The 57,671-nt window shown below is 69.4% G+C and carries 50 protein-coding genes and 1 pseudogene (2 of these 51 cut by a window edge); 41 read left to right on the top strand and 10 right to left on the bottom strand.

Annotation, left to right across the window (positions count from 1 at the left end; translation table 11 throughout):
* The 5 genes in view from ACWDAG_RS36035 to ACWDAG_RS36015 are tightly spaced (at most 46 nt apart) and all read left to right on the top strand, a layout consistent with a single transcriptional unit that may run on beyond the window.
* Positions 1 to 516: the end of a 1,4-beta-glucanase gene (locus ACWDAG_RS36035; protein ID WP_450699759.1), read on the top strand. 1,704 nt of this gene lie to the left of the window's left edge; the window shows 516 of its 2,220 coding nt (coding positions 1,705-2,220); its start codon lies beyond the left edge, outside the window; it ends in the stop codon at positions 514 to 516.
* Complete coding sequence (locus ACWDAG_RS36030) at positions 516 to 2,486, top strand: beta-galactosidase (protein WP_450699758.1); 1,971 nt, start codon at positions 516 to 518, stop codon at positions 2,484 to 2,486. Before ACWDAG_RS36035 ends, ACWDAG_RS36030 begins: the two co-directional genes overlap by 1 nt.
* Before the next feature lie 20 nt (positions 2,487 to 2,506).
* The gene (locus tag ACWDAG_RS36025; RefSeq protein WP_450699757.1) at positions 2,507 to 4,702 is read left to right on the top strand and encodes a glycosyl hydrolase family 95 catalytic domain-containing protein; all 2,196 of its coding nucleotides are present in this window, start codon (positions 2,507 to 2,509) and stop codon (positions 4,700 to 4,702) included.
* A gap of 38 nt (positions 4,703 to 4,740) precedes the next feature.
* Positions 4,741 to 5,454, top strand: coding sequence for a glycoside hydrolase family 12 protein (locus ACWDAG_RS36020; RefSeq protein ID WP_450699756.1), 714 nt, complete (start codon positions 4,741 to 4,743; stop codon positions 5,452 to 5,454).
* 46 nt (positions 5,455 to 5,500) lie between these two features.
* Positions 5,501 to 6,130 (top strand): chorismate mutase, encoded by a 630-nt coding sequence (locus ACWDAG_RS36015; protein ID WP_450699755.1) that lies wholly within the window; start codon positions 5,501 to 5,503, stop codon positions 6,128 to 6,130.
* A gap of 111 nt (positions 6,131 to 6,241) precedes the next feature.
* On the opposite strand, the gene ACWDAG_RS36010 is transcribed toward ACWDAG_RS36015, so the two are convergent.
* Both ACWDAG_RS36010 and ACWDAG_RS36005 read right to left on the bottom strand, forming a co-directional pair.
* Positions 6,242 to 8,299, bottom strand: coding sequence for a glycoside hydrolase family 31 protein (locus ACWDAG_RS36010; protein WP_450699754.1), 2,058 nt, complete (start codon positions 8,297 to 8,299; stop codon positions 6,242 to 6,244).
* Positions 8,300 to 8,355: 56 nt separating this feature from the next.
* On the bottom strand, positions 8,356 to 9,372 hold the full coding sequence (locus ACWDAG_RS36005) for a LacI family DNA-binding transcriptional regulator (RefSeq protein ID WP_450699753.1): 1,017 nt from the start codon (positions 9,370 to 9,372) through the stop codon (positions 8,356 to 8,358).
* A gap of 102 nt (positions 9,373 to 9,474) precedes the next feature.
* Here ACWDAG_RS36005 and ACWDAG_RS36000 point away from each other — a divergent pair, with 102 nt between their 5' ends.
* The 9 genes from ACWDAG_RS36000 (at position 9,475) to ACWDAG_RS35960 (ending at position 20,745) form a co-directional block, all read left to right on the top strand.
* Positions 9,475 to 9,663, top strand: coding sequence for a hypothetical protein (locus ACWDAG_RS36000; protein WP_450699752.1), 189 nt, complete (start codon positions 9,475 to 9,477; stop codon positions 9,661 to 9,663).
* 112 nt (positions 9,664 to 9,775) lie between these two features.
* Positions 9,776 to 11,719, top strand: a complete 1,944-nt coding sequence (locus tag ACWDAG_RS35995) for an acyl-CoA dehydrogenase family protein (protein WP_450699751.1) — start codon at positions 9,776 to 9,778, stop codon at positions 11,717 to 11,719.
* A 175-nt stretch (positions 11,720 to 11,894) separates the two neighbouring features.
* Entirely contained in the window at positions 11,895 to 13,160 is a 1,266-nt protein-coding gene (dxr, locus tag ACWDAG_RS35990) for a 1-deoxy-D-xylulose-5-phosphate reductoisomerase (protein ID WP_450699750.1), read from the top strand.
* Between the two features lie 8 nt (positions 13,161 to 13,168).
* Positions 13,169 to 14,461, top strand: a complete 1,293-nt coding sequence (locus ACWDAG_RS35985) for a M50 family metallopeptidase (RefSeq protein WP_450699766.1) — start codon at positions 13,169 to 13,171, stop codon at positions 14,459 to 14,461.
* Between the two features lie 219 nt (positions 14,462 to 14,680).
* Positions 14,681 to 15,838: a flavodoxin-dependent (E)-4-hydroxy-3-methylbut-2-enyl-diphosphate synthase gene (ispG, locus tag ACWDAG_RS35980; RefSeq protein WP_115905551.1), complete on the top strand. Its 1,158-nt coding sequence runs from the start codon at positions 14,681 to 14,683 to the stop codon at positions 15,836 to 15,838.
* 201 nt (positions 15,839 to 16,039) lie between these two features.
* Positions 16,040 to 16,888 carry a GNAT family N-acetyltransferase gene (locus tag ACWDAG_RS35975; protein ID WP_450699749.1) on the top strand — a complete coding sequence of 283 codons (849 nt, stop codon included), beginning with the start codon at positions 16,040 to 16,042 and terminating at the stop codon, positions 16,886 to 16,888.
* Between the two features lie 90 nt (positions 16,889 to 16,978).
* On the top strand, positions 16,979 to 17,545 hold the full coding sequence (locus ACWDAG_RS35970) for a GNAT family N-acetyltransferase (protein ID WP_450699748.1): 567 nt from the start codon (positions 16,979 to 16,981) through the stop codon (positions 17,543 to 17,545).
* 73 nt (positions 17,546 to 17,618) lie between these two features.
* Positions 17,619 to 19,322 carry a proline--tRNA ligase gene (locus ACWDAG_RS35965; RefSeq protein WP_450699747.1) on the top strand — a complete coding sequence of 568 codons (1,704 nt, stop codon included), beginning with the start codon at positions 17,619 to 17,621 and terminating at the stop codon, positions 19,320 to 19,322.
* A 196-nt stretch (positions 19,323 to 19,518) separates the two neighbouring features.
* Positions 19,519 to 20,745 (top strand): M20 metallopeptidase family protein, encoded by a 1,227-nt coding sequence (locus ACWDAG_RS35960; RefSeq protein WP_450699746.1) that lies wholly within the window; start codon positions 19,519 to 19,521, stop codon positions 20,743 to 20,745.
* Between the two features lie 132 nt (positions 20,746 to 20,877).
* On the opposite strand, the gene ACWDAG_RS35955 is transcribed toward ACWDAG_RS35960, so the two are convergent.
* Genes ACWDAG_RS35955 through ACWDAG_RS35945 form a run of 3 tightly spaced genes read right to left on the bottom strand, consistent with a single transcriptional unit; the run spans position 20,878 to position 22,781 of the window.
* Complete coding sequence (locus ACWDAG_RS35955) at positions 20,878 to 21,786, bottom strand: aminoglycoside phosphotransferase family protein (RefSeq protein ID WP_450699745.1); 909 nt, start codon at positions 21,784 to 21,786, stop codon at positions 20,878 to 20,880.
* A 27-nt stretch (positions 21,787 to 21,813) separates the two neighbouring features.
* Entirely contained in the window at positions 21,814 to 22,272 is a 459-nt protein-coding gene (locus ACWDAG_RS35950; RefSeq protein WP_450699744.1) for a ferritin-like domain-containing protein, read from the bottom strand.
* Entirely contained in the window at positions 22,269 to 22,781 is a 513-nt protein-coding gene (locus ACWDAG_RS35945; protein ID WP_450699743.1) for a hypothetical protein, read from the bottom strand. The genes ACWDAG_RS35950 and ACWDAG_RS35945 overlap by 4 nt, the downstream gene beginning before the upstream one ends.
* A 202-nt stretch (positions 22,782 to 22,983) precedes the next feature.
* On the opposite strand from ACWDAG_RS35945, the gene rimP reads away from it, so the two are divergent.
* The 9 genes from rimP to ACWDAG_RS35900 all read left to right on the top strand — a co-directional run bounded on the left by rimP (position 22,984) and on the right by ACWDAG_RS35900 (position 35,042).
* On the top strand, positions 22,984 to 23,481 hold the full coding sequence (rimP, locus tag ACWDAG_RS35940; RefSeq protein ID WP_450699742.1) for a ribosome maturation factor RimP: 498 nt from the start codon (positions 22,984 to 22,986) through the stop codon (positions 23,479 to 23,481).
* 2 nt (positions 23,482 to 23,483) lie between these two features.
* Complete coding sequence (nusA, locus tag ACWDAG_RS35935; protein ID WP_450699741.1) at positions 23,484 to 24,506, top strand: transcription termination factor NusA; 1,023 nt, start codon at positions 23,484 to 23,486, stop codon at positions 24,504 to 24,506.
* Between the two features lie 101 nt (positions 24,507 to 24,607).
* Positions 24,608 to 24,886 (top strand): YlxR family protein, encoded by a 279-nt coding sequence (locus tag ACWDAG_RS35930; protein WP_185124210.1) that lies wholly within the window; start codon positions 24,608 to 24,610, stop codon positions 24,884 to 24,886.
* Between the two features lie 148 nt (positions 24,887 to 25,034).
* Positions 25,035 to 28,157 (top strand): translation initiation factor IF-2, encoded by a 3,123-nt coding sequence (gene infB, locus ACWDAG_RS35925; protein ID WP_450699740.1) that lies wholly within the window; start codon positions 25,035 to 25,037, stop codon positions 28,155 to 28,157.
* Between the two features lie 147 nt (positions 28,158 to 28,304).
* On the top strand, positions 28,305 to 28,598 hold the full coding sequence (locus ACWDAG_RS35920) for a DUF503 domain-containing protein (protein ID WP_030944944.1): 294 nt from the start codon (positions 28,305 to 28,307) through the stop codon (positions 28,596 to 28,598).
* Positions 28,599 to 28,630: 32 nt separating this feature from the next.
* Positions 28,631 to 29,077 carry a 30S ribosome-binding factor RbfA gene (gene rbfA, locus ACWDAG_RS35915; RefSeq protein WP_099931662.1) on the top strand — a complete coding sequence of 149 codons (447 nt, stop codon included), beginning with the start codon at positions 28,631 to 28,633 and terminating at the stop codon, positions 29,075 to 29,077.
* Positions 29,074 to 29,979, top strand: a complete 906-nt coding sequence (gene truB, locus ACWDAG_RS35910) for a tRNA pseudouridine(55) synthase TruB (RefSeq protein ID WP_450699739.1) — start codon at positions 29,074 to 29,076, stop codon at positions 29,977 to 29,979. The genes rbfA and truB overlap by 4 nt, the downstream gene beginning before the upstream one ends.
* A 373-nt stretch (positions 29,980 to 30,352) precedes the next feature.
* Positions 30,353 to 33,979, top strand: a complete 3,627-nt coding sequence (locus ACWDAG_RS35905) for a trypsin-like peptidase domain-containing protein (protein WP_450699738.1) — start codon at positions 30,353 to 30,355, stop codon at positions 33,977 to 33,979.
* A 115-nt stretch (positions 33,980 to 34,094) separates the two neighbouring features.
* Positions 34,095 to 35,042: a bifunctional riboflavin kinase/FAD synthetase gene (locus tag ACWDAG_RS35900; protein WP_450699737.1), complete on the top strand. Its 948-nt coding sequence runs from the start codon at positions 34,095 to 34,097 to the stop codon at positions 35,040 to 35,042.
* A gap of 96 nt (positions 35,043 to 35,138) precedes the next feature.
* On the opposite strand, the gene ACWDAG_RS35895 is transcribed toward ACWDAG_RS35900, so the two are convergent.
* The 3 genes from ACWDAG_RS35895 to eccE all read right to left on the bottom strand — a co-directional run bounded on the left by ACWDAG_RS35895 (position 35,139) and on the right by eccE (position 40,328).
* Entirely contained in the window at positions 35,139 to 37,919 is a 2,781-nt protein-coding gene (locus ACWDAG_RS35895; RefSeq protein ID WP_450699736.1) for an SCO5717 family growth-regulating ATPase, read from the bottom strand.
* A 232-nt stretch (positions 37,920 to 38,151) separates the two neighbouring features.
* A complete protein-coding gene (locus ACWDAG_RS35890) occupies positions 38,152 to 38,997 on the bottom strand; it encodes a hypothetical protein (RefSeq protein WP_450699735.1) in 846 nt (281 codons plus the stop codon).
* Positions 38,997 to 40,328 carry a type VII secretion protein EccE gene (eccE, locus tag ACWDAG_RS35885; protein WP_450699734.1) on the bottom strand — a complete coding sequence of 444 codons (1,332 nt, stop codon included), beginning with the start codon at positions 40,326 to 40,328 and terminating at the stop codon, positions 38,997 to 38,999. Before eccE ends, ACWDAG_RS35890 begins: the two co-directional genes overlap by 1 nt.
* Positions 40,329 to 40,717: 389 nt before the next feature.
* Between eccE and eccB the strand changes: the two genes are divergently transcribed.
* From eccB to ACWDAG_RS35825, 12 genes are all read left to right on the top strand, one after another.
* Positions 40,718 to 42,313, top strand: a complete 1,596-nt coding sequence (eccB, locus tag ACWDAG_RS35880) for a type VII secretion protein EccB (RefSeq protein ID WP_450699733.1) — start codon at positions 40,718 to 40,720, stop codon at positions 42,311 to 42,313.
* A 266-nt stretch (positions 42,314 to 42,579) separates the two neighbouring features.
* A complete protein-coding gene (locus tag ACWDAG_RS35875) occupies positions 42,580 to 42,891 on the top strand; it encodes a WXG100 family type VII secretion target (protein ID WP_450699732.1) in 312 nt (103 codons plus the stop codon).
* A gap of 96 nt (positions 42,892 to 42,987) precedes the next feature.
* Entirely contained in the window at positions 42,988 to 43,278 is a 291-nt protein-coding gene (locus ACWDAG_RS35870) for a WXG100 family type VII secretion target (protein ID WP_450699731.1), read from the top strand.
* 213 nt (positions 43,279 to 43,491) lie between these two features.
* Complete coding sequence (gene mycP / locus ACWDAG_RS35865; protein ID WP_450699730.1) at positions 43,492 to 44,784, top strand: type VII secretion-associated serine protease mycosin; 1,293 nt, start codon at positions 43,492 to 43,494, stop codon at positions 44,782 to 44,784.
* A 93-nt stretch (positions 44,785 to 44,877) separates the two neighbouring features.
* Positions 44,878 to 45,246, top strand: coding sequence for a hypothetical protein (locus ACWDAG_RS35860; protein ID WP_450699729.1), 369 nt, complete (start codon positions 44,878 to 44,880; stop codon positions 45,244 to 45,246).
* A gap of 36 nt (positions 45,247 to 45,282) precedes the next feature.
* Entirely contained in the window at positions 45,283 to 46,824 is a 1,542-nt protein-coding gene (locus ACWDAG_RS35855) for a hypothetical protein (RefSeq protein ID WP_450699728.1), read from the top strand.
* Positions 46,825 to 46,917: 93 nt separating this feature from the next.
* Complete coding sequence (gene mycP, locus ACWDAG_RS35850) at positions 46,918 to 48,264, top strand: type VII secretion-associated serine protease mycosin (protein ID WP_450699727.1); 1,347 nt, start codon at positions 46,918 to 46,920, stop codon at positions 48,262 to 48,264.
* 811 nt (positions 48,265 to 49,075) lie between these two features.
* Positions 49,076 to 49,396 carry a hypothetical protein gene (locus tag ACWDAG_RS35845; RefSeq protein WP_450699726.1) on the top strand — a complete coding sequence of 107 codons (321 nt, stop codon included), beginning with the start codon at positions 49,076 to 49,078 and terminating at the stop codon, positions 49,394 to 49,396.
* Complete coding sequence (locus ACWDAG_RS35840; protein WP_450699725.1) at positions 49,396 to 50,658, top strand: hypothetical protein; 1,263 nt, start codon at positions 49,396 to 49,398, stop codon at positions 50,656 to 50,658. The genes ACWDAG_RS35845 and ACWDAG_RS35840 overlap by 1 nt, the downstream gene beginning before the upstream one ends.
* Positions 50,659 to 50,681: 23 nt before the next feature.
* Positions 50,682 to 51,392, top strand: a complete 711-nt coding sequence (locus ACWDAG_RS35835) for a hypothetical protein (RefSeq protein ID WP_450699724.1) — start codon at positions 50,682 to 50,684, stop codon at positions 51,390 to 51,392.
* A gap of 15 nt (positions 51,393 to 51,407) precedes the next feature.
* Entirely contained in the window at positions 51,408 to 52,034 is a 627-nt protein-coding gene (locus ACWDAG_RS35830) for a hypothetical protein (RefSeq protein ID WP_450699723.1), read from the top strand.
* A complete protein-coding gene (locus ACWDAG_RS35825; RefSeq protein ID WP_450699722.1) occupies positions 52,031 to 52,582 on the top strand; it encodes a hypothetical protein in 552 nt (183 codons plus the stop codon). Before ACWDAG_RS35830 ends, ACWDAG_RS35825 begins: the two co-directional genes overlap by 4 nt.
* Positions 52,583 to 52,650: 68 nt before the next feature.
* On the opposite strand, the gene ACWDAG_RS35820 is transcribed toward ACWDAG_RS35825, so the two are convergent.
* Complete coding sequence (locus tag ACWDAG_RS35820) at positions 52,651 to 53,058, bottom strand: ATP-binding protein (RefSeq protein WP_450699721.1); 408 nt, start codon at positions 53,056 to 53,058, stop codon at positions 52,651 to 52,653.
* 237 nt (positions 53,059 to 53,295) lie between these two features.
* Between ACWDAG_RS35820 and ACWDAG_RS35815 the strand changes: the two genes are divergently transcribed.
* The 5 genes from ACWDAG_RS35815 (at position 53,296) to ACWDAG_RS35795 (ending at position 56,633) form a co-directional block, all read left to right on the top strand.
* Positions 53,296 to 54,147: a helix-turn-helix domain-containing protein gene (locus ACWDAG_RS35815; protein WP_450699720.1), complete on the top strand. Its 852-nt coding sequence runs from the start codon at positions 53,296 to 53,298 to the stop codon at positions 54,145 to 54,147.
* An 8-nt stretch (positions 54,148 to 54,155) separates the two neighbouring features.
* Entirely contained in the window at positions 54,156 to 54,368 is a 213-nt protein-coding gene (locus ACWDAG_RS35810) for a DUF397 domain-containing protein (protein ID WP_450699719.1), read from the top strand.
* Positions 54,369 to 54,559: 191 nt separating this feature from the next.
* A complete protein-coding gene (locus ACWDAG_RS35805; RefSeq protein WP_450699718.1) occupies positions 54,560 to 54,922 on the top strand; it encodes a hypothetical protein in 363 nt (120 codons plus the stop codon).
* Entirely contained in the window at positions 54,919 to 55,944 is a 1,026-nt protein-coding gene (locus ACWDAG_RS35800; RefSeq protein ID WP_450699717.1) for a WXG100 family type VII secretion target, read from the top strand. The genes ACWDAG_RS35805 and ACWDAG_RS35800 overlap by 4 nt, the downstream gene beginning before the upstream one ends.
* A complete protein-coding gene (locus ACWDAG_RS35795; protein ID WP_450699716.1) occupies positions 55,941 to 56,633 on the top strand; it encodes a hypothetical protein in 693 nt (230 codons plus the stop codon). The genes ACWDAG_RS35800 and ACWDAG_RS35795 overlap by 4 nt, the downstream gene beginning before the upstream one ends.
* Positions 56,634 to 56,871: 238 nt before the next feature.
* Here ACWDAG_RS35795 and ACWDAG_RS35790 read toward each other — a convergent pair whose 3' ends face one another.
* A complete protein-coding gene (locus ACWDAG_RS35790) occupies positions 56,872 to 57,372 on the bottom strand; it encodes an SMI1/KNR4 family protein (RefSeq protein WP_450699715.1) in 501 nt (166 codons plus the stop codon).
* A gap of 69 nt (positions 57,373 to 57,441) precedes the next feature.
* On the opposite strand from ACWDAG_RS35790, the pseudogene ACWDAG_RS35785 reads away from it, so the two are divergent.
* Positions 57,442 to 57,671 (top strand): annotated as a pseudogene (locus ACWDAG_RS35785) (IS630 family transposase); it runs 902 nt beyond the window's last position.

Raw genomic sequence — 57,671 nt, 5'->3', positions numbered from 1 at the left:
CCGAAGGGCGCCACACCGGTCGCCGACCCGGCCGACCCGACGCTCTTCTACGCGTACGACACCGACACGGGAACGCTGTACGCCAGCACCGACGGCGGCCGGACCTTCACCGCCCGGGCGACCGGACTCCCCTCCGGGGACAGCCAGTTCCAGCTGGTCGCGGCGCCGGGCAGATCCGGCGACCTGTGGCTGAGCGCCAAGGGACAGGGCCTGCACCGGTCCACCGACGGCGGCGCGAGCTTCTCGAAGACCGCGGGCGTCGGCGCCTCGGAGTGCCTCGGTTTCGGCAGGGCCGCGAAGGGCGCCGACTACCCCGCCGTCTACCAGGTCGGCACGATCGGGACCGTCACCGGCGTCCACCGCTCCGACGACGAGGCGAAGACCTGGGTGCGGATCAACGACGACCGGCACCAGTGGGGCTGGATCGGCACGGCCGTCACCGGTGACCCGCGCAGCCACGGCCGCGTCTACCTGGCCACCAACGGGCGCGGGATCCAGTACGGGGAGCCCGTCTGATGCCGGCGCTCAGCGACGCCACCCGCGGCCGCATCCTCTTCGGCGGCGACTACAACCCCGAGCAGTGGCCCGAGGAGACCTGGGCCGAGGACGTACGGCTCATGCGGGACGCCGGCGTCAACTCCGTCACCCTCGGCGTCTTCTCCTGGGCGAAGCTCGAACCCCGGCCGGGGGAGCGGGAGTTCGGCTGGCTCGACCGGCTGATGGACCTCATGCACGCGGCCGGCATCGGTGTCGTGCTCGCCACCCCCACCTCCTCGCCACCGCCGTGGCTCGGCCGGCTGCACCCCGAGACCCTGCCCCGCGACGAGGACGGCCGCACCGAGTGGTGGGGCGGCCGCCAGCACTTCTCGCACTCCAGCGCCGCCTACCGCCGCTACGCGGCAGCCATCACCGAGGACCTCGCCGCCCGCTACGGCAGCCACCCCGCCCTCACCATGTGGCACATCAACAACGAGTACTGCACCTACGACTGGGGCGACGAGGCCGCCGCCCGCTTCCGCCGCTGGCTGCAGCAGAAGTACGGCACGCTCGACGCTCTCAACACCGCTTGGGGCACGGCCTTCTGGAGCCAGGGCTACGGCGACTGGGCCGAGGTGCTGCCGCCCCGCCACGCCCACTACCTGAAGAACCCCGGCCAGGTGCTGGACTTCAAGCGGTTCACCTCCGACATGCTCCTGGAGTGCTACATCGCCGAGCGGGACATCGTCCGCCGGCACACCCCCGCCCACATCCCGGTCACCACCAATTTCATGGCGCTGTGGGCCGGGCAGGACGCCTGGCGGTGGGCCGAGGAGGAGGACGTCGTCTCCGTCGACCTCTATCCCGATCCGCGCGATCCCTTCGGCGCGCAGCACGGCGCCCTCGTCCAGGACCTGACCCGCTCGCAGGCCCGCGGCCCCTGGATGCTGATGGAGCAGGCGGCCGGACCGGTCAACTGGCGCGGCGTCAACCACCCCAAGCCGCGCGGACTCAACCGCCTCTGGTCCCTCCAGGCCGTGGCCCGCGGCGCCGACGCCGTCTGCTACTTCCAGTGGCGCCAGTCCCGGCAGGGCGCGGAGAAGTTCCACTCCGGGATGGTCAGCCATGCGGGGGCGCAGGGGCGTACGTATCAGGAGGTCAGGCAGCTCGGCGCCGAACTCGCCCGGATCGGCTCTGAAGCGGCGGGCAGTCACAGCCGAAGTGACATCGCCGTCCTGCACGACTGGCACTCCTGGTGGGCCGGCGCGCATGAGGGCCGGCTCTCGACACGGGTCGACTACGCCCAGGTCCTGACCACCTGGCACCGTGCACTGTGGCAGGCCCACCTCACCACCGACTTCGCCCACCCCGAGCACGACCTCACCGCCTACAAGCTGGTCGTGGTCCCCCAGCTGTACGCTCTCACGGACGCGGCGATCGACAACCTCCTCGCGTACGTCCGCGGCGGTGGCACCCTCGTCTGCGGGTTCCTGACCGGTGTCGCCGACGAGGACGACCGAGTGCGTCCCGGCGGCATGGACCCCCGACTGCGCGAGCTGTTCGGCATCCGCACGCTGCACGAGTGGTGGCCGCTGGACGCGGACGAGACCGCCGAGACCGACGGCTTCCACGGGACACTCTGGTCGGAGGAGATCGAGGCGACCGGGGATGCCTCGGTGGAAGCCGCCTACAAGGGCGGCGAACTCGACGGGATGCCCGCCGTTCTCCGTAACGGCCGCGCCTGGTACCTCTCCACGCTCCCCGAGCCGCACGCGCTGCGCGTCCTGCTGGCCCAGATCGCGGCCGACGCGGGCGCCCGCCCGGTCCTCGACAGCCTGCCCGACCAGGTGGAGGCGGTCCGCCGCGGCGACCTGCTCTTCGTGCTCAACCATGGGCGGGAGTCGGTGACCGTGCAGGTGCCGGGCACCCACCACGACCTGCTGAGCGGCGCGACCGTGGAGGGCGAGGTCACCCTCGGCCGGTACGGCGTGATGGTGTTGCGCCCATGAACACGTCGATGATCTCGCCCATGAACATTGTCCACGGAACCTGGGAACCCCTCCCCGCCACCCGGTGGGAGGACGGCTTCCTGAGCGGCAACGGCCACCATGGCGCACTTGTGTTCGGTGATCCGAACGAGGAACGGGTCGTCGTCACGCATCACACCCTCGTCCGCCCCAACGGCGGTGAGAGCGCCCGCCCGCCCCGCCTCGCCGACCGACTGCCGCTCCTCCAGGACCAGTTGCTCGCGGGCGAACTGCACGCCGCCGAGACCTTCACCGACGGACGCGACCTGCAGTGGGTCCAGCCCTTCCACCCCGCCTTCCAAGTACGGCTGCGCAGACCGACCGGCGAGGAACCGCGCCGCTACCGCCGCTCCGTCGACTTCACCACCGGCGTGGTGGAGGCCGTCTGTGAGGGCTGGAGCAGCCGGGTCTTCGTGTCCCGCGCCGACGACGTGATCGTCCAGCACGTCACGGCCGCCGACCTCGACATCTCCCTGGACCACAGGCTCCCGGGAGCCCCCGCGGGCCTCGCCGTCGGCGACGGCGCCGTCCGCACCCCCGACGGCGCCCTGCTCACCCTGCGCGTTCGCTACCCCGGCAGCGACACCGCGTACACCGGAGTGACGCTCGTCGTGCCCATGGGCGGCCGTACGACGCTCACGCCCCCCGGCGCACATGTCACGGACGCCGAGTCGGTCCTGCTGCTGACCAGGGTGCTGCGGCACACCGGCGAGCTGGACACGACACCCCACGCCCGCGCCCTCCGCGAACTGCTGCAAGCCGACGAGGACCCGTACACCCTCCTCCTGGAACGCCACACGGCCGTGCACCGCACCGCCTACGAGCGCGTCACCCTTGACCTGGACGCGGATCCCGCAGAGCGCGCCCTGCCCGGCTCGGAGCTGCTCACGCATCCCGACAGCCCGGCCCTCCTGGAGCGCCTCTTCGCCGCCGGGCGCTACCACCTGCTCTCCGCGAGCGGCCTGCTCCCGCCCCGCCTGGTCGGCCTGTGGACCGGCGACTGGGACACCGCGTGGTCGGGGGCGTTCACCAATGACGCCAACCTCAACCTCCAGACCGCCTCCGCAGCGGCCGCCGCGCTCCCCGAGGTCACGGCAGCCCATGCCTCTCTGATCCGGCGTCAGCTTGCCGACTGGGCCGAGAACGCCCGCGCGGTCTTCGGCGCGCGCGGCGTCGTCGCCCCCGCCCACACCGACGGCGAGTCCGGGCTGGCGTACCACTTCAACCGCGAATACCCCCTCCACCTGTGGACCGCGGGCGCCGACTGGCTGCTCAAACCGCTGGTCGACCACGACGAGACGGGCGGCTCCAAGGATCCCCATACAGCCCACGCACTCGCCCAAGTCGCCCTGTTCTACGAGGACTTCCTCACCCGGACCGACAAGGACGGCCATCTGGTCGTCGTCCCGTCCTACTCGCCGGAGAACCGCCCGGCGAACGCGAGCTGGGGCGCGATCAACGCGGCCATGGACCTCTCGGCCGCCCGGCACGCCCTGCTGACGGCAGCCGAGTACCACCCCGGCACCCCCGAGGCCGACCGCTGGCGTGCCCTCGCCGACCGGCTGCCACCCCACCGGATCAACGCCGACGGCGCCCTCGCCGAATGGGCCTGGCCCGGCCTCGACGACACCTACGACCACCGCCACCTCAGCCACCTGTACGGCGTCTGGCCGCTCGACGAGATCAACCCGTACGACACCCCCGATCTCGCGGCCGCCGCCCACCGCGCCCTCGAACTGCGCGGCGCCGAGAACGACTCCGCGCACGGTCATCTGCACCACGCCCTGGTCGCCGCCCGGCTGCGCGACGGCGAACGCGTCGCGCACGCCCTCGGACAGGTCCTCAAGGGCGACTTCTTCCACAACTCCCTGATGAGCGCGCACTACCCGGACCGCCACGTCTACAACGCCGACGCCGCCCACACCCTGCCCGCCGTGCTGATCGAGATGCTCGTGCAGTCGACCCCGGACCGCCTGGTCCTGCTGCCCGCGCTCCCGAAGGCGTACCCGAAGGGTCGACTCCTCGGCGTCCGCACCCGGTTCGGGGCGGAACTCGACCTCACCTGGAACCCGCAGGAAGCGACTGCGGTGCTGCGCCCCACCCGTACGCACCGCGTCGAGCTCAGGACTTCCTCCGGCACGCGACCGCTCGATCTCGTCGCCGGAGAAGACCACGTCCTCGCTCCGGGGGCGTGGTGATCACCTCCGCAATTCCCCCCACCCATGGAAGGGACACCATGGCAAAGAGCACTCTGCGCAAGGTCACCATGGCCGTACTGGCCCCGGCGATGGCCATCGGCGCCACCGTCGGCCTCGCGTCCGCCCCCGCCTCCGCCGCGGTCTGGAACACCTGCGACCGGTACGGCAGCACGAACCTGAACGGCTACACGCTCTACAACAACATCTGGGGCTCCGGCGCCGGCAGCCAGTGCATCTGGGCCAACTCCGGCACCAGCTGGGGTGTCTGGGCCGACCACCCCAACACCGGCGGCATCAAGTCCTACGCCAACTCCACGAAGGCGATCAACAAGGCGATCAGCTCGCTCGGGTCGCTCACCAGCAACTACAACGTCACCGTCCCGTCGTCCGGCGCCTACAACACGTCGTATGACATCTGGGACACCGCCCACCACTACGAGATCATGCTCTGGGTCAACAGGACCGGACCGGTCGGCGCCATCGGCAGCCGGCAGGCCAACGTGTCGCTGGGCGGCCACAACTGGGACGTCTACAAGGGCAACAACGGCTCCAACGAGGTGTTCTCCTTCCTGCGCACCTCGAACTCGTCCTCCGGCACCGTCGACATCCTGCCGATCCTGAAGTGGATCAGGGACTCCAGGGGCTGGATGGGCAATGTGACCATCGGCGACGTCCAGTTCGGCTACGAGATCACGAGCTCGTCCGGCGGCCTGAACTTCAACACGAACAACCTGACCGTAAGCAGCAGTTGACCTCTTCTTTGATCAGGAGGATGTGTGCGTCGGGTTGAATGTGCGTATGCGAACCACCACCCCCCTGCGCAGCCTCCTGACCACGGTCACCGCGACCGCGGCCGTCGCCCTCACCGCGACGACCGCGGCCGCGGCTCCCGGTTCCCCGGCCCCCGGAGCGGGCGACATACCGACCAGGTCCTTCGCCTTCGACCCGGAGGCCCTGCACCCCGTCGCCGAACTCGCCGCCGAGCGGCTCGCCACCGCCGACCTGGTAGCTGCCGCGAAGTGGGGCACTGACAGCCCCATCGACGACCCGGCCCGCGAGCAAGTCGTCCTCGACAACGTCGCCGCACAGGCGAAGCAGATCGGCGCCGACCCCGACGAGGTCCGCCGCATCTTCCGCGACCAGATCGAGGCGAACAAGCTCGTCCAGCGGGCCCTCTTCCAGCGCTGGACCGACCACCCCGACGAGGCCCCGACCACCAAGCCCGACCTGAACGTGGTCCGCCAGACCATCAACCGCATCAACACGGACCTGGTCCAGGCGGTCGCGGACACCACACCGGAGCGCACGGCCCGGACCTGCCGCCCCGAACTCGTCTTTGCCGTGATCGAGGTCCACCACGAGAAGCACCCGGACCTGCTCCACACGAAGGCCCTGGTCCGCTCCCTGGCGTCAGTCTGCAGGGATTAGCACGCGGGGCGATTTCCCGTGCGGTTCCACCGCGCCCCTTCAGGGGCGCGGGGAACTGCGCGACGAGCCACGACGAAGCAGCAGTCGACCACGGTCCTAAAGCGGCAATTCCTACGAAGCAATAGGCAACTGCGCCCCGTCCCGCAAGAACAGCGGAATCCGTTCCAACGGCGCATTGACCGTCACGGTCGTACCACCCTCGTACGTCTCCCCGGTCCACGCATCCGTCCACGAGGCCCCAGCCGGAAGATACGTCGTCCGCGCCGTCGCACCGGCGGTGAGTACCGGCGCAACCAGCAGATCCCGCCCGAAGAGATACGCATCGTCGACGGCCCACGCCCCCTGATCCTCCGGGAACTCCAGGAACAGCGGCCGCATCACCGGCAGCCCCTCCTCGTGCGCCTCCCGCATGGCGTCCAGAACGTACGGCTTCAGCCGCTCCCGCAGCCGCAGATACCGCTCCAGGATCGCCCCGGCCTCCTCGCCGTAGGACCACACCTCGTTCGGGCCGCCGGTCATCTCCGGACCCAGCGGCATGCCGGGGTCACGGAACCCGTGCAGCCGCATCAGGGGAGACAGGGCCCCGAACTGGAACCACCGCACCATGACCTCGCGGTACGCCGGGTCGTCCGGGTCGCCGCCGTGGAAGCCGCCGATGTCGGTGTTCCACCAGGGGATGCCGGAGAGTGCCGTGTTGAGGCCGGCCGCGATCTGGCGGCGCAGGGTCGGGAAGTCGGTGCCGATGTCGCCGGACCACAGGGCGGCGCCGTAGCGCTGACTGCCCGCCCAGGCCGAGCGGTTGAGGGTGATGACCTCCTCGCCCTCGGCGCGCAGGCCCTCGTAGAAGGTGCGGGAGTTCTCGGCGGGGTAGCTGTTGCCGACCTCCAGGCCGGGGCCCGCCCAGTAGCGCAGGTTCTCCTGGAAGCCCGGCTTGAGCTCGGGCTCGCAGGCGTCCAGCCAGAAGGCCGTGATGCCGTACGGCTCCAGGTAGTTCTCCTTCACGCGCGACCACACGAACTCACGGGCCTCGGGGTTCGTGGCGTCGTAGAAGGCGACCTGAACGGTGGAGGCGACCTCCTTGTCGGGCCAGTCCGCGTGCGCCATCGGGCCGTACTGGGTGCCGATGAAGTAGCCGCGCTGCTCCATCACGGGGTGGTTCTCGCTCAGCGGCGACACCGACGGCCACACGCTCACCACCAGTTTGATGCCCAGCTCGTCCAGTTCACGGACCATCGCCGCCGGGTCGGGCCACTCGGCCGGGTCGAACTTCCACTCGCCCAGGTGCGTCCAGTGGAAGAAGTCGCACACGATGGCCGAGATGGGCAGCCCCCGACGCCTGTACTCCCTTGCCACCGCCAGGAGTTCGTCCTGAGTGCGGTAGCGCAGCTTGCACTGCCAGAAGCCGGCCGCCCACTCCGGCAGCATCGGGGTACGGCCGGTGACCGCGCTGTAGCGGCGCTGGCCGTCGGCCGGGGTGCCCGCGGTGATCCAGTAGTCGATCTGGCGGGCCGAGTCGGCCACCCAGCGGGTGCCGTTGTGCGCCAGTTCGACGCGGCCGATCGCCGGGTTGTTCCACAGCAGGGTGTAGCCGCGGCTGGAGGAGAGCACCGGGATGCCGACCTCGGCGTTGCGCTGGACCAGGTCGAGGACCAGGCCCTTCTGGTCGAGTCGGCCGTGCTGGTGCTGGCCGAGGCCGTACAGCTTCTCGTCGTCGTAGGCGGCGAACCGCTGCTCCAGGCGGTGGTGGCCGTTGCCGACGGCCGTGTAGAGGCGGGAGCCGGGCCACCAGAAGTGGGCGCGTTCCTCGGCCAGCACCTCCTGGCCGTCGTCGGTGCGCAGGAAGCGGATCAGGCCCTCGGCGCTCACCTCCACGGTGAGGGCGCCGACGGTCAACTGCCCTTCCCCGTCACCGATCTTGACGCTGCTCTCGGTGGCCGGCGCCTCGTCGAGCAGGGCACCCGGCAGGCCTTCGAGGACGGGGCCGCCGAGCCTGGCCCGCACCCGGACCGCGTCCGGGCCCCACGGTTCGATACGGAGCGTCTCCTGGCGGCCGCTCCACTCCAGCGCGCCGTCCCGCTCCCGGAAGGTGCCGACGGTGGGTGACGACTGAGCGAGGCTGACCTGGGGCTGGGCCCCGGCCTGCGGCTGGTTTTCGGCAGACTGGTTCACGAAGGGTGCTCCCGAAAGGACATAGGGGTGCCCACAGAGGGCACGGAAGAGCGGGATCAGGAAGTACCGGAGGGTGCCGGGCCCGTGCTCGCCCGCACCGTCAACTCCGGGGCGATCAGCACTACTTCGTCCTTGCCCACGCCGTCGAGCTTGGCGACCAGACGCTCCACGGCGTGCCGGCCCATCTCCTGCGCGGGGATGGCGACGGACGTCAGACGCACCGAGGCCTGCACGGCGACCTGGTCCGGGCAGACCGCGACCACCGACACGTCCTCGGGAACGGCACGGCCCTGCTGGCGCAGCAGGGCGAGCAGCGGCTCGACCGCCGACTCGTTCTGCACGACGAAACCGGTGGTGCCCGGCCGCTCGTCGAGGATGCGGGCGAGGGTGACGGCCATGGCGTCGTACCCGCCCTCGCACGGCCGGTGCAGCAGCCGTACCCCCAACTCCTGGGAGCGCGACCGCAGTCCGTCGAGGGTGCGCTCGGCGAAGCCCGTGTGCCGCTCGTAGACGGCGGGGGCCTCTCCTATGACGGCGATCTCGCGGTGGCCGAGCATCGCGAGGTGCTCCACGCACAGCGCGCCGGTCGCCTTGAAGTCGAGGTCGACGCAGGTCAGTCCGGAGGTGTCGGCGGGGAGGCCGATGAGCACCGACGGCTGGTCGGTGCCGCGCAGCAACGGCAGCCGCTCGTCGTCGAGTTCGACGTCCATCAGGATCATCGCGTCGGCGAGCCCGCTGCCGGTGACCCGGCGCACCGCGTCGGGGCCTTCCTCGCCGGTCAGCAGCAGGACGTCGTATCCGTGCGTCCGGGCCGTGGTGGCGACCGCGATGGCGATCTCCATCATCACCGGCACGTACATGTCGGTGCGCAGCGGGACCATCAGCGCGATGATGTTCGACCTACTGCTGGCCAGGGCCCGCGCGCCCGCGTTCGGGTGGTAGCCGAGCTCGCGGATGGACTGCTCGACCCGCTGCCGGGTTGTCGTGGAGATGGACCGCTTGCCGCTGAGGACATAGCTCACCGTGCTCGCCGAGACTCCGGCGTGCTGGGCGACCTCGGCAAGGGTGACCATCCAGCTCTCCAAGCGTGTGAAGCGCTTCGATAGTGCGCAGTGCGAACAGAAGCGGGTGAAGGTGGTTCGACACTAGCCCCAGTGAGGGTGGGTGTCCATAGGTTGTCGAAGCGCTTCGACTGCTTTCTCTTCCGCTTTCTTTTCCGCTGGGGCGTTCCACGGGGGTGCGGTACCTGCCCGGCCGTCGGCGGCAACGGCGAGGTCGTACCCGAACGGTCCCCCCGAAGGGCCCCCTTCTTCAAGGGCGCGGACCGCCTGGACACCGACCCGTGGTCCGTCGACATCGGCTGAACGGCTGCACAAAGGGTGGTGACCTCGCCCTGAATCGGGTACATACGATCGGGTAGCACCCGTCGGTAACCATAACTGGACCAAGATCCCGATTCGCGGCGAGGTGGCCCTCATGTCCGCAGCACCCGCACCCTCTTCCCGACGCCCCACCGTCACCGAACGCGAGGCCCGCCAGGTGGCGGAGGCGGCCCGTGAACAGGACTGGCGCAAGCCGAGCTTCGCCAAGGAACTCTTCCTCGGCCGCTTCCGCCTCGACCTCATCCACCCGCACCCCACCCCGTCCGCCGAGGAAGCCCAGCGCGGCGAGCAGTTCCTCACCAAGCTCCGCGACTTCTGCGAGACGAAGGTCGACGGCGCGCTGATCGAACGCGAGGCCCGGATCCCCGACGAGGTGATCAACGGCCTCAAGGAACTCGGCGCCCTCGGCATGAAGATCGACACCAAGTACGGCGGCCTCGGCCTCACCCAGGTGTACTACAACAAGGCACTGGCGCTGGCGGGCTCGGCCTCCCCGGCGATCGGCGTGCTGCTGTCGGCGCATCAGTCGATCGGCGTACCGCAGCCGCTGAAGCTGTTCGGCACGGCCGAGCAGAAGGAGCAGTTCCTGCCCCGCTGCGCCCGCACCGACATCAGCGCCTTCCTGCTCACCGAGCCGGACGTCGGCTCCGACCCGGCCCGCCTGGCGACCAGCGCGGTGCCGGACGGGGACGACTACGTCCTCGACGGCGTGAAGCTGTGGACCACCAACGGCGTGGTCGCCGACCTCCTCGTCGTCATGGCGCGCGTGCCGAAGTCCGAGGGCCACAAGGGCGGCATCACCGCCTTCGTCGTGGAGACCAACTCGCCCGGCATCACCGTCGAGAACCGCAACGCCTTCATGGGCCTGCGCGGCATCGAGAACGGCGTCACCCGCTTCCACCAGGTCCGCGTCCCGGCGGCCAACCGGATCGGCCCGGAGGGCGCCGGCCTGAAGATCGCGCTGACCACCCTCAACACCGGGCGGCTCTCGCTGCCCGCCTCCTGCGTCGCCGCCGGCAAGTGGTGCCTGAAGATCGCCCGCGAGTGGTCGGCGGCCCGTGAGCAGTGGGGCAAGCCGATCGCCCACCACGAGGCCGTGGGCTCGAAGATCTCCTTCATCGCGGCGACCACCTTCGCCCTGGAGGCCGTACTCGACCTGTCCTCGCAGATGGCGGACGAGGACCGCAACGACATCCGCATCGAGGGCGCCCTGGCCAAGCTCTTCTCCTCGGAGATGGCCTGGCTCATCGCCGACGAACTCGTGCAGATCCGCGGCGGCCGCGGCTTCGAGACGGCCGCGTCCCTCGCCGCCCGCGGCGAGAAGGCGGTCCCGGCCGAACAGGTCCTGCGCGACCTGCGCATCAACCGCATCTTCGAGGGCTCGACCGAGATCATGCACCTGCTGATCGCGCGCGAGGCCGTCGACGCCCACCTGTCCGTGGCCGGCGACCTGATCGACCCCGAGAAGTCCCTCCAGGACAAGGCGAAGGCGGGCGCCAACGCCGGTGTCTTCTACGCCAAGTGGCTCCCGAAACTGGTCGCGGGACCGGGTCAACTCCCTGTCTCCTACGGCCAGTTCAAGCACGGCGTGGACCTCTCCCCGCACCTGCGCTACGTCGAACGGCACGCCCGCAAGCTGGCCCGCTCCACCTTCTACGCCATGTCCCGCTGGCAGGGAAAGATGGAGACCAAGCAGGGCTTCCTCGGCCGTATCGTCGACATCGGCGCCGAACTGTTCGCGATGAGCGCGGCCTGCGTACGGGCCGAACTCCTGCGCAGCCAGGGTGACCACGGCCGCGAGGCCTACCAGCTCGCCGACGTCTTCTGCCGCCAGTCCCGCATCCGCGTCGAGGAACTCTTCGGCCGCCTGTGGACCAACACCGACGACCTCGACCGCAAGCTGGTCAAGGGCATCATGTCGGGCACGTACGAGTGGCTGGAGGAAGGCATCGTCGACCCGTCCGGCGAGGGACCGTGGATCGCCGCGGCGGACCCCGGAGCCTCGGCGAAGGAGAACCTGCACCGCCCCATCCGCTGATCACCCCGGGGCTCTGTGCACCTCCCGGCACCTCCCGAAGGGATCCCCCCGACGCGTGATCTTCACGCCGGTTTCACAAGGGGGGATCCCCCTTCAACCTCCGCAGAGCGCGACAAGCCACCCGCCCGAGCGACGCCCTGTCCACCCGGCGCTCCGGCTCGGCAACAATGGGGGGATGAGCGACAGTCCAGCCCCCCTCGCCGACCCACATCTCGTCTACGACCCCGTGGCGGGAACCGGCCCGAAGGACGTGGTGATCCTCGGCTCCACCGGGTCGATCGGCACCCAGGCCATCGACCTCGTGCTGCGCAACCCCGACCGCTTCCGGGTCACCGGACTCTCCGCCAACGGCGGCCGGATCGCCCTCCTCGCCGAGCAGGCGCACCAGCTGCGGGTGCGGACCGTCGCGGTCGCCCGCGAGGGCGCCGCAGAGGCACTGCGCGAGGCGCTCACCGCGCAGTACGGCACGGGGGAGCCGCTCCCGGAGATCCTCGCCGGGCCCGAGGCGGCCACGCAGCTCGCCGGCTCCGACTGCCACACCGTGCTCAACGGCATCACCGGCTCCATCGGCCTGGCCCCGACCCTCGCCGCCCTGGAGGCGGGCCGCACCCTCGCGCTCGCCAACAAGGAGTCGCTCATCGTCGGCGGCCCGCTGGTCAAGGCGCTCGCCAAGCCCGGGCAGATCATTCCGGTCGACTCCGAGCACGCGGCCCTCTTCCAGGCGCTGGCGGCGGGCACACGGGCCGACGTACGGAAGCTGGTCGTGACCGCCTCCGGCGGCCCCTTCCGCGGCCGTACCAAGGCCGAGCTGGCGAACGTCACCGTCCAGGACGCCCTCGCCCACCCCACCTGGGCCATGGGCCCGGTGATCACGATCAACTCCGCGACCCTCGTCAACAAGGGCCTCGAGGTGATCGAGGCACACTTGCTGTACGACATTCCCTTCGACCGCATTGAGGTCGTCGTGCATCCCCAGTCGTATGTCCACTCGATGATTGAGTTCACGGACGGATCGACGATCGCCCAGGCGACGCCCCCCGACATGCGCGGGCCCATCGCCATCGGCCTCGGCTGGCCCGAGCGCGTCCCCGACGCGGCACCGGCCTTCGACTGGAGCACGGCGTCGACGTGGGAGTTCTTCCCGCTCGACAACGAAGCGTTCCCCTCGGTGAACCTCGCCCGGCACGTGGGTGAGCTCGCGGGCACCGCCCCGGCGGTGTTCAATGCGGCCAACGAGGAGTGCGTGGAGGCGTTCCGCAGTGGCGCGCTGCCGTTCAACGGGATCATGGAGACCGTGACGAGGGTCGTCGAGGAGCACGGCACCCCGCGCACGGGAACTTCCCTCACCGTGCCGGACGTCCTCGAAGCGGAGACCTGGGCACGGGCCCGGGCCCGGGAACTGACGGCGCAGACGACTTCTGCCGCGGAGGCGCGTGCATGACATCCCTGATGATGATCCTCGGCATAGTGATCTTCGTGGTCGGTCTGCTGGTCTCGATCGCGTGGCACGAGCTGGGGCATCTGTCCACCGCCAAGCTCTTCGGCATCCGCGTGCCGCAGTACATGGTGGGCTTCGGCCCTACCCTCTGGTCGCGGAAGAAGGGCGAGACGGAGTACGGCTTCAAGGCCGTCCCGCTCGGCGGCTACATCCGCATGATCGGCATGTTCCCGCCCGGCGACGACGGCCGGATCACCGCGCGCTCCACCTCGCCCTGGCGCAGCATGATCGAGGACGCCCGCTCGGCGGCCTTCGAGGAGCTGCGGCCCGGCGACGAGAACCGCCTCTTCTACACCCGCGCCCCCTGGAAGCGGGTCATCGTGATGTTCGCGGGCCCCTTCATGAACCTGATCCTGGCCGTGGCGCTGTTCCTCACGGTCCTGATGGGCTTCGGCATCACCCAGCAGACCACCACCGTCAGCTCCGTCTCGCAGTGCGTCATCGCCCAGAGCGAGAACCGCGACAAGTGTGCGAAGTCCGACGCCGCCTCCCCGGCCGCGGCCGCGGGCCTCAAGGCCGGTGACAAGATCGTGTCCTTCGACGGGGTGCGCACGGACGACTGGAACAAGCTCTCCGACCTCATCCGCGCCACCCCCGGCAAGGACGTGGCGATCGTCGTCGACCGCAAGGGCCAGGAGACGACCCTGCACGCGAAGATCGCCACCAACCAGGTCGCGAAGAAGGACTCCACCGGCCACGTCGTCCCGGGCAAGTACGTCACCGCCGGCTTCCTCGGCTTCAGCGCCGCCAACGGCGTCGTCCGCCAGGACTTCGGCGAGTCGGTGTCCTGGATGGGCGACCGCATCGGCGAGGCCGTCGACTCCATCGCGGACCTGCCCGGCAAGATCCCGGCCCTGTGGAACGCGGCCTTCGACGGCGCCCCCCGCCAGCCCGACTCCCCGATGGGCGTGGTCGGCGCGGCCCGCGTCGGCGGTGAGATCTTCACCATGGATATCCCGCCGACCCAGCAGCTGGCCACGGCCCTGATGCTGATCGCCGGCTTCAACCTCTCCCTGTTCCTCTTCAACATGCTCCCGCTGCTCCCGCTCGACGGCGGGCACATCGCGGGCGCCCTGTGGGAGTCCCTGCGCCGCAAGCTGGCCAGGGTGCTGCGCCGGCCGGACCCGGGCCCGTTCGACGTGGCGAAGCTGATGCCGGTGGCGTACGTGGTGGCGGGCGTCTTCGTCTGCTTCACCCTGCTGGTGCTGATCGCTGACGTGGTGAACCCCGTGAAAATCACCTAGCGGAAATCAACTGGTCACGCGGAGTTTGTGGCGGCCCGGCACGCTTTGTGCCGGGCCGCCTTCCCATGAGTGGGTTTACGGGCGAGGGCGTCCCCCCGCCGGGTGTGTTCGAGGTGGGGGCGTGCTGGGGCCCGCGCCGGTGCCGTAATCTCGAAGCGAAGCCTGGAGCCCGATGATCCGGGACCGGACCTTGATCCACGACTTGGGGTTGCACAGCAGATGACTGCGATTTCTCTCGGCATGCCGTCCGTTCCGACCAGGGTTGCCGAGCGTCGGCAGAGCAGGCAGATCCAGGTCGGCTCCGTGGCGGTCGGCGGCGACGCGCCCGTGTCCGTGCAGTCGATGACCACGACCCGTACGTCCGACATCGGCGCCACCCTCCAGCAGATCGCCGAGCTCACCGCCTCCGGCTGCCAGATCGTGCGCGTCGCCTGCCCCACCCAGGACGACGCGGACGCGCTCGCCACTATCGCGAAGAAGTCGCAGATCCCGGTCATCGCCGACATCCACTTCCAGCCGAAGTACGTGTTCGCGGCCATCGAGGCGGGCTGCGCTGCCGTCCGCGTCAACCCGGGCAACATCAAGCAGTTCGACGACAAGGTCAAGGAGATCGCGCGGGCCGCCAAGGACCACGGCACCCCGATCCGCATCGGCGTGAACGCCGGCTCCCTCGACCGGCGCCTGCTCCAGAAGTACGGCAAGGCGACCCCCGAGGCCCTGGTCGAATCGGCCCTCTGGGAGGCGTCCCTCTTCGAGGAGCACGACTTCCGGGACATCAAGATCTCGGTCAAGCACAACGACCCGGTCGTGATGATCGAGGCGTACAAGCAGCTCGCCGCCCAGTGCGACTACCCCCTGCACCTCGGCGTGACGGAGGCCGGCCCCGCCTTCCAGGGCACGATCAAGTCGGCGGTCGCCTTCGGCGCACTGCTCTCGCAGGGCATCGGCGACACCATCCGCGTCTCCCTCTCCGCGCCCCCCGTGGAGGAGGTCAAGGTCGGCAACCAGATCCTGGAGTCCCTCAACCTCAAGCAGCGCGGCCTGGAGATCGTCTCCTGCCCGTCCTGCGGCCGCGCCCAGGTCGACGTCTACAAGCTGGCCGAGGAGGTCACCGCGGGCCTGACCGGCATGGAGGTCCCCCTCCGCGTCGCCGTCATGGGCTGCGTGGTCAACGGCCCCGGCGAGGCCCGCGAGGCCGACCTCGGCGTCGCCTCCGGCAACGGCAAGGGCCAGATCTTCGTCAAGGGCGAGGTCATCAAGACGGTCCCCGAGTCCAAGATCGTGGAAACCCTCATCGAGGAGGCCATGAAGCTGGCCGAACAGATGGAGGCGGACGGCACCCCGTCCGGTGAGCCGTCGGTCTCGGTGGCGGGCTGAGGGAGCGCATCCCAGCCCGTCCGGCGTCTGAGGACGAGGCCGTCCGGGCCGAAAGCGGGGGCCTGGGGGCGGCAGCCCCCAGTGACGGCACAGCAGCCATGGGCCACTTGACAACGGACAGCTAGGCCAACCGGGGCAGCACCGCCCAGCTTCCGCAGGTACAGTGCGGAGATCAGCAGAACCGCACGATGAGGCCCGCACGTGTTGACGCAGACCACCTCACGGGTGCTCGAACCGAGCGACCTGGACGCCGCGCTCGCCGTCCTCGACCGCGAGCCGGTAGCGAACGCCTTCGTGACGTCGCGGGTCCAGGTCGCGGGCCTCGACCCGTGGCGGCTCGGCGGCGAGATGTGGGGCTTCTACGAGGAGGGCATGCTGACCTCCCTCTGCTACGCGGGCGCCAACCTCGTCCCGATCTGCGCCGGCCCGCGCGCCGTACGGGCCTTCGCCGACCGCGCCCGCAGGGCCGGCCGCCGCTGCTCGTCGATAGTCGGCCCCGTCGAGGCCACCACCCAGCTCTGGCGCCTGCTCGAACCCAGCTGGGGTCCCGCCCGCGAGGTCCGCGCCCACCAGCCGCTCATGGTCACCGACCGCATGCCCGCCGACATCGCCCCGGATCCGTTCGTCCGCCGCATCCGCAAGGACGAGATGGAGACGATCATGCCGGCCTGCGTGGCGATGTTCACCGAGGAGGTCGGCGTCTCGCCGCTCGCCGGGGACGGCGGGCTGCTGTACCAGGCCCGGGTCGCGGAACTCGTCGGCTCCGGCCGCTCGTTCGCCCGCCTCGACGAGCACGGCAAGGTCGTCTTCAAGGCGGAGATCGGCGCGGCCACCAGCCAGGCCTGCCAGATCCAGGGGGTGTGGGTGGCCCCCGAGTACCGGGGAAGGGGCATCGCAGCCCCGGGCATGGCCGCGGTCCTCCGCTACGCGCTCGCGGACGTGGCCCCGATCGTCAGCCTCTACGTCAACGACTTCAACACCCCGGCGCGACGGGCGTACCAGCGGGTGGGGTTCCAGGAGGTCGGCGCGTTCATGAGCGTTCTCTTCTAGTCGCACTTCCAGCCGTGCTTCCGGTCGGACTTCCAGCCGCGGTTCACAGTGCAGTTCTGAGCCTCGTACGAGACCTGTAGTCTCCCCGGCATGCTGCGCTTTCCCGGTCACGGACACCGCCATCCCGAAGACGTCGTGATCGGCCCCCTCGATCTGTCCGCCCGGGTCGACGAGGCGCTCGCCGTGCAGGCCGTGGCCTTCGGACTCGGCGCCGACGAGGTCGCCGTACGGCGGCAGATCGTTCTGCGGCACATGACATACCCGGGAGCCCGCGCACTCGGTGCCACCGTCGAAGGCCGCCTCGTCGGCTTCGTCTACGGCATGCCGAACGACCGCACCCACTGGTGGTCCACCGTCGTCGAGCCGTACCTCCGCGCGCAGGGGCTCGACGGCTGGCTCGACGACTCCTTCGTGATCACCGAGCTGCACGTCCACCCGCGCCACCAGAACCGCGGCATCGGCCGCTCCCTGATCACCACCATCACCGACGGCGCCGCCGAACCCCGCTCGATCCTCTCCGCGATCGACACCGACAGCCCGGCCCGCGGCCTCTACCACTCCCTCGGCTACCAGGACCTGGCCCGGCAGGTCCTCTTCCCGAGCGCCCCCAAGCCGTACGCCGTGATGGGCGCCCCCCTCCCCCTTCGGCGTCGTTAACGGATTTCCACCGGCACAGCAAGCCCGGCTAACCTCCATGCCATCACCGTTTCCCGGCAGGAGTACGAGAACCATGGCGAACGCACCGGTCCAGCGCATGTCCCAGTTGATGGCGAAGACGCTGCGTGACGACCCGGCGGACGCCGAGGTCCTCAGCCACAAGCTCCTCGTCCGCGCCGGCTACGTGCGTCGCACCGCCGCCGGCATCTGGTCGTGGCTGCCCCTCGGCAAGAAGGTCCTCGCCAACGTCGAGCGGATCGTCCGTGAGGAGATGGACGCGATCGGCGCCCAGGAGGTGCTGCTCCCCGCCCTGCTGCCGCGGGAGCCGTACGACGCCACGGGCCGCTGGGACGAGTACGGCGCGGAGCTGTTCCGCCTCCAGGACCGCAAGGGCGGCGACTACCTCCTCGGCCCGACCCACGAGGAGATCTTCACCCTGCTGGTGAAGGACCAGGCGTCCTCCTACAAGGACCTGCCGGTGATCCTCTACCAGATCCAGCACAAGTACCGTGACGAGGCCCGTCCGCGGGCCGGCATCCTGCGCGGCCGCGAGTTCCTGATGAAGGACTCGTACTCCTTCGACACCGAGGACGAGGGCCTGGCCCAGTCCTACGCCCTGCACCGCCAGGCCTACCAGCGCGTCTTCGAGCGCCTCGGCCTCGACTACCGCATCTGCGCCGCCACCGCGGGCGCGATGGGCGGCTCCAAGTCGGAGGAGTTCCTCGCCCCGGCCGAGGCCGGCGAGGACACCTTCGCGGACTGCCCGAACTGCGACTTCGCGGCCAACACCGAGGCGATCATCTACGAGCTCAAGCCGGTGGACGCCGAGGGCGTGCCCGCGCTGGAGGAGATCCCGACCCCCGACACCCCGACCATCGAGACCCTCGCCGCCTTCCTGGAGGTCCCGGCCTCCGCCACCCTGAAGAACCTCCTCGTGAAGGTCGACGGCGAGATCGTCGCCGTCGGTGTCCCCGGCGACCGCGAGGTCGACATGGACAAGGTCGAGGCGCACTTCGCTCCGGCGGTCGTCGAGATGGTCACCGAGGCGGACTTCGCGGGCCGCCCGGACCTGGTCCGGGGTTACGTCGGCCCGCAGGGCCGGGGCGAGAAGGTCAAGTACATCGCCGACCCGCGCGTGGCACCCGGCACCGCCTGGATCACCGGCGCCAACAAGGCGGGCACGCACGCCAGGAACGTCGTGGCGGGCCGTGACTTCGAGGTCGACCAGTACGTCGACGTCGTGGTCGTCCAGGACGGCGACCCGTGCCCCAAGTGCGGCACCGGACTCAAGCTGGACCGCGCCATCGAGATCGGCCACATCTTCCAGCTCGGCCGCAAGTACGCGGACGCGCTGAAGCTCGACGTCCTCGGCCAGCACGGCAAGCCGGTCCGCGTCACCATGGGCTCCTACGGCATCGGCGTCTCCCGCGCGGTCGCGGCCCTCGCCGAGCAGACCGCCGACGAGCAGGGCCTGTGCTGGCCGGCCGAGGTCGCCCCGGCCGATGTGCACGTCGTCGCCGCGGGCAAGGCCCTGCAGATCGAACTGGCCCTCGACGTCTCCGAGAAGCTGCGGGCGGCCGGTCTGCGCGTCCTGGTCGACGACCGGGCCGGCGTCTCCCCGGGCGTGAAGTTCACCGACGCCGAGCTGATCGGCGTACCGAAGATCCTGGTCGCGGGCCGCCGCTCCGGCGAGGGCGTCCTGGAGCTCAAGGACCGCAAGAGCGGTGAGCGCGAGGAGCTGACGGTGGACGAGGCGATCGCCCGCCTGACCGCTTAGGAAACAGACGGGCGCGGGTCTGTATCGATATGCGGCTACCGCCGCGTGAGCGCGATCAACCCCCACAAACCCGCGCCCCGAAAACAACCTGAGTGGCGTTTACGCCAATTTCCGCGCGACGCTCCGTCGTCCCCTCATCATTTCCGGTCACCTGGGCAATACATGTGACAGACGGTGCACGGGTGAGGGGAGAGGGATGAGTCTGCGAGACGATGCGCGTGAGCTCCAGGGTGAACTGGCCTTCCTGCGCCGGGCGTTGCACCGGGAGCCGGAGATAGGGCTGCACCTGCCGCGCACACAGGAGAAGGTGCTGGCCGCACTCGACGGACTGCCGCTGGAGATCAGCACCGGCAGTTCGCTGTCCTCCGTGACGGCCGTTCTGCGCGGCGGCGGTGCGCCCGACGACCCCGTCGTACTGCTGCGCGGCGACATGGACGCCCTGCCCGTCACCGAGCGCACCGGCGCGGAGTTCGCCTCCCGGATCGCGGGCGCCATGCACGCCTGCGGCCACGACCTGCACACCGCCGGTCTGGTGGGCGCCGCCCGGCTGCTCGCGGACCGGCGCGAGAGCCTCGCCGGGGACGTGGTGTTCATGTTCCAGCCGGGGGAGGAGGGCTGGGACGGCGCCGGGCACATGGTCGAGGAGGGCGTGCTGGAGGCGGCGGGACGCCCGGTCGACGCCGCGTATGGACTGCACGTCAGCTCGTCGACGTACCCCACCGGGGTCTTCGCCTCCCGCCCCGGCCCGCTGATGGCGGCCTCGGCGGGCCTGCATGTGCGCGTGGTCGGCGCGGGCGGCCACGGCTCGCGCCCGCACGACTCCCTCGACCCGATCCAGGCGGCCTGCGAGATGGTCACCGCGCTGCAGACGATGGTCACCCGGCGCTTCGACGTGTTCGACCCGGTCGTGGTCACCGTCGGCACCTTCCACGCCGGCACCCGGCGCAACATCATCCCCGACGACGCGGCCTTCGAGGCGACCGTCCGCACCTTCTCCCCGGCCGCCGCCGAACGCATCGCAGAGGTCTCCGTACGCCTCTGCCAGGACATCGCCACCGCCCACGGCCTCACCGCCGAGGTCGACTTCGTCCCGGAGTACCCGGTCACGGTCAACGACGCCGCCGAGCACGACTTCCTCGCCGACACCGTCCGCGAGGCCTTCGGGGAGGAGCGCTTCGAGCAGCTCACCGACCCGATCACCGGCTCGGAGGACTTCTCGCGGGTCCTGGACCGCGTCCCGGGCGCCTTCGTCTTCCTGGGCGCCGACGCCACCGGCGATCCGAAGACCGCCCCCACCAACCACTCCCCGCTCGCCGCCTTCGACGACGCGGTCCTGTCCGACGGCGCCGCCCTGCTCGCCGAACTCGCCGTCCGCCGACTGGACCGTCTCGCCGAGAAGGCACAGCGCGCCCTTACCACCTGATCCCCGCGGTACCGGCCCTCGGCCTGGTCCTCATGCCGCTGGAGGTGCGTGCCTGAGCGCAGTCCGTACGGTCGTCATAGGCGAAGGGCGAGCGAACTGCCGTAAGAGCCCGCACACCCGAGCTGAACCGCCCTAAAGCCACCCGGCGAACTCCAGCAACAGCTCCGCATCCTTCCCCCGCCCCACCCGAAGCGCCCGCACCCCGGACTCCACAGCCCGGAACAGCGTCCACCCCCGCAACCGCTCCTGATCCACATCCAACGACTCGGCAAGCCGCTTCACCCGCCGCCGAGTGGTCGCCGCCCCCGCCGGCGAGGCGATCAGATCCTCGACCCGATCCCGCACCAACCGAGCCAGGTCGAACGCACACTCACCCACCACCGGATCAGGCCCCACGGCCAACCACGGCATCCGCTCACCGGCGAGAACCTTGCTCTGCCGAAAAGTCCCGTGCAGCAACCGATCCTCAGGCGGCGCCGCCAGCAACTCCGCCCGCGCGGCCAACGCGGCGTCGACCAACACGGCCACCTCGGCGAAGCCCGACGCGGTCGCCCGCATGGCCTCGGCCTGCCGCCCGGTCCGCTCGGCCACGGTCTCGAAGACATGCCCGCCCTGGTCGGCAGGTGGTTCCACCCACAGCCGCCGCAACGTCCCCGCCGCCTCCAACAGCGCCTTCGCCTCCGGCAACGACCGCACCGACACATCCGGGTGCAGCCGCTCCAGCAGCAACACACCCTCCGTCGTGAACGGTTCGAGCAGCTGTACGGCGCCCGCACCGCCCCAGTGCGCCAGCGCGGCCCGCTCGCTCTCCGGGCGGGACCGGGGCGGGGCCAGCTTCAGCACGGCGGGCGTCCCGTCGGGGCGCCGCACCAGCACGACCAGGCTGCTGCGCCCGCCGGGCACCTGGACCCGTTCCACGGTCAACTCGCGCAGCGCGACCGCCTGCCGGGCCACCTCGGGCAGCTTCTCCAGCCAGTCGTCGCCGTCCGGTGCCGTCTCACCGAGCGCCCTGACCAGACGCTGCGGCGGTGCGAAAGCCATGCGCGAGTCGTTCCCTTCCAGTTCGCGTCACGCCGTGGGGGCCGGCGAGGCCGGGGCGGGGGCCGCCCGCTCGGCGAGCCCAGGGAAGGCTACGCTCTCGCCGCTCCAGCGCACCGCCCGCACCGCCGCCTCCCGCAGCGCCCCGGCGGCCGCGCGGCGCCGCTCGCCCCCGGTTGCCCGCACCAGGTCGGAGTAGACCCCCGCCACCCGGTCCTCCAGCTCGGTGGCGAGCCGCACGGCCGCGGCCGAGTCCGGCACCGGGAACGGCAACGCGTACCCCGCCGCCGCGGCCACCGGCGTCCCGCCCAGGTCCCGTACCTCGCGGGTGAGGGCGTCCCGCCGGGCCCGGTGCGCGTCGTACGCCGCCCGGGCCTCCGTACGCCGTCCCGCGCGGATCCGCCCGCCGACCACCCCGTAGCCGTACACCGCCGCGTGCTCGGCGGCCAGCGCCGCCTGCAGGGCCTTCAGCTCCTTCTCCCGGCTCACCCGGCACCCTCCGTCAGCAGATACGCATGCGCCGCCCCGGCCGCCGCCACCGAGGCGAGCAGCCGCGCCAGCTCACCCGGCACATCGAGGAGCGCCGTGATCCGCCGGTCGGCCAGAGCCCGCTCGGCGGCGGCCAGCTCGGCGAGGGCGTCCTTCTCGTTCCCGGGTACGGCGGCCAAAGGCGACGCGGACTCCGGCGCCGTGGGAGATGCCTTCCCGACCGTTCCGCCGAATGCCTCCGCGTGCCGCACGACCTCCGCCCGCAGCGCCCCCAGCCGCTCGGCCACGGCAGGATGTGCGGCGATCACGGCGTCGTACCGTCCGACCAGCCCCACACTCTCCCTGGCCGCCAGCGAGCGCGCCTTCTCCACGACGGACGGACTGCCACCGGCACTCTCCTCGGACTCCCCACTGGAGCAGCCCACCAGCAGGGCGGCGCCGGCGGCCGAGGCGAGCAGGGATCTTCTCCGCGGCCCCGAGGGGGTACGCGAGGGTGGGGGGTACGGCACGGCTTACGTCCTCGGGGGCTCGTACGAACACACGGGCGGGAAGGGCGGCCCGCCGTGATCACGGTACCCGCGCCCCCGCCCGCCGGTACTCATCGGCACCGCTCGTCCGTACGTGGACGGCAACACACCCTGCGACCGGATACCCTTTGACCAGACACGCGACCCATCCCACAACAGCACACGCGGCCGAGGAGTCACCCGGATGAGCACCACCCAGAGCGAGAGGCTGCGAGAGCTCCTGGAACCGCTCGTCAGCTCCCAGGGCCTGGATCTCGAAGAGATCGCAGTGGACTCCGTCGGACGCAAGCGGGTGCTGCGCGTGGTCGTCGACTCCGACACCGGTGCCGATCTGGACCAGATCGCCGATGTGAGCCGCGCGCTCTCGGCGAAGCTCGACGAGACGGACGCGATGGGCGAGGGCGAGTACACCCTCGAGGTCGGAACCCCGGGCGCGGAGCGCTCCCTCACCGAGCACCGGCACTACGTGCGCGCGGTCGACCGGCTGGTGAAGTTCCAGCTGACCGACAGCGGCGAACTGGTCGCCAGGATCCTCAAGGTCGACGACGAAGGCCTCGACCTCGAAGTGCCCGGGGTGAAGGGCCGCAGGCCCACCAGCCGCAGACTCGCCTTCTCGGACATCGACAAGGCGCGCGTGCAGGTCGAGTTCAACCGCAAGAACGAGAAGGAAGAGGAGGCGTAGCCGTGGACATCGACATGAGTGCCCTGCGGGGCTTGGTACGGGAGAAGGAGATCTCCTTCGACCTGCTGGTCGAGGCGATCGAGTCGGCCCTCCTCATCGCCTACCACCGCACCGAGGGAAGCCACCGCCACGCGCGCGTGAAGCTCGACCGGGAGACCGGACACGTGGTCGTGTGGGCGAAGGAGGACCCCGAGGACCTCGAAGAGGGCCAGGAGCCCCGCGAGTTCGACGACACCCCGTCCGACTTCGGCCGTATCGCCGCCACCACCGCCAAGCAGGTCATCCTGCAGCGGCTGCGCGACGCCGAGGACGACGCGACGCTCGGCGAGTACGCCGGCCGCGAGGGCGACATCGTCACCGGAGTGGTCCAGCAGGGCCGCGACCCGAAGAACGTGCTCGTGGACATCGGCAAGCTCGAAGCCATCCTGCCGGTGCAGGAGCAGGTGCCGGGCGAGACGTACCCGCACGGCATGCGCATCCGGTCGTACGTCGTCCGCGTGGCGAAGGGCGTCCGCGGCCCGTCCGTGACCCTCTCGCGCACCCACCCCAATCTGGTGAAGAAGCTCTTCGCCCTGGAGGTGCCGGAGATCGCCGACGGGTCCGTGGAGATCGCCGCGATCGCCCGTGAGGCAGGTCACCGCACCAAGATCGCGGTACGGTCCACCCGTTCGGGCCTGAACGCCAAGGGCGCCTGCATCGGCCCCATGGGCGGGCGGGTGCGCAACGTCATGGGCGAGCTGAACGGCGAGAAGATCGACATCGTCGACTGGTCGGACGACCCGGCGGAGATGGTCGCCAACGCGCTGTCGCCGGCGCGGGTCTCCAAGGTGGAGGTCGTGGACCTCGCCGCCCGCTCCGCGCGCGTGACGGTGCCGGACTACCAGCTGTCGCTGGCGATCGGCAAGGAAGGGCAGAACGCCCGCCTCGCGGCCCGGCTGACCGGCTGGCGGATCGACATCCGTCCGGACACCGAGCAGGCCGAGGATCAGCGAGAGGACCAGCGCGCAGAGCGGCGCGGGGAATAGATCCAAGCCGCGGAACGCTTGGATCACGACAGTTGTATGCGCGGAACTGTTCGATTCTTGCCCCAAAGGGGTGAGGTCGCCACGGGGAGGTAGACTTAAGGGTGTCTGGCCGGACGCGTGCCCGCGCATGCCCTGAGCGCACCTGTGTGGGGTGCAGGCAGCGAGCGGCCAAGAAGGATCTGCTGCGCATCGTGGCGGTCGAGGGCGAATGCGTCCCCGATCATCGCGGTACGCTGCCCGGCCGGGGTGCTTATGTGCACCCCGCCCTGGTCTGTCTCGACCTGGCGGTACGCCGCCGGGCGTTCACGCGGGCGCTGCGTGCCCCGGGAGCGCTCGACACAAAGGCGTTGCGCCTCTATGTCGAGCAGGCAACACCGTAAGACGTGGTCGTACGGAACCTCCGTGCGGCCCTGGTACCCCGCGAGTTGGAAGTAGGTCGAGATTGCGATGAGCACTCGATGAGCACGCGATGAGTACGCCCATGAAGTAGCGACGGTCCGGACGCAACCCGGACCTAAAAGGAGCGAAGTGGCTAAGGTCCGGGTATACGAACTCGCCAAGGAGTTCGGGGTTGAGAGCAAGGTCGTCATGGCCAAGCTCCAAGAACTCGGTGAATTCGTCCGTTCGGCGTCTTCGACCATCGAAGCGCCCGTCGTCCGTAAACTCACGGACGCCCTCCAGCAGGGCAACGGAGGCGGCAAGCCCGCCCCCGCACGCAAGGCTGCCCCGGCGAAGCCGGCAGCCCCCTCTCCGGCGCAGGCTGCCCGTCCGGCCGCCCCGCGCCCGCCGGCCCCCAAGCCGGCCGCCGCCGAGAAGCCCGCGGCTCCCGCCGCGCCGGCCGCTCCCGGCCCCCGTCCCACCCCGGGCCCGAAGCCCGCGCCGCGGCCCGCCCCGGCGTCCCCGGCTCCGACCACGCCCGAGTTCACGGCACCTCCGGCGGCACCCGCCGCTCCGGCCGCCTCCCAGGGCCAGGGCTCCGGCCCGCGTCCGGGCGCTCCGCGTCCGGCAGGCCAGGCCCCGCGTCCGGGCGCCCGTCCCGGCGGCCCCGCTCAGGGCGGCCAGGGCCGCGGTGACCGTGGCGACCGTCCCGGTGGCGCCCCGCGCCAGGGTGGCGGCGCTCCGCGTCCCGGTGCCCGTCCCGCCGGTCCCCGTCCGGGCAACAACCCCTTCACCTCCGGTGGCTCCACCGGCATGGCGCGCCCGCAGGCGCCCCGTCCGGGTGGCGCTCCGCGTCCCGGCGGCCCGGGTGGCGCCCCCGGCGGCGCTCCGCGTCCGCAGGGTGCCGGCCAGGGTGGTCCGCGTCCCCAGGGTGCGGCGGGCGGTCCCCGTCCGCAGGCTCCGGGCGGCGCGCGTCCGACCCCGGGCGGTATGCCCCGTCCGCAGGGCGGCGGTCCCCGTCCCGGCGGCGGCCCCGGCGGCCCGCGTCCCAACCCCGGCATGATGCCGCAGCGTCCGGCTGCCGGCCCGCGTCCCGGCGGCGGTGGCCCCGGCGGCCGCGGTCCCGGCGGCGGCGGTCGTCCCGGTGGCGGCGGCGGTCGTCCCGGCGGCGGTGGCGGCTTCGCCGGTCGTCCCGGTGGCGGTGGCGGCGGCTTCGCCGGTCGTCCCGCCGGTCCCGGTGGTGGCGGTGGCGGCGGCTTCGCCGGTCGTCCCGGCGGTCCCGGTGGTGGCGGCGGTGGCCGTCCCGGCTTCGGCGGTCGTCCCGGCGGTCCGGGTGGCCGTGGTGGCACGCAGGGCGCCTTCGGTCGTCCCGGCGGTCCCGCGCGCCGCGGTCGCAAGTCGAAGCGGCAGAGGCGCCAGGAGTACGAGGCCATGCAGGCCCCGTCGGTCGGCGGCGTGATGCTGCCTCGCGGCAACGGCGAGACCATTCGCCTGTCGCGCGGTGCCTCCCTCACCGACTTCGCGGAGAAGATCAACGCCAACCCGGCGTCGCTCGTCGCGGTCATGATGAACCTCGGCGAGATGGTCACGGCCACGCAGTCCGTCTCCGACGAGACGCTGCAGCTCCTCGCGGGCGAGATGAACTACGAGGTTCAGATCGTCAGCCCCGAGGAGGAGGACCGCGAGCTGCTCGAGTCCTTCGACATCGAGTTCGGCGAGGACGAGGGCGGCGAAGAGGACCTGGTCGTCCGTCCGCCGGTCGTGACCGTCATGGGTCACGTCGACCACGGTAAGACCCGACTCCTCGACGCCATCCGCAAGACGAACGTCATCGCGGGCGAGGCCGGCGGCATCACCCAGCACATCGGTGCCTACCAGGTCGCGACCGAGGTCAACGACGAAGAGCGCAAGATCACCTTCATCGACACCCCGGGTCACGAGGCGTTCACCGCCATGCGTGCCCGTGGTGCGAAGTCGACCGACATCGCGATCCTGGTCGTCGCGGCCAACGACGGCGTCATGCCGCAGACGGTCGAGGCGCTCAACCACGCCAAGGCGGCCGACGTCCCGATCGTCGTCGCGGTCAACAAGATCGACGTCGAGGGCGCCGACCCGACCAAGGTGCGCGGTCAGCTCACCGAGTACGGGCTGGTGGCCGAGGAGTACGGCGGCGACACGATGTTCGTCGACATCTCCGCCAAGCAGGGTCTGCACATCGACTCCCTGCTGGAGGCCGTGGTCCTCACCGCGGACGCCTCGCTCGACCTGCGGGCCAACCCGAACCAGGACGCGCAGGGCATCTCGATCGAGTCCCGTCTCGACCGCGGCCGTGGTGCCGTGTCGACGGTCCTCGTCCAGCGAGGCACCCTGCGGGTCGGCGACACGATGGTCGTGGGCGACGCCTACGGCCGAGTCCGCGCCATGCTCGACGACAACGGCAACAACGTCGCCGAGGCGGGCCCGTCGACGCCGGTCCAGGTCCTGGGCCTGACCAACGTCCCGGGTGCGGGCGACAACTTCCTGGTGGTGGACGAGGACCGTACGGCCCGTCAGATCGCCGAGAAGCGCGCCGCCCGCGAGCGCAACGCCGCGTTCGCCAAGCGCACGCGCCGTGTCTCCCTCGAGGACCTGGACAAGGTGCTCAAGGCCGGCGAGGTCCAGCAGCTCAACCTCATCATCAAGGGTGACGCTTCTGGTTCCGTCGAGGCTCTTGAGTCCTCCCTGCTCCAGCTGGACGTCGGCGAAGAGGTCGACATCCGCGTCCTGCACCGCGGCGTCGGTGCGGTCACGGAGTCGGACATCGACCTGGCGATGGGCTCGGACGCCATCGTGATCGGCTTCAACGTCCGTGCGGCAGGCCGCGCGGCGCAGATGGCCGAGCGCGAGGGCGTGGACGTCCGCTACTACTCGGTCATCTACCAGGCGATCGAGGAGATCGAGGCGGCCCTCAAGGGCATGCTCAAGCCGGAGTTCGAGGAGGTCGAGCTCGGTACGGCGGAGATCCGCGAGGTCTTCAAGTCGTCCAAGCTGGGCAACATCGCGGGTGTTCTCATCCGCTCCGGCGAGGTCAAGCGCAACACCAAGGCGCGCCTCATCCGCGACGGCAAGGTGGTCGCGGAGAACCTCAACATCGAGGGTCTGCGTCGCTTCAAGGACGACGTCACCGAGATCCGCGAAGGGTTCGAGGGCGGTATCAACCTCGGCAACTTCAACGACATCAAGGTCGACGACGTCATCGCGACGTACGAGATGCGCGAGAAGCCGCGCGTCTGATCCCAGCACGCGATCGGGGCCGATCGGCGGGGCAGTTCCCTCCAGGGAATTCCGTCGATCGGCCCCGGCCGTTGCGTGTACGGTTCCCGTATCGGCGTCGAAGCGTGGCGCCCGTACCCCGAACCGGCGGGACATCCGGATACACACATGTATGTGGGGACTCTGTCCTTCGACCTGCTCCTCGGCGACGTCCACTCGCTCAAGGAGAAACGCTCTCTCGTCCGTCCGATCGTGGCCGAACTCCAGCGCAAGTACGCGGTGAGCGTGGCGGAGACGGGCAACCAGAACCTCCATCGCAGGGCCGAGATCGGGCTCGCGATGGTCTCCGGGGACACGGGACACCTCTCCGACGTACTGGACCGCTGCGAGCGGCTGGTCGCCGGGCGGCCCGAGGTGGAACTGCTCTCGGTTCGACGCAGGCTCCACAGCGACGAAGACTGAAGCAAGAAGTAAGCACTTAAGGAGACGGACCAGTGGCCGACAACGCGCGTGCCAAGAGGCTGGCGGACCTCATCCGAGAGGTGGTGGCCCAGAAGCTGCAGCGCGGGATCAAGGACCCGCGGCTCGGCTCGCACGTCACCATCACGGACACCCGGGTCACCGGGGACCTGAGGGAGGCGACCGTCTTCTACACGGTGTACGGGGACGACGAGGAGCGGGCGGCCGCGGCCGCCGGACTGGAGAGCGCCAAGGGCGTCCTCCGCTCCGCGGTCGGCGCGGCGGCGGGCGTGAAGTTCACGCCGACGCTGACCTTCGTCGCGGACGCCCTGCCGGACACCGCCCGGACCATCGAGGACCTCCTCGACAAGGCCCGCCAGTCCGACGAGAAGGTGCGCGAGGTCTCGGCCGGCGCCACCTACGCCGGCGAGGCGGACCCGTACAAGAAGCCGGGTGAAGACGAGGACGACACCGCCGAATGACCCAGAAGAACCGGACGCCCGACGGGCTTGTCATCGTGGACAAGCCGTCGGGCTTCACCTCGCACGACGTGGTCGCCAAGATGCGCGGCATCGCCCGCACCCGACGGGTCGGGCACGCCGGCACCCTCGACCCCATGGCGACGGGCGTGCTCGTCCTCGGCGTCGAGAAGGCCACCAAGCTGCTCGGTCACCTCGCGCTGACCGAGAAGGAGTACCTGGGCACGATCCGGCTCGGGCAGACGACCCTGACCGACGACGCAGAGGGCGAGATCACGGGGTCGGTCGACGCCTCGAAGGTCACCCGCGAGGCCGTCGACGCCGGGATCGCCAAGCTCACCGGTGACATCATGCAGGTGCCGTCGAAGGTGAGCGCCATCAAGATCGACGGTGTGCGCTCCTACAAGCGGGCACGGGAGGGCGAGGAGTTCGAGATCCCCGCCCGTCCGGTCACCGTCTCGTCCTTCGCGGTGTACGACGTCCGGGACGCGGTCGCCGAGGACGGCACCCCGGTGCTGGACCTGGTGGTCTCCGTCGTCTGCTCCTCGGGCACCTACATCCGGGCCCTGGCCCGCGACCTGGGCGCCGACCTGGGCGTCGGCGGCCACCTCACCGCCCTGCGCCGCACCCGTGTGGGCCCGTACAAGCTGGACTCCGCGAAGACGCTGGACCAGTTGCAGCAGGAACTGACCGTGATGCCGATCGCCGACGCGGCCACGGCGGCGTTCCCGCGCTGGGACGTGGACGCCAAGCGGGCCCGGCTGCTCACCAACGGCGTGCGGCTCGAAATGCCCGAGGTGTACGCGGGCGGCGGCCCGGTGGCCGTCTTCGACCCCGAGGGGCGCTTCCTCGCGCTCGTCGAGGAGCAGAAGGGCAAGGCGAAGAGTCTGGCCGTCTTCGGCTGAGTGCTCCGCGGGAAGGGCCGAGACTGGCCGTAGCTCGTCTGCGGGTCCGTCGTGGTTGCTCGCGCAGTTCCCCGCGCCCCTTCAGGGCGCTGCCGCACCGTAGCGTGTTCGCCCGGCGCGCTCGGTGCTCGTCGGGTCTGCCTGCCCGTGGAGCGGCGGTCACGGGGTTGTGCCCGCCGCTCCACGGTCCCCCCTCGGTTCCCCCACCCCTAGGGTGTATCCACCGACCCCCGCCTGTTCACCCGTCCGGGCAGGCGCTCGGAGTGAACCGAGGGAGCGGAAGGGGGCGCGTTCGCCAAGTGATCTGTCCCGCTGATCACCGCGGCCCTAACGTCGAACTGAGGGCACAGGTGTACGGCGGGGAGGCTCGAACATGGCTGGACGGGGCCCGCGGACCGGGGGCGGACACCGGCCGGCGGAGGATACGCGAACCGGACATACCCGTGACGGGGAGCCGACCGCTCGCGACGCCGCCCTGATCCGTATCCACGACCTCGCCGGCCGCCCCCGCGGCACCGGCTTCGTCGCCGACCACCACGGCACCGTCGTCACCAGCCACGAGGCCGTCGACGGCCTGCCCAGGCTCGTCCTGCACACCGCAGGCGACCGCACCTGCCTGGTGACCGCGGACGCGGTGACCCCGCTGCCCGACCTGGACCTGGCCCTCGTACGCACCGAGGGCCTCGGCGTCGACCCGCTGCCGGTCACGGTCCGGGAGCGGGTCGAGACCGGCAGATACGTCCGCCTCGCCGCCGGCTGCTGGCGCGAGGCGCGCGTGCTCGGCGCGACCTCCGTGACGTACGCGGCGACGGACCGCTTCCATCTCCTCGACGAAGCCTTGGAGTTGGCGATCGGCACGACCGGCCGGGACGCCCTGCGGCTGGGCGGCGGGGCGGCCGGGGGACCGGTCCTGGACGCCGAAACCGGCGCCGTCGTCGCCGTCCTCGGCACCGCACTGCACTCCGGCCACCGCGACGTCGGCTTCGCCGTCCCGCTCCGTCCCGCACCGAGCGGCCCGCTGGGCGACCTGCTCGCCCGTAACGCGGCGACGGTGCCCGCGTACGGAGCCGACTTCAACCTGGCCGGTGTACTGGAGCTGACGGCGACGTCGGTGGGTCAGGACGGACCGCCCGGGACGCTGGAGGGCCACGTCGGCCGGAAGGGCGTCGAACCGGTCGAACGGGCCGAGACGGTACGCGAGTTGGACGCGTTCGTGCGGGGCCCGGCCACCGTCCTCGGTCTCGTCGGGCCACCGGGCAGCGGTCGTACGACGGAACTCGCGTCCCTCGCCGCCCGCCGCAACCGCGGCCCCGAACCGGCCCCCACGCTGTGGCTGCGCGGCGCCGATCTGCGGGACGACGACACCTCGGTCGCGGACGCGGCCGGCCGGGCGCTGGCCCGCGCCGCCCGCATCGTCGCCGCGGCGCAGTCCACCTGCGCCGCCGCCCTCGGCGACACCGGCCCGAACCGCCTCGCCCAGGTCGCCCGCGCGGCAGACCGTCCGTTGCTCCTCCTCCTGGACGGCCCGGAGGAGATGTCACCCGCCCTGGCCCACCGCCTGGGGGAGTGGACCGAGGGGACGGCGGAGTGGCTGCTGGAGACGGGAACGCGGCTGATCGTGGCGTGCAGGGCTGAGTACTGGGAGGGCTTTTCAACTGGGCGGAACCCCTCAGCCCGTCCGGCGTTCGAGGACGAGGCCGTTCAGGCCGAAGGCGGGGGTCTGGGGGCGGCAGCCCCCAGGGACGGGACGGGGAGAGGCGGCGGCGACCTCCCCTGCGTGCGCCTCGGCGACCTCACGGAGGACGAAGCCCGCAGAGCCCGCGCGCGCTACCGCATCCCCGAGGGCACCCTGCAAGCCCCCGACGCCCGCCACCCCCTCACCCTCCGCCTCCTCTCAGAGGTGAACGCGGCCCTCCAGGACGCCCCCCACGCCCGCGTGGACCGCAACGACGTCCTCGCGGCCCACCTCGACCTGATGTGCCTGCGCATCGCCGTCAGACTGGCCGCCGAGAGCGGCCTTCGCGGCACCGCCGTACGCCGCCTCGCCGCAAAGGTCTCCGGCCAGGTCCACGAGGCCGCCCGCCGCAGCCTCGGCCCCGGACAGGGCGAGCTGGACCGGAAGACGTTCGAGGCGGTGTTCCCCTGGGGAGCGGCCCCCGCAAGGCTGGGCGGCGGCACCGGCTGGGCGTCCGCGGTCCTCACCGAGGGCCTGCTCGTCCCCGCCGGCAGCGGCTACCGCTTCGCCCACGAGGAACTCGCCGACTGGCTCCAGGGCATGCACCTGGACCTGGACGAGGCCCTCCGCACCCTGGTCCACCACCGCCCCACCCCGGAGGGGGCCGGCGCCCTCCCCGTACCGCACCACCGCATCGGCCCCGTCGTAGAGGCCCTGCTGCACCTCGCCCGTCAGGAGGGCACCGTCCAACTCGCCGTCAGAATGGAGGAGTTGGCGAACGTCCTGGAGGCCGACCCGCACTCTTGGTGGCCCGCCCGCCTCCTCACCGAGACCCTGTTGCGCGTACCGGACGCCACCCCGTACCTGGCCGTCCTGCGACGGCTCGCCGACCGGTTCGTGGAGACCCCCGCCGTCCCGGGAGCCTTCGCGCCCGGTTTCTGGACCGGCCTGCCGCTGCCGCAGAGCGATCGGCTCGACCTGCTGCGGCACCTGCTCCTCGCCGACGGCCCGCCGCAGGACACCGGCCCCCGCTTCCTGGACGCCGTCTCCCAACTGCTCGCCGACGACCCCGCCGCCGTACAACCCCTCCTCACCCGCTGGTTCGACGACGACCGTCCGCTCCCCGCGACCCCGCACGCCACCGTCGCCAAGGCGACGCAGGCGCTGCTGCACACCCACCGGCACCTCGCTCTGGACGACCTGACCGAGGTGCTGGTCGAGACCGCACACCCCAGGGCGGACGAGTTGCTCGCCGTGCTCGCGGAGGACGAGCCGTCCACCGTCTGCCGGGCCGTGGACCGGTGGGCGCACGACGAGCGGCCCGCGCGTCGGGTGGCGGCCGTGGCCTACGGCCTGCGCGCCGCGCCCCACGTCCGTACCGACGCCGACCGCGAACTCCTCCGCTTCGCCGCCCTCGCCCTCCTCGCCCGCCCCGCCGACTGCACCCTGCACGGCGGCGCGCTCGCCCTCCTGGTACGCGATCCACGCACGCGTGCCCGCCATCTCCCGCAGGCGCTGCGGCAGTTCGCGGCCGGCGACCCGCACTTCCCGCCGAGCGCACTGGTCGCCGCTCTGACCACACACCCGGAACCCGTCCTCGACGCCTTCCGCGAGCGGCTGCGCGGGCCGGACGCCGGCCAGGCACTGCGCACGCTCGCCGACGTCACCACGCCCCCGCTGGCCCGAAGGGTCGCCGTGCTCGTGCGGGAGGCGGTGGAGCGGCGCCCGGAGACGGCCGTCGACGTCGCCGCGTACGTCGACCGGCGGCTCGACCAGGGACCGGAGGCCCGCGCCGTGCTCTTCCCCCTGGTCACCGGTCTCCTCGACGGCGGCCCGGAGGAGGTGCGGGCCGCGCTCGCCGCCGTACTCGCCGCTCCCGGCACCCCCGCCTCCCGTCTCCTGCGCCGCGAACTCCTCGACTTCCTCCTGACCCACGAACAGGCCCCCGCCGTCCTGGCCACCCTTCTGCACGCCGCCGCCCGGCACGGCGGCGACGACGTTCGGGAGCTCGTGCACCGCACCGGCCTGCTCCTCGTCCGCACCCCGGAGGGCGCGGCCCGTTTCGACCGCGGTCTGGTCGACCTGGGCCGACAGGTCCCCGGCTTCGCCGCCCGCATGGCCGCCTGGCTCACCGAGGCCCCGCAGGCCTGGTCTGCGGTGGTGGGCCCGAGCACCCGCCGGATGATCGAGAACTTGGCGGGCGTCCGCGCCCCTTTCAGGGGCGCGGGGCTGTATCGACATGCGGCTCCGCCGCCGGGCGCGACCAGCCACGACGACGCCGCAGACGAACCACGGCCGATCGCGCCCCTTCTCACGGAGCGCTGAGCGTGCGTCGGGTCACAGCCCCCATGCCGATGCGGGCCGTTCGGACCGGGCATGGCACCCTTAGACCTGCGTAAGAGGTCGGTACACACGGACACGGGTTCGAGGAGCGGTCACAGTGCAGCGCTGGCGTGGCTTGGAGGACATCCCCGAGGACTGGGGGCGCAGCGTCGTCACCATCGGCTCCTACGACGGAGTCCACCGCGGTCACCAGCTGATCATCCGGCATGCTGTGGACCGCGCCCGTGAGCTGGGCATTCCCTCCGTGGTCGTCACCTTCGACCCGCACCCCAGCGAGGTCGTCCGCCCCGGCAGCCACCCGCCGCTGCTGGCCCCGCACCACCGCCGCGCCGAACTCATGGCCGAGCTGGGCGTGGACGCGGTGCTGATCCTGCCCTTCACCAAGGAGTTCTCGAAGCTCTCCGCGGCGGACTTCGTCGTCAAGGTCCTGGCCGACAGGCTGCACGCCAAGGCCGTCGTCGAGGGCCCCAACTTCCGCTTCGGCCACAAGGCCGCAGGCAACGTCGAGTTCCTCACCGAGCAGGGCAAGACGTACGACTTCGAGGTCGAGGTCGTCGACCTGTACGTGACCGGTGAGGCGGGCGGCGGCGAGCCGTTCTCGTCCACCCTCACCCGGCGCCTGGTCGCCGAGGGGGACGTCGAGGGCGCCGCCGAGATCCTGGGCCGGCCGCACCGCGTCGAGGGCGTCGTCGTACGAGGCGCGCAGCGGGGCCGTGAGCTGGGCTTCCCGACCGCCAACGTCGAGACCCTGCCGCACACCGCGATCCCGGCCGACGGCGTCTACGCCGGCTGGCTGCACGTCCAGGGCGAGGCGATGCCCGCCGCGATCTCCGTCGGCACGAACCCGCAGTTCGACGGCACCGAGCGCACCGTGGAGGCGTACGCCATCGACCGCGTGGGCCTCGACCTGTACGGCCTGCACGTGGCCGTCGACTTCCTGGCCTACGTCCGCGGTCAGGCAAAGTTCGACTCCCTGGAGGCCCTGCTGGAGCAGATGGCCGAGGACGTGAAGCGGTGCCGCGAGCTGGTGACGGCCGCCGAATAACCGTTCCCGAGGTCGTTCCCGCGACCAGTATTCCCACGACGCCGAAGGGCGGCCGGTGCCTCGGAGCACCGGCCGCCCTTCGTTGTCGCCGTACTGCTACTGCTGCGTCCAGCCGGGCGGCATGGCGCCCTGCTGCGGCGGCTGACCCTGCTGCGGGTCCTGGGGCGGCGGCTGCTGCCAGCCCTGGCCCGGTGCCGGCTGCTGCGGGGGCTGTCCCCAGCCCTGCCCCGGCTGCGGGGCGCCGCCCTGGCCGTAGAGCTGCTGCTGGGGGTCCTGCTGCGGGGGCGCGTACCCCTGCTGGGGCTGCTGCGGGTACTGCATGTTCGGGTTGCCGAAGCCCTGCTGGGTACGGGCGAAGTCCTCGGCGATGAGGGCCGCGAGATCGAAGTAGGCCTCACGCGTCTTGGGCCGCATCATCTCGAGGTCCACCTCGGCGCCCGCCGCGAGATGCTCGTCGAAGGGGATCACGACGACCCCGCGGCAGCGGGTCTCGAAGTGCGCGACGATGTCCTCCACCTTGATCATCTTGCCCGTCTCACGGACACCGGAGATCACGGTGACCGACCGCTGCACGAGATCGGCGAAGCCGTTCGCCGACAGCCAGTCGAGCGTGGTCGAGGCGCTGCTCGCACCGTCCACCGAGGGGGTGGAGATGATGATCAGCTGGTCGGCGAGGTCGAGGACTCCGCGCATCGCGCTGTAGAGCAGACCGGTACCCGAGTCGGTGAGGATGATCGGGTACTGCCGGCCCAGCACATCGAGCGCGCTGCGGTAGTCCTGGTCGTTGAAGGTGGTGGAGACCGCCGGGTCCACGTCGTTGGCGATGATCTCAAGGCCCGAGGGCGCCTGCGAGGTGAAGCGGCGGATGTCCATGTAGCTGTGCAGCTGCGGGATCGCCTGGACGAGGTCGCGGATGGTGGCGCCCGTCTCACGCCGCACCCGTCGGCCGAGCGTGCCGGCGTCCGGGTTGGCGTCGATCGCCAGGATCTTGTCCTGGCGCTCGGTGGCGAGCGTGGCGCCGAGCGACATGGTCGTCGTGGTCTTGCCGACACCGCCCTTGAGGCTGATCACCGCGATCCGGTAGCAGGACATCACCGGCGTACGGATCAGACCCAGCTTCCGCTCCCGCTCGGCCTGCTCCTTCTTGGCGCCGAGCTTGAACCGGGACGGGGCCTGGTTGTTCTTGCGGGCCTTCGGCTGGTTGCGCAGCAGCCGGTCGGAGGAGAGCTCCACGGCGGCGTTGTAGCCGAGCGGGGTCCCCGGCGCGGCTTGCTGCTGCTGGGGCGCACCGGGTCCGGCCTGCGGGCCGGGCGGGGCGGTCCAGCCCTGGTTGCCGTATGCACCGGGTTGCTGCTGCTGGGGCGGCTGCGGCTGCGGCGCCTGCTGCGGGGGCTGCTGCTGCGGTGCGGGCTGCTGCTGGGCGGGCTGCGGATAGCCGTAGCCCGGCTGCTGGGGCGGGTAGCCGTAACCGGCCTGCTCGGGCTGCGGCGGGTAGCCGTAACCGGCAGGCTGCGGCTGGCCCGGCTGGGCCTGCGGCGGTGCGGGCTGCTGCGGCGGCTGGGCGGCCTGGGGCGGCTGCTGCTGGGGGTAGCCGTATCCGGCGGCCTGCGGCTGCGGCAGGGGCTGGGCTGCCTGGCGCGGGTCGCTCGGTGCGGGCAGTCCGCCCTGCGCGGGGTGACCGGGTTGCGGCTGCGCCGGTCCGAACGTGCCCTGCGGCGGCGTCTGGTGGGCCGGCTGGCCGGGCTGCGGCTGGGCAGCAGGCTGGCCGGGTACCTGGGGATAGCCGTAACCGGCCGCGGCCTGCGGGTCCGGCTGCGGCATCGCCTGGCCGGGGTGTGCGGGTGCGAAGCCCTGCGGCAGGGGGGGAAGTCCCGGCGCGGCCTGGGGCGGGGTCGGGGCCTGCCCGGTGGGCTGTGCCGGTGCCTGCGGCGGCTGCGGCTGGGCAACGGGTGGCGGCGGGGGAGTTGCGGGCGCTGCCTCGGCCTCCGGCTCTGCCGCCGCCGGGGCGGGGGCGTCCGCCTCGGGTGCCGATTCGTCGGCGCCCACCGTGGACACGGCGGGGTCAGCCGGCTCCGGCTCGTCGCCGTGCGGCTCCTGCGAATCGACGTCGTCGTCACCACCGCCGAACAGGCGCGCCGCCTCGGCATCGGCGGCCGCATGGTTGAGCTCGGGCTCCGGCTGCTCGGGGGCGGCCGCCGGCACGCCCGCCGCCGGGGTGGCGGTCTGGGCCGGGGCGTTCTGCGCGTCCTCGTCGACCGGCTGCAGCACGGGGAAACCGGGCGCGGCGGCCGACGGCGCGGCAGGCGCCGGCTGCTGGGGCGCCGCGGGCGGCGGGGTGGGCGTCGGCTGCTGGGCCGGCTGCTGGGGTGCGGCCGGCGCCTGCTGCTGCGGTGCTCCGAAACCGCCCGACGTGTCCTGGCCGGACTGGGGCGGCGCACCGGCCCCGGGCTGCTGGGGGTAGCCGTACCCACCGGGCGTCGCCACGGGGGCGGTGCCCGGCGCGGGCTGCTGCGGCGGGAAACCGTAGCCACCCGTGCCCTGAACCGGAGCGGGCTGCGAAGGCTGCGACGGCTGAGCGGGCTGCTGCGGTGCGGCCTGGGCGGGCGGTTGTGCGGGTGCGGGGGCAGGAGGAGCGGGACGCTGCGGTGTGACGCCCGGCGGTCCCGTCGGTGCTCCGATGGGCGGCCCGCTCGGCGGCGGTGGCGATTGCCGCCCGCCGTCCTGCTGGCCACCGGACGAGGAGCCACCCTGCGTGCTTTGGGCGTACCAGGCGGGCGGCTCGTAGACGATCTCGAACTCACCGGTGAGATCCACCTCGTGATCGTCCCCGTCCGAGGAAGGGCTGCCGCCGTTGTACTCGGACCGATCCCTGTTCACTGCTTGCCTCCTGGTCAGCCACTGCTGCTGAGCTGGTCGTCGTCGCGGTCGGGCGGACCGAGTGGCGAGTCCCACGCGACTGCGATCGTCACCGCACCACCAGAAGCCTAATCACTCACATGGCGGGACGGAAAAGCCCCCATGGGTGCGAACTCAACAGCCTCACGGGTGCGGCCGGTTCGCACCGTTCGCACCCTTTCCCCGGTGAGGCTCCCGGTGAGGACGACGCGCGTCAGTCCATCCGTCGGGCCACGCCGAGCAGGCCCGTCTCCGCATCGGTGGGTTCGGTCATCACGAACTTGTGGTGCTTGCGGGTGCACCACAGGGCAGCGGCTTCGTGCAGCGCCGGCAGGTGTTGCAGATGCTCGTTCGGGACACCCAGGGTGTCGCGTACGACCTCGATCTCCTGCGGCGAGATCTGCTGGATGCCGACCAGCTGCGCCTGGGCCAGCCAACGCGGCGCGTGTTCGCTGACGTACGGCAGGACCGTCACCACGGCCTGCCACGGCACGGAGGTCACCCGCCCGCGCGGCGGGCGCACACCGCAGTCCCGGATCAGCACCACCGGACTCGACACGGACGGCCCCTGCGCGGGCACCCGGCCCACCGGATACACCGTCACGCACTGCTGGCCGCCGCCCGCCGCCTGGGCCAACTGCTGCCAGACCTGCGGACGTCCGGTCTCGACACCCACGCGCGCGCCCGTCGCGGCGGCGCGCAGCGCCAGCACCTGGGCGAGCCACAGACCACCCACGAGGACGACGTCGAAGGCGGTCGGCCGGGACAGGCCCAGCACCGCCGGCTGCGCATCCGGGTCCGTGCCGATGAGTACACCGTCGTCGCCGATCGGCATGCTGATCGCCGCGAGTTCGTCGGCGGTGACGACATGACGGTTGCGGCGCGGCCCGCGCAGCCCGAACCCCGGGCTGACGATGCGCCGTTGCTGCTGCGGGGGCTCCGGCTGCCGGATGATCGGGATCATGCCGGTGTCGGTGGGCGAGGCCACGTGCGCCGGCGTCGAACGGGCGGGGGTGTGGCCCTGCTGTCCCGGAGGCATGGTCTGTGGGGGGTAGGACATCAGTAGGTACCTCCGAGCGGCAGAGTGGCGAGAGCACCGGGGACCTGCTCCCGGTCGAGACGGACCAGACCGGCCTTCGCGGCACTCGCCGCCCGCTCCAACTCCCGTCCCACCTGGCCGAGTTCACTGTCTCCGCGGGCCGTGACCCGGATGTGCCCGGTGAGCGATACACCCCGGTTCCCGGCCTTGCTCAGGGTCATGCTGAACGTCGTGGCGAGCACCGGCAGCGAGGTCAGCCGCGTGACCAGCTCGGGCAGCGCCACACCGCCGTTGCCCAACTGCGGCCAGCGGGAGACCCAGTACGTCGTGTGGTACCGGTCGTCGACCCGCCAGGACTTCGCCGCCTCGACGGTACGGCGCTGAGGGGCCCGTCCCTCCTGGCTGTGCTGCGCGTTGGCGCGCGGGTTCAGGCAGCTGGACGTCGCCAGCGCCTGCACCAGCTCGTTCTCGTCGAGGATGGTCGCCTTGAAACCGGCGCCTGCCAGCCGGCTGGACAGCTGGTCCGCCACCCGCAGCAGCGCCTTCTGCGCCCCGGGGACACCGTCCCCGCGCGCCTGCACCGCCTCCGGGCACAGCTCCGGGTCGAGCTTGAGGGCGACCCAGGTGAGCCGGAGCGCGGGCGAACCGACCTGCGCCTGCAGGGGGCCGTACGACCGTGCGGCGAGCGACTGCGCGGGCAGGTGCGGCGCGGGCGCCGGCTGGGTGTGCTGCACGACCTGCGCGGAGGCGAGCCGGATCCCGTCGACCTCCAGGGCGTCCTGGACCAGCTTCAGCGGCAGCTGCCGGTGGGCCGCGGCGGGCCGCAGCGGCTCGTCGGCCGGCTGCACGAAGAGGACGGCGGTCAGAAAGGTCCCGTCGCCGATCATGCCGATCGCCCGGTTGTCACGCGACACGAAGTTGTACGTCCGCAGGGCCGGGTCGCACTCCACGACCGGCGCCAGCATCGCGTCGGTCCCGGGCGGTACGGGCAGCTTCGCGTCGCGTCGGCGCTGCCGCATCGCGCGCGTCGTCTCGTACCACTCGGGCAGCGGACGACGTCCCCGGCGCAGCACCGCCAGCAGAAGCAGCAGCACCGCCACGACACCGGCCGGAACCAGCAGCCAGGACACATCGGCGGCCCAGGCGGCCAGCATGACCGCGGCCGCGAGCTCCACCAGGATGAGCTGCTGCAAACGCACCGGACCCAGACCGCCGGGTCGGGGCAGCGTGCGCGGCGAGGCGGCGGTCGGGGCGGGGGCGGCAGGAGCGGCCGATGTACGACGTCTGTCGCCGGGCCCTCCCTGTTGCTGCTGTGCGCGGCGACCGCGCCGAGTGCTCGTAGCGCTGCTCATCCCCCGGGACATCCCTTTCGAGAACTATGTGGCCGCTCACCGGCCAGCCATCACTGGGCCATGAGCTCGGCCATGAGCTCGGCCATGAACTGAGCCATGACTGGGCCCGCAACATCCATGTGGGCGGCTCACGGTACCCGCTGCGCAACACGAGGCGACACACGGGACACCGAAACCACAGGTGGCCAGCCTTTCACGGACCGGCCCCGGATGGTGAAGCGCTGTGGTGAAGCTCTGTGAAGATGCGGAGTCGGCCCAACACCTGGTGAACCGGCGTCCCGTGGCGCAGGGCATAGTAGGTGCCTGCGCGGCCGAAGTGGCCTTTGGAACCGATCGAGCAGCACGAGCACGATCAAGTGCAGCAGTACAAAACGGGAGAAACGGGGACCATGGCAAAGCGTCAGGACGAGCTCGCCGCCTACAACTTCGCTCGCAAGCGCACCGTCGCGGCGTTCCTGGCGCCGTCGCCGGGCGGCTCGGAGGAAGGCGCACCGCGTCCCATGCGCACGGTGACGCCCAGCCTGGCGCTCGGCGTCGTCCTGGTGATCGGGTTCATCGCCTACGGCGTGATCAAGCCGACTGCACCCGCGGGCTGGGACAAGCCCGGCGAGTACATCATCGTCGACAGCGACTCCACGACGCGTTACGTCGTCCTCCCCGACAAGGCGGCGAAGGGCGGGAAGGTCCTGCACCCGGTCCTCAACTACGCCTCCGCCAAGCTCCTCCTCGACAAGGGCAAGGGCAGCGTCCTCGAGGTCCCCGGCAGCGAGATCGACAAGAGCGGCATCGCGCACGGCGCGACGGTCGGTATCCCATACGCCCCCGACCGCCTGCCCTCCGCGAGCGACGCGCAGAAGGCGAAGACGTGGGCGGTGTGCGAGCGCCCGTCATCGAAGGGTGGCTCGGACAACTCCATCGACCGCGCGGTCTTCGTCCTGGACGAGGGCGACGCCAAGACGCTGGACAACTCCGGCAAGGTCGACTCAGGCGAGGCCCTGTACGTCAAGGACAGCAAGACCGGCCTGGAGTACCTGGTCGACGGCAAGGGGAACCGCTTCCTGCTCGGGGGCGTGGGCCTCGGCGACGCCAACATGGAGAGCCTGCGCTCCGCCGTCATCGGCAGCAGCAGCAGGACGACGCCGCAGCCGGTGAGCCAGGAGTGGCTGAAGACCCTCAACCCCGGCAAGAACATCATCTTCCCGACGGTCCCGGACGCCAACCAGCAGACCGCGGTCCAGGGGCTCCCTGCAGAGGCGACCACCGTGGGACAGGTGGTCAGGGCACCGGACGCGCAGGGCTGGCAGAACTACGTCGTCCTCAAGACCAAGGTCGCCGCAGTCTCGCCCTTCGTCGCGGCCCTGCTCGAGGCGTCGCCTTCCTTCAAGTCGACGTCCGGCGGCGGGAACGACGCCATCAAGGTCGAGCGCCAGGCCATCATCAACGCCAACAACGGCGGGGCGGACAAGTTCTACGACGACAAGGGCTGGCCCGAGCAGATTCCGCAGCAGGCGAACCCCGCGACCACGGCGACCGGCCAGGCCCGCACCACGTCCTGCAGCGTCTACAAGGGCACCTTCGGCGCGGACAAGAAGCCTCAGCTGGCGGCCTGGGCAGGGACGGCCTTCCCCAAGAGGGTCGTCTCCGATTCGCTGAGCGCGTACGTCTCGTCCGGCTCGGGCCTCCTCTTCAAGGAACTCACGGGCGTGGCGGGCGGCGGCGGTGCGCAGTACCTGCTGACGGACACGGGCCTGCGGTATTCGCTGCCGTCGAACAACGACAGCACGGCGAAGGGAAGCACCGCCGTTTCGTCTTCCTCGACCTCAGGTGGGTCGTCGCAGAGTGCGAGCGAGACGGACAAGGCACGTACGCGGTTGGGGTACGAGGACATCACCAACCCCGTGCTCGTGCCGCAGACTTGGGCGGAATTCATCCCGAAGGGTCCGACGCTGGACACGGGCGCCGCGTCGCAGGAACAGAGCCAGTGATCGTAGAACTCCTGCCGCCGGGTCGGTGGTTGTCGCCAGCCTCTCGCCAACGGGCAGACGGTCAGGCGCACTTGAGGACAAGCCGCGCGTTGATCACAAGGTGATCGCTCAAGTGTGTGAGCCGTGTAACTGATTGGTCTTGCCTGTGGATGTGGGACAGGCTGACGATAGAGTGTTTGCAGCGCTCAACGGTGCGAAGTTTCTCCGGGCACCAAGTAGGTTTCCCGGATCAGACAACATGAACGACGACATGGGGGAAGGTCATCATGGCCGGCCAGTTCCGGGTAACAGAGGACGAACTCACCAAGCTCTCCGGTGACATCAGCACCGCGAACGGTCAGCTGCAGGGCGAGATCCGCCGCCTCAACGGAGTGATCGAGCAGATCGCCGGCGGCTGGAAGGGCCAGGCGGCCACGTCCTACCACCAGCTGCAGGAGCGCTGGAACGAGGACGCGAAGAAGATGAGCGACATCCTCAACGACATCAAGGAAGCCGTGGACTCCACGCGGAGCAACTACTCCGCGTCGGAAGAGCAGCAGAACTCCGAGATCAGCAAGATCATGTCGGACTTCGGCTGAGCCGTTTCCCTGGCTCCGACCGATCCATCGAGTCCATCGACTCCACTGATCCTGATCGATCCCGAACGACTTCCTAACGACTCTTCCTGAAAGGGAATGACGATGTCGATCCTCGTCAATTACGCAACCATCACCAACGCCTCCACGGACGTGCGTACGACCGCCGGCCGCATCAAGCAGCAGCTCGACGACCTCGAGGCCGCGGTCAAGCGCGTCGCCGCCACCTGGGAAGGCGAGGCGCAGGAGGGCTACCAGCGCAAGCAGGCCGAGTGGGACAAGACGGCCCAGGACCTGCACAACACCCTCCTGAAGATCTCCACCGCACTGCAGAGCGCGGCCGAGAGCTACCAGGCCACGGAGAAGAGCAACGCCTCCACGTGGGGCTGAGCCAGTCGGCGACCCGCGGCGCCTGAGGGACCTGAGATGAAGAGAATCGGCCCAGCCGACGCCACGGTGTCGGCTGGGCCGAGCTCTGCTTCGGGGTCGTACACAGCAAATTCAGCAAATCTTCACACTCGTCATTCTCCGCACTCGCCAATCTCCGAACTCGTCATCGGGACGTCCGGCATCGGTACGTCAGGAAGCCCTGGGGGCCTGAACATGAGGGGCCTGAACGTGGAGGGCCGCAGAGCCCGTTCGCGCAGCCGCAACGACCGCAACGGTGGAACCCGCGCACTGCAGCGGGCTTTTGGCGTGCTTGCGGTGACTGGGTTGTGCGCGGTGTCGGCACCGCCGGCACTCGCATCCGACAGCCCTGCCGCCGGCGGCGCGAAGTTCGGCCTGGCGTCGAGCTCGGAATGCGTCTTCGGCGGCGGCGTCATCAAGTCCACGCCCTGGTCGCTCCAGCGGATCCTGCTGGACCAGATGTGGGGGCAGGCGACGGGCAAGGGCGTGACGGTGGCGGTGATCGATACGGGTGTGGACAGCTCCAACGTCCAACTGCGCGGCGCCATGGCCTCCGGTAGCAGGTCTTTCGTCGGCGGCTCCGGCACCCAAGACCTCGAAGGCCACGGCACTCGGGTCGCGGGTATCATCGCGGCCCGCCCGTTGAAGGGCACGGGTTTCGAGGGCATCGCCCCCAACGCCAAGATCCTCTCCTTCCGCTATGCGGGCGGAGAGAACAAGCAGGGCAACGCGGGGACCATGTCTGATGCGATCCGTGCTGCGGTCGCCGCGCACGCGGACATCATCAACATCTCTTCTGACACCGCCAACAAGAAGACCGACGGGACGCTTGAGAGGGCCGTGACGGCGGCCGTGAACTCGGGGGCCCTGGTCGTGGCAGCCGCCGGCAACGACGGAGCCGACGGCAAGTCCGCGAACACGTACCCGGCTTCGTACCCGGGGGTCATTGCGGTCGCCGCCTCCGACCGCAATGACGAACGCGCCTACTTCTCGCAAGCGGGCGACTTCGTGGACGTCGCGGCACCGGGCGTCGACATGGTTTCGACGGTCCCCAAGGGCGGCCAGTGCACCGCCGATGGCACGAGCTTTGCGGCGCCGTATGTCGCGGGCGTCGCAGCTCTGCTGAAGGAGAAGCACCGGGGCTGGACGGCGGACCAGATCGCCACGCGCATCGAAGAAACGGCGCAGCGCCCGGGGCGGGAGCCCAACCGCTACATCGGCTGGGGCGTGATCGACCCGGTGGCCGCCCTGTCGGACGACTCGAAACCGGCGTCCTCACCGACGCCGGACCCGGCAGTGAAGGCCGGCTCTGGCGGGGTCGTTCCCATGGCGGTGACCATGGGGGAGAGCGAGGCGGAACGGGAGCGCCGGACAGCCATTTATGTGGTGGGCGCGGGGCTTGCGCTTGTGTTGGTGGTTGCGGGGAGTGGGGTGGCTGTGCGGGACTGGCGGAGTCGGCGGGTAGGAAGAGTTGGGCGCGCAGGGTAGGCGGCCTTGTTGGCCGAATCGGCCGATGTGGGCCATGACTTGGGCACCGCACGGTGCTGACAACTTGAAGTACAGGGGAGAGGACAACGGGGTATGAGCGACGGGATGCGGGTTGATCTGAGCGCGCTGGATGACACCATCCGCAGGCTCTGGAGGTTGCTGGACGACATGGACAAGGCCGGCACCACGTCGAAGTACAACACGGAAATCCCGGAGAACGCCTTCGGTCTGGCTTCTGGGGATTCTTGCGTGTTCCACGAGGCCGCAGAACTGCACGCGTCTCATAGCGAAATGAAGACCAAGATCGAGGGGATCATCCAGAAACTGCACGGATTGATCCACGACTTCAGCACGAAAACCTCGCAGGTCCGGGATAAATACAACAACGAGGAGCACGAGATCAAGCGCAGCGTGGGTGGCGACTCCGGTGGCTCCGGCAAGAGCCAGTTGGATTATAAGTAGTCGAGTCCCGGAAAACGCTGACGAGGGGAGTAGGGCATGGGTGCGGTAGATGACAGTCGGCAGCTCAGGAAAAGCCAGGAGGAGGAAGGGAAGGTAGAACAGCGGAACGAGCATGACCGTCTCATTGAGTCAGACACAGTTGAGCGCCATGGGAAGGCCATCGATCGCAAGGCATTCAAGACCCAGTTCATGGAGTACTCGGTCAACGGTCTGCGCAATATGATCATGCACTCCGACCCCGGAACAATTTCGACGGTCGGAGATCACTGGAAGAGTGTCCACCAAGTCCTTTCTGGTGGCGACGGCGACGGTAAGACCGGCGCTGTTGACACAAAATCGGTTCCTGGCAGTATTGCTGGGGACCTCGAAAAAGCAGTCAAGGACGTCCTCGAACACTGGGAAGGCCAGGCGGCCGAAGCTTTTCAGCGCAGGGCAGGCGAGCTCGCTGTCCAGCTTCGCAATGGTGCCGCGCACGCCAACTTTACGGCGCATCAACTTTTTGCGATCAGTGCGGACCTCGATCATGCCAAGAGCGAGATGGAGGGCATCCACGAACCGTCCATGGCCGAAAGCGCCAGCGACAGAATGAATGACGACGGCCGCAATGACGCCCAGGCGATGAAAGACCTGGCGGCAGGCGTCAGCGCTAAGGTTGTTGCCAAGGCGAACGAGAAGAATTTGTCGCTGGGGATGGAGCGAAAGCTCCACGCCGTGGGTGTGATGGAGACTCTGGCGAGCAACTACAAGGTCTACACAAACAACCTCAAGCCCGGCGGAGGGATCGTCGACGACCCCAGGCAGGTTGCGCCGCCGAGAACCGACGTAACGATGCCTCCTCCGATCCCAATGCCGAGTCCTTCGGCGAGCGGACCAGGTGCATCTGGTGCGAGGAACAAGCCTTGGAGTGCAGGTCCCACTAACAGCATTAAGCCGACGCCTAGTGTCCCCCGTGACCCGGGCATCACAGGAGGTTCGCAGCTTCCAACGGTTCCGACGGCCAGGACAAATGTGGACAGCATCTCCCCCGGGCTGGCTGGTCCTGCTCCCAGCACAGGCGTTGGCGGGCCCGGCGTCGGTGGTGGCGGCCTCGGTAGCCTCGGTACGGGTGGAACTCAGAGCCCAGGCATCCTGGCTGCTGGCGAAGGTGGTCTTGCGGTCGGCGGCGCAGGACGCGGCGGCATTGGAGTAACGGGTGGTCGCGGTGGTCTGGCTGGTGGCGGAGCGGCAGCAGGCCGAGGTGCTGGAGGCCGAGCCGGTATGGGCGGCATGGGGGGCGGCGGTGCTGGCGCGGCTGGCCGAGGCGGAGCCAGTGCTGGCGGTCGTGGAGCCCTCGCTAGGGCCCGTGGCGGTGTGGTCGGTGCAGCCAAGGGGGTCGGCAAGGGCGCTGGTGGCGGTGCAGGATTGCACGGCAGCCGGGGCGGAACGCAGGCCGGCGCGGCTGGCGGGACTGGCGGCAAGGGGCGACGGTCCGAGAAAGAGAATAGTCAGGGAGACCGTCCCGACTACTTGGTCGAGGACGAAGAGACCTGGATCTCGGAAGAGGACCGCAACCGTAACGTACCGCGGACCATCGAGTAAGCAGGCAAGCGGGCCGGGCTGAAAGTCGGGTCTGCGTATATAAAGGCTGATATCCCCAGCCATAGCTGAGTGAGGAGCAAGGAATTGATTTGCTTGAAGCGCGCCTGGTCTGCGACGGGTGTTCTGGCGTTGACTGGAGCCCTGCTCCTCACTTCAGCTACTGCCGCCTCGGCGGATTACATCCGAGACAAGCAATGGGTTATTGATGTAGTCAACTACCAAAAGGTTTGGTCTGAGTCTCAGGGGCAGGGCGTAACAGTAGCTGTCGTTGATACCGGAGTGGACGGAAACCATCCCGACTTGACCGGGCAGGTGCTAAAAGGTAGGGACTTTGTCCACAGTGGCGGAAACGCTCAGAATGACACCAACGGTCATGGAACGGGCATGGCAAGCCTCATTGCGGGTCACGGGCATGGTTCCAATAACTCTGCTGGCGTGATGGGCTTGGCGCCAAAATCCAAAATTCTACCCATCGTTGGCGGAGTTAAAGACAAATTTAATAGCGAACAATGGGCGGCTGGTGTCCGCTATGCCGTGAACCAAGGCGCCTCAGTAATCAACCTGTCATTTACTGATCCTTCTTCCGGGCCAGGTTCGGCAGGCGCGAAGGCAATTGCGTACGCCCAGCAGCACGACGTCGTGGTTGTGGCCGGTGCTGGAAATGATGGAGTCGCCGAGCTGCCCTATCCAGCGAAGCTACCCGGTGTAGTGGCTGTGGGTGCAGTTGACGAGTCTCTGAATATTTGGAATAACTCCAATTTTGGCGACGGAGTGACGCTGACTGCTCCGGGTGTGAACATCGTGCGGGCAGACACGGGCCATTCCAATGGCTACGCAGAAGCTGATGGCACCTCCGACGCAACTGCATACGTCTCCGCCACTGCAGCGCTTATCCGCGCTAAGTACCCTGACCTCACCGCGGGCCAGGTCATCAACCGTATGATCAAATCGGCCACGTTCCTCAACCATGACGTCAAGAAGGTACCTGACGAGAAATATGGTTACGGCATCATCGGTCCGTACGCGGCTCTGACAAGGGATATTCCTAAGGGCCCGAAGCAAGGCCCGCTTGCCCAGGCTTCACCTTCCACGACGACGGAGTCCGGTGCTGCCTCCAAGCCCACCGGCAGCGCGAGCCAGGCCAAGGAAAAGAAGGACTCTTCCTCTGGCGGCACCCTCCTCATCGCTGGCATCGCAGCCGCCGTGGTGGTCATCGGCATCGTCTTCGTAGTAATCCGCAGCCGCCGAAACCGCGGCAGCGGAGGCCCCGGCAACGGCGGCGGAATGCCCCCTCAGGGCGCGGGCTACCCGCCTCAGCCCCCCACGGGCTACCAGCCGTACCCCAACACCCCTCCCAACCAGGGCTACCCCACCCCTCCGGGCCAGGCACCGCAGCACCCCAACCCCTACGCTCAACAGCCCCCGCACCAGGGGCAGTAGGAGTCAACTCACCGTCCAGTGGTGGCGGGGATGGTTGGCATCACAGTCCTCCGCGGCATGCACAACGACGGCGCAGTGAGCCATCTCGAGAACAAGATTGGAATGGAACCTCTTCAATGGGCGCCATCGTCCTTCTCATCGGCGTTATCGGTATCGGAGCCGTGATTGCCGCCGTCACCGTCTTTGCTATTTCCCGTAGCCGCCGCAACTCAGGTAACGCAGGGCCCATGAGCGGAACTTACACACAGAACATGGGCTATTCGTCTCAGCAAGGGATGTACCCAACCGTTCAGCAGCCCTACCCCACCGCGACACCCAACCAGAGGTACCCCGCTCCTCCGGGACATTCACAGCAGCACCCCAACCTCTATGCCCAACAGCGACCGCACCAGGGTCAGTAGAAGAATCAGGATCGCATGTGGGCGTGATCTCGATGGATGCCTTCGTCCTGACGAGGTGCGCGAACGAGCGGCCGCACACTTCATCGAGCGAGAACTGGCCCGTGTCATCGTTGCGGTCACGACCATTAACACCTGGAACTGCTTCGTTGTGACGTGACAGATGCCCCTGGGGCACCGCAAACCGGGTTGGTACAACTGCGTCTCGGCGACGGCTCCCAGGTGTAGGCCCATGTCATACGCAGACGACGGTCTCGTGGCGCTCATGTGGCGAATTTTTGAAGAGCTGAGGGGCCACGGGAACCCGGTACGGCACGCTTTGGCAATGCATGTATGGTGCTAGGAAGGCCTGGGTGATCAGTTGAGTTCCCTGGGCACAATGCGTCCAGAGCCGAGCGGGGAGAAACCGGCCCATGGGGGACCACTTCAAGACGGACATCGGGCAACTCGAACAGTTCCTGAAGGATCTAGAGAGATGCGTCGACGAGTTGAACGAGGCCCGGTCTGCCTTGGACCACGTGCGTGCCGACCAGATCGGCACTGCCCGGCTCGACGAGGCCTGTGACAAGTTCCAGGAAGAGTGGAAGTACGGGGCTGACAAGACTAAGAAAATGATCGACGCGATTAAAGAGGGCGTGAAGTCCAACAAGAAGGGCTACGAAGAGGTCGAGGAGGCCTTGGAGAAGGCCCTGAAGCAGATCGCGAGCGAGAGCACCACAGGGGGCGGTAAGTAATGGCAACAAACCCGTACCCCAACATCGGCTGGAACCCCGTACCGGGCATCCCTGCCGAGGTCACAAAGCTGCAGCAGAAGGTGGCCGCAGCCGCGACGGCGCTGGAGAACACGCACCGGCAGCTGACGAAGCTCACCGGCGAGAGTAGCTACTGGGAAGGCGACGCGGCGGAGAAGTTCCGCGAGTCTCTCGATGGCGACCTGCCGAAGTACATCAAGGATGCTGCCTCCTCCCTGCGTAGTGCCGCGACCCAACTGCACAAATGGGAAGGCCACCTCACCTCCAACCGGGAGCTGGCAAAGAAGTACGACGACGCGGCGTCCGAGAAGAAGGCTGCCGCCGACAAGGCCAAGAGCGCGTACGACCAGGCGGCCCAGCACCCGGACCTGAAGCTCGCGGGCCAGACCTTTCCCTCGCAAGAGGAGGCCGACGCCGCGACCGCTCGGCTGCGCTCCGCGGAGCGGGAGTTGAACGCAGCTGGCACGGCCCTCACCAAGGCTAACAATGAGTACGAGTCGCTCAACCGCAAGGTCACGGAGCTGGAGACTGAGCACGCCAGCGACGCTGAAACCATCGCCAAGGCTTTGGAGGGCTCGGCGAAGAAAGCTCCGGACGAGCCGGGCTTCTGGGACAAGGTCGGCGACATCCTCCAGTCGGTCGGCGACTTCCTGCTGGAGAATGCCGGCACGATTGGGGCCATTGCCGGGCTGCTCGCTCTCTTTCCGACTCCGCTTGCCCCGCTGTTCGCTGGCATTGCGCTTGCCGCCAGCGCGGCGGACATGGCCAAAAACTTCTCTGATCCGGACTTCCGAGACGCGTTTCTCCCTTGGGGCGACAAGTTCGGCTGGAACAAGGACACTCTCTCCGCCTGGGCCTCCTTCGGCGGGGATGCCATTGGTCTTGTGCCGGGCGGTAGGGCGCTGAGCGGTGCGGCCCGAGGTATCCGCGGTGGGCTCGCTGACGCAGCAGAGATGGGCGTCAGCGTCACGAGCCGCGAGGTCGGCACCGAGTTCGTGCGGGAAGTGGGCCACGTGCTGCGCACGGCTCCGACAACCGCCGCGGCAGATGCGTGGCAGGCAGCTGGCGAGAGTGCTGCAGGCTCGGCAAAACTCATGACCGACCTCAGCGTTAATGGCCTCAGCGTCGCTGCGAACTTCATGCCTGACGAGGGCACGGCGGGCAATGTAGCCACTGGCATCAACGTCGGAGGCGGAGTCTGGGCCGGGCAGGACATCGTGCGATCCCTCCTGGCGGCAAGGTAGCTGAACCGAGAGGTGAACGAAGGATGACTACGACCGCCGCCCTATCGCGCTCGGCCGTGAGCGGTGCTGCCGAACCTGTTTTCTGGTACGGAATTCCGCACGGCTACGCGAAACTGGAACTCGAACCGCCGCGTGAGCGTATCGAGGAACTGGTCCGGGAATTAAACAAGCTGCCCGCAGAACAGCGGGCGCAAGCCTCGCAAGCCCTTCAGTTTTATGCGGGGATGGTCACCGCGCTCAATGCGCAGAACGTGCATATGTGCGCGGTCGGTTATCACCCAGATGACGACGGCACCATTGTGACGTCTACTCTCACAATCTCCACTGTCTCGACGTCGGGTCACAGCGCAAAGCTGGTGATCGCCGGTCTTGCTGGGACAGCCGCTGACGACCCGGACTCCGGGATGCGCCCCCTTGAACTGCCATGCGGTCTTGGCTATCTCGCAGAGGAGAAGAAGCGCACCGTCGCGCCTGGCAGAGACCCCGACAGCCCTGAGGGTCCCTTGCATGGCGACGTGTGGCAGGGAACGGTCGCTGTCGCCGGCTCGGGCACGCCCGACATCATCTTGGTTCAGCTGGTGACACCCGCTCTCCATCTTGCGGACGTTTATCGGGACATCCTTCTTGGGGTTGCCCGTACGTTGACGTTCACTGACCCGACAAAACCAGCGTCCGACCCCGACAAGCCGCGAGCGGGCTCAGCCGAGGCGGCCATGCGTAACGACTTCGGATAAGGACGGAGCCCGTTCATGGACAATCCGCCCAAGGCGCCCGATATTGCGCAGGTCCTCAAACACAACCGCACGCTCCTGTATCGGCACATCGCGACGCGCCTAGCGCTTGCCCTGGTCCTGTTTGCCGTGCCGTTGCTAGCTCATCTGGCCGGCTGGGACGCTGCCTTGCCTGTGTTCGGTGTCCCTGCGGGCGTGTTGGTGCTGATCTTCCTCGCTCTCCGACTGGGCCATGGGGCGCGAATCAAAGTGTGTGAGAAGGTGCTGCACACCTACCCCCTCGAGTACCGAACCCGGGTGTCCAAGAAGGACACGGAGTGGAAGTACCTCGGAGATGTGCACACTGTCCGCCTGTCGGTGCGCGGGCAGCACGGCGCCCCTTATCTACGCGCGATCAACGCTTCAACGGTGCGCCGCTGGCCCAAGGAGGCCGAGGAGGGCGGTGCCTGGTTTGCCGGTGACCTGGCCTTTGGCGGCGTCATGATCGTGCCGGGGAGCAACGACATGCTCTTCGTGCAGCCCGCGGACTGGGAGAAGTACGAGCAGGAGCGCGCCCAAGCCGACCCGCAGCGCAGGGCTCTTGCCGAACAGGCCGGTATCTCCAGGCTGTTGGAGAAGGAGCCGAGGATCTTGGTGCACGGATGATGCGCGTCTTCGGCTGGGCGTGCGGTGCCGTCCTCGCCCTGGTGACCGCGTTCTGGTGCGTCAACGCGACCGCCGACCTCGCCCTGTCCGCAGGCGCCTACGGCACCCCAGGTACGTACAAGGTAGACGACTGCGTCAACACCAGCCACACCCGTAAGCACTCCAAGTACGACTGCTACGGGCACTTCACGCCGAACGGCGGCACTGTCGGCGACGCCGTCTACGTGCACCTCAAAAACACTGGGCACGACTACCCGGACGGCACCAAGTTCGACGCACGGCAGGGAGCGGAGCCAGACACGATTCAGCGGGTCGGGTTCTGGGGCGTCGTGGGCGAGCTGTGGCAGGTCTCGGTCTGCGTGGCCATCCTTGGGTGCCTCGCGTACCAAGCGATCAAGCCACGCGGAGCGTCCCGGCGCCGCGAATCCCATACCCGAGAGCGCTCGCGGCGCCAACGGGTGGCCGACTGGATGGTCTATGTCGTCGTGCTCGCGATCCCCGTGGGCATCCTGAGCTGGATCGTCATGCTCGCGGAGCCGACCCCGTAGGAAGGCCGGCCCCGTTGATCGTCTGTCCGGGGCAGGATGGTTGTCGCCCGCCGGTCTGGCCACGCGGCTTACGCGGCAGCGAGCTCGCACCATACATATTTTCCTCGGTTGCCATTTCTGCTCAGCGGCTGCCAGCCCCATACGTCCGCGCAGGCGCGGACCAGAGCGAGGCCGCGACCTCGCTCCGTGTCGACCAAGTCGGCCAGGTTCGACGGGGGTTCGGGCGGCTCGGGGTCGGCGTCCCAGGCACCGATGCGCAGCACGCCGTTGCGCCACCGTAGACGCAGGGCGGCCGGACCTTTGGTGTGGAGTACGGCGTTGGCGGTCAGCTCCGTTGCGAGGAGTTCGGCGGTGTCTACGTAGAGGATGAGGCCGTGCATCGTGAGGATCAGGCGGACGGTGCGGCGGCAGATGGTGACGGCGCGGGGGTCGTTCGGGATGTAGAGGGAGTACTCCCAGGGTTCGGTTTCGGGCATGGCGGAACTCCTGTCGGCAGGCGGGGAGTTGGCAGATTCTGCAGGAGGATGGCGGTGGCATTGCCGCAGCCGTCATGGCAGGGCGAAGCGGTGCGCTTCCGGTGGCTCCAGATTCCGCAGCGTGTGCGTCGCATCACTGACGGTAGAGCCATAATTTGGGACCGTGCAAGTCGTTGCCGTAATCTGGCCCTCGAACGAGGCACTGCCCCCAGGGCAGTTGGGGGCGGGGAGGAAGTCATGGCGCGCAGGAAACAGCCCACCGCACGCCAGGAGCGTCTTGGCGCTGAACTGCGGAAACTGCGCGAGGCTGCAGGGCTCAAGGGCCGGGAAGCCGCCGCGCTGCTGGGCACCGATTCGGCTCAGATGAGTCAGATCGAGTTCGGTACGGCAGGAGTGAGCGGAGAGCGCGTACGTAGGCTTGCTGCTCACTACGCTTGTACGGACACCGAGTTGATCGCGGCTCTGGTGGCGATGGCGACCGACCGGACGCGCGGCTGGTGGGAGGAGTACCAGGGCCTGCTCCCCAACGCGTTCCTGGATCTCGCCGAGTTGGAACACCACTGCACGTATCGGCTGGACGTGGAGTTCCTGCATGTTCCCGGCCTTTTCCAGACGGAGGAGTACGCCCGCGCCATCTTCTCGTACCGAGTGCCTGAACTGCCTGATGGTGACCTGGAGCGGCGGGTCCGCCATCGGATGGCGCGCAAAGTGATCATCGAGGGCCCGGATCCTGTGCCGTATAAAGCGGTGATCCACGAAGCGGCACTACGCATCAGGGTCGGCGACCGCACCGCGACACGGGTTCAATTGGCCCGCATCCTCGAACTGTCTGACGCGGATCACGTCACCGTGCGGGTCATCCCCTTCGACTTGGACGGCTTCGCGGGGGCCACAAACTCAATGATGTACGTGGGTGGTGTCGTGCCGAGGCTGGATACGGCTGTGCGTGACGCGCCTCAGGGTGCCGGCTTCATCGATTCCGAAGCCCAGCTCGGAGCTTTTCGAACGCTCTTCCGTAAAGTGGAGGCTGTGTCACTCGCCCCCGAGCGGTCGCGTGACTTCATCCACAGGCTGGCGAAGGATCTGTGAGGCACGTTTTGACCACCCTCGACAACTGGCGGAAGTCGTCCTACTCAGGCAGCGGCGACGGCAACAACTGTGTAGAGATAGCGAACTTCCACACCCGAGTGGCGATACGCGACTCGAAAGCCTTGGCCCGGGGCACGCTCTCCTTCCCGGTCGGCACCTTCACAGTGTTCATCCGCAACCTCAAAGCAGACGCCGGTCGTGACGTCGAAGACCCATGGTGAGTTGATGGCTGGCCTCGAGAAGGATCGTGGTTGCGTAACGGGCCGGCAGGCGGTGCTTGGTAAAGATCCGTCAATACTTTCAGGTGCGCGAAGGTGTGTTTGATGGCCGCCCGCGCGGCGGTGAGCAGCTTGTGCGCCTCCTTGTGTGAATTGGCAGACGGCACAGGACCCCGATGCCCACGGATGCTTCAGTGATCGCCAGTACGATGATGTGCCGGTTCCGTGATCAGGGAGAAGTTGTGGGGGATAAGGGATTTCGGGTCCATCCGGACGCCCTGAAGTCATACGACAAGGTCATCCAGGACCAGATTGAGCAGATCGAGCGGATCTGGCCCAAGCTGGCTGCAGTGCCGCTCGCGTCGGACGACTTCGGCAAACTGCCGAACGCGCACAACCTTTACGAGGCGTACCACGAGCATGTGGAGGCCGAACGGCACAATTTCGCCGACCTGCTCGAGCTCCTGCGCGGTACCGGTGAGGGTCTTCAGAACTCGGCGACGAACTACGAGAGCCAGGACGATCACATCGACGCTTCGTTCGGAGGCGGACAGTGAGCGGCGGCACTTTCCAACGGGTCGGCGACGCGTACAAGTGGACGCGGGACTTCGCCGACGAGCCGTTGATCCCGCTGCCGGAGATCAACAATCCCGTCGCGGACGGCCTGGACTCAGGTCTGGACAGCGCCGTCAAGTGGGCGCTCGACTCCAGCGGGCTGATGGGCATGCTGGAGGAGGTCACCGGCAACCTCGCCGGGCTGACTGCGGCCGCCCACGAGTGGCAGGCCCAGGCGAAGGCGATGCGGGCGGTCAGCACCGCTCTGCGTGAGGGCGGCGGCACACTCGCCGGGCAGTGGGAAGGCGTCGCGTCGAACGCGTTCGGCAGGCACATGGGCCAGGTGGTCGAGGCGATCGACGGCACCGCCAAGGACATGGACGAGATCGCGCAGATCATCAGCCAGGCGGCTGCCGCGTGCCAGCTCGCCGAGAACATGATCATCGAGATCATCCGGGAGGCGATCGAGGCGCTGCTCGTCTCGCTCGCCGCGATGGTCGCGGTCGACATCCTGACCCTCGGCCTTGCGACCGTTGCCGACGCCCTCGTGGAGGGTGCCGAGATCGCCTTGTTCATCGAACGGGTGGGAAAGGTTTCCGCCACCCTCGAGTCGAAGCTGAACGAGCTGATGAAGGCAGTCCGAAAGATCAAGCAGGCCGAGAAGTCCTACAGCGAGATCAAGAAGAGCCTCAAGGGCGGCCTGGAGGCGGCCAAGGCCGTGCGGAAGATCAGCGCCGTCGGCAACAGGATCAAGGTCACCAACAACCTGCTCAGATCCCCGTCGATGGAGAACCTCGGGGAGTTCGCTGCCGTCAAGGGGGTCAAGGCTGTAATCGGCGCCGAGAAGGGCGTCATCGCAGGTGGCGTCGGGGCGGTGATCGGCGCCGACGGCCCGATGAGCCCGGTCACGGACGGGCTGAGCAAGGACCCCGCCATCGATGCCGTGGCCGGTCAGCTCGACGGCCGCAAGAACGAGACCCCGTACCGCGTGCGGAAGACACGGATCGAGGAGGACTTCGGATGAGCGCCGGCCAGTACGGCCCTACACAGCCCATCTTCGAACCGGACTTGTTCGGCGGCGGCTCCCATGTGCCATTGATCGCGCCATGGCTGCAGCCGCACGAGCGACTGCTCGGGATCGTCGAGGTGACGCTGAGCACTGTGATCCGTCCCACCCTGCCCCGCAAGTTGCGGACAGGGCAGCCGACGGGTGCGGTGGACGGCGCCATCGAAGCTGTCGCCTCGGTCGCGGACGCCTTCGACATGTTCGACTTCGGCATCATCCGCAGGATCCGCCGCATCGTGCGCGGGGCCGGTCTCAAGGGCGGATGGCAGAGCGTGGCCGGCCAGTTCGTGATCGCTGTGCGCACCGGACCCGACCCCTCGCGCAGCCGCTACGACAACAACCAGGTGCTGATGGTCTTCACTGACCGCAGGATCCTGCTGATGTGCACGGTCTCCATCAGGAACAAGAAGGTGCCCCTGTTCGGCAAGGTCCCGCCCGGAGAACGGGTGGGCAGGAGGGAGGCCCGGTGTCTGGGCGAGCTCCTGCCGGGACAGCTCCGGAGCGTCGCAATCCGGCACAATTGGCTCTCGAGCCGCGTGGACCTCCACTTCGCCGACGGCTCCCTGGTTGCGCTCGATCTGTACGAGAAGGATGCTCGAGCTCTGGAGGCGCTGCGTCAGGGGATCGCCCCGTCTCCGCGACCCTGACCTGACACGCCTGCATAAACGGCGCGCGCCTTGGTTGCAGACCCGGCGGGCCGTCAGTGGAGATCCATCATCCTGAGGCTGCTGGTCATGGTGCTGGCGTGTGAGTCGTTGATCGCGCTACGGCTGTCGAACTCGTGCCGTGCGCTAGTGCCGCATCAGGCAACGTTCGCCTTGCCGTGACGTTGGCGGGAACTGTCCTGCTGCTCGCGAGGTCAGCCGAATGTCTCGCGGTGGCGCTTCAGTCGAAGTCGCTGGCGGAAGTGAGGCCCTCGACGAAGGATCCGAAGTCCGTGGCGAGGGCCAACTCCACGCTGAAGTCAGCGTCGAACCATCCGACTGACGGTTCCCCGTGTCGGCCGCACGCCCGGTAGTCCAGCGCGATCCAGCAGGGTCCGTCGCCCGAGAGAAGCACGACAGGCGCGGGCAGACCCCATTCCTCGACCAGGTAGGGACTGTCGAGCAACGAGACTGTGCTTTCGCGGTGGCCAATGCCCATCACATGGTCGAACGGGACGTGGTCCTCGCTCCAGGAGGTCGGCCTGTCTGTCCGGAAAGCGTTCCGAGCACCTGTCACCTGGCCGCCGTTCTGAACGCACAACAGATCAATCAGCGAGGCTGGGAGCGTGACATCGAGCAGTCGCTCGGCGTCCCGCACAGCCTGGTCAGTCAGCGGCTGCTGCACCCCATAGTTGCTGCCAGCGTCCCAGAACGCGGGCAGCACATCGTCAGAACGAGCCATGACTCGAATCGTAGGAGCTACGGGCTGCGGTTGATCGCCGGAGGAGGCTCAGGCGTCCAGAATGATCACGTGGCTGAACGTGTGCGCGTGCGGGAGATCGATGACGACGAGGGGCGGCGGTTGTTGCAGATCGTTCGCCGGGGCACCGGGTCCGTGGTGACCTGGCGGCGGGCACAGATGGTGCTGCTCTCCGCGCAGGGCATGCTGGTGGACAAGATCGCTGCGGTGACGTTCACCAGCGCGGACCGGGTCCGCGACGTGATCCACAACTTCAACGAGGACGGCTTCGACTCGCTGTA

This window comes from Streptomyces sp. NPDC001157 (assembly GCF_053598255.1).
Note: the sequence above shows the minus strand (reverse complement) of the source record. Positions and strands in the feature narration are given on the sequence as shown.

Excerpts from the sequence above, each read along its gene's own strand:
- ACWDAG_RS36030 (WP_450699758.1), top strand. The coding sequence starts at position 516 with ATGCCGGCGCTCAGCGACGCCACCCGCGGCCGCATCCTCTTCGGCGGC.
- ACWDAG_RS36025 (WP_450699757.1), top strand. The coding sequence starts at position 2,507 with ATGAACATTGTCCACGGAACCTGGGAACCCCTCCCCGCCACCCGGTGG.
- ACWDAG_RS36020 (WP_450699756.1), top strand. The coding sequence starts at position 4,741 with ATGGCAAAGAGCACTCTGCGCAAGGTCACCATGGCCGTACTGGCCCCG.
- ACWDAG_RS36015 (WP_450699755.1), top strand. The coding sequence starts at position 5,501 with ATGCGAACCACCACCCCCCTGCGCAGCCTCCTGACCACGGTCACCGCG.
- ACWDAG_RS36005 (WP_450699753.1), bottom strand. The coding sequence starts at position 9,372 with ATGGTCACCCTTGCCGAGGTCGCCCAGCACGCCGGAGTCTCGGCGAGC.
- ACWDAG_RS35995 (WP_450699751.1), top strand. The coding sequence starts at position 9,776 with ATGTCCGCAGCACCCGCACCCTCTTCCCGACGCCCCACCGTCACCGAA.
- dxr (WP_450699750.1), top strand. The coding sequence starts at position 11,895 with ATGAGCGACAGTCCAGCCCCCCTCGCCGACCCACATCTCGTCTACGAC.
- ACWDAG_RS35985 (WP_450699766.1), top strand. The coding sequence starts at position 13,169 with ATGATGATCCTCGGCATAGTGATCTTCGTGGTCGGTCTGCTGGTCTCG.
- ispG (WP_115905551.1), top strand. The coding sequence starts at position 14,681 with ATGACTGCGATTTCTCTCGGCATGCCGTCCGTTCCGACCAGGGTTGCC.
- ACWDAG_RS35970 (WP_450699748.1), top strand. The coding sequence starts at position 16,979 with ATGCTGCGCTTTCCCGGTCACGGACACCGCCATCCCGAAGACGTCGTG.
- ACWDAG_RS35965 (WP_450699747.1), top strand. The coding sequence starts at position 17,619 with ATGGCGAACGCACCGGTCCAGCGCATGTCCCAGTTGATGGCGAAGACG.
- ACWDAG_RS35960 (WP_450699746.1), top strand. The coding sequence starts at position 19,519 with ATGAGTCTGCGAGACGATGCGCGTGAGCTCCAGGGTGAACTGGCCTTC.
- ACWDAG_RS35955 (WP_450699745.1), bottom strand. The coding sequence starts at position 21,786 with ATGGCTTTCGCACCGCCGCAGCGTCTGGTCAGGGCGCTCGGTGAGACG.
- rimP (WP_450699742.1), top strand. The coding sequence starts at position 22,984 with ATGAGCACCACCCAGAGCGAGAGGCTGCGAGAGCTCCTGGAACCGCTC.
- ACWDAG_RS35920 (WP_030944944.1), top strand. The coding sequence starts at position 28,305 with ATGTATGTGGGGACTCTGTCCTTCGACCTGCTCCTCGGCGACGTCCAC.
- truB (WP_450699739.1), top strand. The coding sequence starts at position 29,074 with ATGACCCAGAAGAACCGGACGCCCGACGGGCTTGTCATCGTGGACAAG.
- ACWDAG_RS35905 (WP_450699738.1), top strand. The coding sequence starts at position 30,353 with ATGGCTGGACGGGGCCCGCGGACCGGGGGCGGACACCGGCCGGCGGAG.
- ACWDAG_RS35890 (WP_450699735.1), bottom strand. The coding sequence starts at position 38,997 with ATGTCCTACCCCCCACAGACCATGCCTCCGGGACAGCAGGGCCACACC.
- eccE (WP_450699734.1), bottom strand. The coding sequence starts at position 40,328 with ATGAGCAGCGCTACGAGCACTCGGCGCGGTCGCCGCGCACAGCAGCAA.
- eccB (WP_450699733.1), top strand. The coding sequence starts at position 40,718 with ATGGCAAAGCGTCAGGACGAGCTCGCCGCCTACAACTTCGCTCGCAAG.
- ACWDAG_RS35875 (WP_450699732.1), top strand. The coding sequence starts at position 42,580 with ATGGCCGGCCAGTTCCGGGTAACAGAGGACGAACTCACCAAGCTCTCC.
- ACWDAG_RS35870 (WP_450699731.1), top strand. The coding sequence starts at position 42,988 with ATGACGATGTCGATCCTCGTCAATTACGCAACCATCACCAACGCCTCC.
- mycP (WP_450699730.1), top strand. The coding sequence starts at position 43,492 with ATGAGGGGCCTGAACGTGGAGGGCCGCAGAGCCCGTTCGCGCAGCCGC.
- ACWDAG_RS35860 (WP_450699729.1), top strand. The coding sequence starts at position 44,878 with ATGAGCGACGGGATGCGGGTTGATCTGAGCGCGCTGGATGACACCATC.
- ACWDAG_RS35855 (WP_450699728.1), top strand. The coding sequence starts at position 45,283 with ATGGGTGCGGTAGATGACAGTCGGCAGCTCAGGAAAAGCCAGGAGGAG.
- ACWDAG_RS35845 (WP_450699726.1), top strand. The coding sequence starts at position 49,076 with ATGGGGGACCACTTCAAGACGGACATCGGGCAACTCGAACAGTTCCTG.
- ACWDAG_RS35840 (WP_450699725.1), top strand. The coding sequence starts at position 49,396 with ATGGCAACAAACCCGTACCCCAACATCGGCTGGAACCCCGTACCGGGC.
- ACWDAG_RS35835 (WP_450699724.1), top strand. The coding sequence starts at position 50,682 with ATGACTACGACCGCCGCCCTATCGCGCTCGGCCGTGAGCGGTGCTGCC.
- ACWDAG_RS35830 (WP_450699723.1), top strand. The coding sequence starts at position 51,408 with ATGGACAATCCGCCCAAGGCGCCCGATATTGCGCAGGTCCTCAAACAC.
- ACWDAG_RS35825 (WP_450699722.1), top strand. The coding sequence starts at position 52,031 with ATGATGCGCGTCTTCGGCTGGGCGTGCGGTGCCGTCCTCGCCCTGGTG.
- ACWDAG_RS35820 (WP_450699721.1), bottom strand. The coding sequence starts at position 53,058 with ATGCCCGAAACCGAACCCTGGGAGTACTCCCTCTACATCCCGAACGAC.
- ACWDAG_RS35815 (WP_450699720.1), top strand. The coding sequence starts at position 53,296 with ATGGCGCGCAGGAAACAGCCCACCGCACGCCAGGAGCGTCTTGGCGCT.
- ACWDAG_RS35795 (WP_450699716.1), top strand. The coding sequence starts at position 55,941 with ATGAGCGCCGGCCAGTACGGCCCTACACAGCCCATCTTCGAACCGGAC.
- ACWDAG_RS35790 (WP_450699715.1), bottom strand. The coding sequence starts at position 57,372 with ATGGCTCGTTCTGACGATGTGCTGCCCGCGTTCTGGGACGCTGGCAGC.